Below are 57,671 nucleotides of genomic sequence, written 5' to 3'. Positions count from 1 at the left end.
GAAAATAAAGACAATCTCGTTAGTGGTTTGACAACTGATAACTTAGCTTATGTCATTTACACATCAGGATCTACAGGTCAACCGAAAGGCACCTTAGTTAGCCACTCAAATGTAGTTCGTTTATTTGAAGCGACAGATTCTTGGTATAACTTCAACCAAGATGATGTCTGGACAATGTTCCACTCTTATGCATTCGACTTTTCTGTGTGGGAAATTTGGGGTGCTTTACTTTATGGTGGACGACTGGTAGTAGTGCCTTATTTAGTGACGCGATCGCCCGAATCCTTCTTCGAGTTATTAGCTCAAGAGAAAGTCACCATTCTCAATCAAACACCCTCAGCTTTCCGCCAGTTGATTCAAGCAGAACAGTCAATAGCAATTACTGGCAATTTGAACTTACGCTTGGTAATTTTCGGTGGAGAAGCCTTAGAACTCTTGAGTTTACAGCCTTGGTTTGAGCGTCATGGCGACAAGTCACCCCAGTTAGTGAATATGTACGGGATTACAGAAACTACTGTACATGTAACTTATCGTCCATTGAGTAAAACCGATTTAAATGGCACAGCAAGTGTAATTGGTCGTCCGATTCCCGACTTACAGGTATATGTGCTAGATGAATATTTACAGCCGATGCCGATTGGTGTCGCGGGCGAGATGTACGTTGGTGGTGCTGGAGTAGCGCGTGGCTATCTTAATCGCCCTGAACTGACAGCACAGAGGTTTATTTCTAATCCCTTTAGCAATAACCCAAAAGCACGACTATATAAATCCGGCGACTTAGCACGTTATTTGCCTAATGGCGAGTTGGAGTATTTAGGGCGCATCGATCAACAAGTAAAGATTCGCGGCTTCCGCATTGAGTTGGGAGAAATTGAGGCACTACTAGCGCAACACCCAGCCATCTGGGAAAGCGCGGTGCTGGTTCGAGAGGATGAACCGGGCAACAAACGTCTAGTGGCTTACGTAGTGCCGAAGACAGAACAATCTCCCACAGCCGCAGAACTACGTCGCTTCCTCAAACAAAAGCTGCCAGAGTACATGGTGCCAAGTGCTTTTGTGCAGTTAGAAGTTCTACCACTGACAGCAAATGGTAAGGTAGACCGTCGTGCTTTGCCTGTACCTGACACCGCAAGACCAGAATTAGAAAATGTTTTTGTCGCACCTAGCACTCCAGAAGAGAAAATATTAGCCGCCATCTGGACTAAGGTTCTTGATGTTGAACAAGTAGGTATTAATGATAACTTCTTTGCTTTAGGTGGGGATTCTATCCGTAGCATTCAAGTGCTGTCTCAAGCTAAAGAACAAGGGTTGAGTTTATCTGTGCAACAGTTATTCCAATATCAAACGATTCACGAGCTAGTCCAAGAACTGAAAACACAAGAGAATGACATCACAAAATTAGAATTAACTCAACCATTCAGTCTCATTTCTCAAGCAGACAAACAGCAGTTACCTGATGGTCTAGAGGATGCCTATCCCCTTGCTATGCTGCAAATGGGAATGATTTATCACAGTGAGTACAGCCAAGATAGTGCAGTCTATCACGATATTTTCAGTTTCCACCTCAAAACCCCTTTTGATGTTCAACTTTTACAGGTCGCTATTCAAGATTTAGTCAATCATCACGCTGTACTGCGGACTTCATTTGAGCTTAGTAACTTCAGTATTCCGTTGCAACTGGTTCATCAGCAAGTTGAGGTTCCCTTGCAGGTGGAGGATTGGTGTGATTTGAATCATTCAGAGCAAGAAGAAGCCTTAGCTGCTTGGTTTGCAGCCGAAAAGAAACGGCATTTTAATTGGACTCATCCTCCCTTAGTGCGTTTCTTTGTTCATCGTCGCACACAGGAGACATTCAATCTGGCTTTGAGCTTCCACCACGCCATTCTCGATGGATGGAGTGTTGCCTCGATGATGAGCGAGTTGCTTAAGCGTTACTTGTCGCTTTTAGGCGAACCAGTCGATTATGTATCGCCACAATTCAGTATTGCATTCCGGGATTTTGTGGCTTTAGAGCAACAAGCGATCGCATCATCGTCAACTGGGCGATACTGGAGTGAAAGGTTAAACGACAGCACTTTCACCAAATTACCTCGCTGGTCTTTTGTGCAAACAAATACCAATGTTCGAGAAGTTGGTGTGCAAGAGGTAACTTTATCCTCCGAAATTTTTGCAGGCTTAAAACAACTGGCTCAGTCCGCAGAAGTTACACTCAAGAGTGTGCTGTTGGCTGCTCATCTGCGAGTATTAAATTTCCTCACTGGTGAGTCAGATGTAGTAACGGGTATAGCAGCTAACGGACGACCTGAGCAAAGTGATGGTGAACGAGTCCTGGGACTATTCCTCAATACATTGCCATTCCGCTTGCAATTTGCTGGAGGTACTTGGACAGACCTAGTGCAACAAGTGTTTGCAGCAGAAAGAGAAATGTTGCCACACCGCCGCTATCCTTTGGCAGAAATACAGAGGAGTTTGGGTAGTGAATCTCCTCTGTTTGAGACGGCGTTTAATTTCACCCATTTCCATGTCTACGAACAGGTGCTGGGACTTGATAATTTGCAGCTGCTTGGTGGAAAGTTTTTTGAACAAACAAACTTTACTTTTCTTGCTCAATTCAGCGTCAGTCCCAACTCCTCTGAGGTAGCACTGAATTTGAAGTACGATCCCTATGAGTTATGCTCCGAACAAATTAACAGGATTAGTGATTATTACCTTAGAGTTCTTGCTGCAATGGCGAACCAGCCACAAGGACGTTATGAGTTGCACTCTCTTGTTTCTTTAGAAGAGCGTCATCAACTTCTAGTGGAGTGGAACCAGACAGCAGTAGAATATCCCAAAGATAAATGCATTCACCAGTTGTTTGAAGCGCAAGTAGAACAAACACCCAATGCAACGGCGGTGATATTTGGGGATCAACACCTTACATATACCGAGTTAAACGCCAGAGCAAATCAACTTGCCCATTATCTACAAACCCTTGGGATAAAACCAGAAGTACTGGTTGGGTTGTGTGTGGAGCGATCATTAGAAATGATAGTGGGAATGTTGGGAATTCTCAAGGCGGGTGGAGCTTATGTGCCTCTCGACCCAGAATATCCTCAAGAGCGCTTAAGCTTCATGCTCGAAGACACTCAGCTATCAGTCGTATTGACTCAAGAAAAACTAGTTAATAAACTAGGCTCTAGCCTCCGGCGCGGCTGTGCCGAACCTCGATCTGGTGTAATTTGCTTAGACTCAAACTGGGATATCATCAGCCAACAAGCACAACATAACCCAACTACTAGTGTTACATCTGATAACTTAGCTTATGTAATGTACACAAGCGGTTCTACAGGTCAACCCAAAGGCGTTAGCATTGTCCATCGAGGTGTAGTTCGATTAGTCAAACAAACCAACTATGTGAGCATTTCTGCTCAAGATGTGATTGCACAAGCCTCAAATTACGCCTTTGACGCTGCAACATTTGAAATTTGGGGTGCGCTACTGAACGGAGCGCAGTTGGTAGGGGTAAGTAAAGATTTGGCACTTTCGCCACAAGACTTTGCAGCCTTTATTCGAGCGCAAAGTATCAGTGTGTTATTCTTGACAACTGCTTTGTTCAATCAAATTGCTCAAGAAGCCCCCTCTGCTTTCAATACAGTACGGCATCTTCTATTTGGAGGAGAAGCAGTCGATCCTAAATGGGTCAAAGAAGTACTGAAAAATGGTGCGCCACAGCAATTACTGCACGTTTATGGGCCGACAGAGAATACAACATTTACTTCCTGGTACTTGGTGCAGGATGTCCCCGAAGACGCTACGACTATTCCCATCGGGCAGCCAATTTCTAACACGCAAATCTATGTGTTAGATTCTCAACTACAGCCAGTGGGCGTTGGTCTACCCGGAGAAGTATATATTGGGGGAGATGGTCTAGCAAGGGAGTACCTTAACCGACCAGAGTTAACACAACAGAAATTTATCCTCAACCCCTTTAGTTCTGACGATCATTCGCGCCTCTATAAAACTGGGGATAAAGCACGTTATTTACCAGATGGCAATATTGAATACTTGGGACGTATTGACAATCAAGTTAAAATACGCGGTTTTCGGATTGAGCTAGGCGAAATTGAAGCAATCCTGAGCCAACATGGTGATGTGCAGGCATCTTGCGTCATCCCCCGCGAAGAGACCCCTGGTGATACTTGTACTGAGCGGAGTCGAAGTAAACGCTTAGTTGCTTATTTAGTGCCATATCAAGACTGTACACTCAGAATCAGCAAACTGCGGCAATACCTGAAAGCAAAACTCCCAGACTACATGGTGCCAAATGCTTTTGTGATATTGGAGTCATTGCCGCTAACTCCTAATGGCAAAGTAGACCGCCGTGCTTTACCTGTACCAGATTTATACATCGACCTTGCAGATAAATATGTTGCCCCACGCAACCAAATTGAAGAAACACTGGCACAAATGTGGTTACAGGTGCTGGGATTAGAGCAAGTAGGAATTCATGATAACTTCTTTGAACTAGGCGGACACTCGCTACTCGCCACCCAACTGGTGTCACGTATCCGCGATCGCTTCAAAGTGCAACTCTCTTTAAGCGAATTGTTCAATGGCGCGACAATAGCTGAACTAGCGCAATCTATCGGGAAGTTACAGCAACAAAACTTAGACCTAACTGTTCCACGCATTCTACCAAGGAGCAAGAGATGATTACTGAAGAATTATTACCCCTATCTTATGCTCAACAGCGATTGTGGTTTTTAGACCAGTTAGAGCCGAACAGTGCTTCATACAACATCCCCTTAGCTTTGCGTCTAGTGGGCAATCTCAATCAGGCTGCCTTAGAACAAAGCTTGCAAGAAATTATCGATCGCCATGAAGCTTTACGCACAAACTTTATCACTGTTAATGGACAACCAATACAAATCATTAGGGAACAGAGAACAGGGAGCAAGGAACAGGGGATTGTATCAGTTGTTAACTTGAAGCATTTATCCCCAACTGAACAAGAAATTGCTACACAGGAATTAGTACAACAAGAAGCTATTCAACCTTTTGACTTGGCAAACCAAGAACTAATTAGAGCAACATTAGTATTGTTGAATAAGACAGAATATGTCTTGTTAGTGTGTATGCACCATGTTGTCTCTGACGGCTGGTCAATGGGTGTGTTTGTCCAAGAACTAGCAGCACTTTACAAGGCTTATTCTGAAGGTGAGCCGTCACCTTTAGCACCACTACCCATTCAATACGCAGATTTTGCCATTTGGCAAAGAGAGTGGTTGCAAGGGGATGTACTACAAACTCAACTAAATTATTGGCAACAACAATTAAAAGATGCACCAGCTTTATTGTCACTACCCACAGACCGTCCCAGACCTGCCGTGCAGACTTTCGCTGGTGCAACTCAAGAATTTACACTCTCAGTTGAGTTGACCAATAGACTGACAAAACTGAGCCAGGAGGGAGGTTGTACTCTCTTTATGACTCTATTAACAGCCTTTGATATCCTACTTTACCGTTACACAGGGCAATCAGACATTTTGGTAGGGACACCGATCGCCAACCGCGATCGCTCTGAAATAGAAGGATTAATTGGCTTTTTTGTCAATACCTTAGTCATGCGTACCAACTGGGCAGGTGATCCCAGTTTTAACGAATTACTCTCTCGCGTTCGCGCAATAGCTTTAGGAGCATATGCTCATCAAGATTTGCCCTTTGAAATGTTAGTGGACGCATTGCAGCCAGAACGGAATCTTAGCTATACACCACTCTTCCAAGTGATGTTTGCGCTCCAAAATGCGCCAATGTCAAAACTAGAGCTTGCAGGCTTAACTATCAGTTCTATACCATCTCAAAGCACAACTACTAAGTTTGATTTGAGTTTATCAATGTACAACTCAGGTGCTGGATTAGTGGGTGTGTGGGAATACAGCACTGACTTGTTTGATGCCAGCACAATTGAGCGGATGACTGAGCATTTTCTAACCTTGTTAGAAGGAATTGTCACTAATCCCAAAGAGCGAATTTCCCAACTACCAATGCTGACACCAGTTGAACAGCATCAGTTATTAGTTGAATGGAACTCGACTCAAGTAGATTATCCTTTTGATAAGTGTATCCATGAGTTGTTTGAGGAGCAGGTTAAGCGTACCCCGGATGCTGTAGCAATTATCTTTGAAAATCAACAACTGACTTACCAGCAATTGAACTGTCGCGCTAACCAGTTGGCGCATTACTTGCAATCTTTGAATGTAAAACCAGATACATTGGTGGGTATTTGTGTAGAGCGATCGCTCTTAATGGTCGTGGGACTACTAGGTATTCTTAAGGCGGGTGGGGCATACCTGCCACTTGACCCAGATTATCCTCAAGAACGCTTGAGCTTTATGTTAGAAGATGCTCAAGTTCCAGTGCTACTGACTCAACAACAACTCCTTAAAAAGTTACCTCAGCATCAAGCGCAGGTTGTATGTTTAGATACTGACTGGCAGTTTATTTCTAAGTCAAGTCAGGATAATGCGTTAGCGCAGCTTACCGTAGGTATCGCCTTTGACGGGGCTACGCCCATCGCAGATGTGCAAGCAATGAATTTGGCTTATGTGATTTATACCTCTGGTTCTACAGGCAGACCCAAAGGGGTGATGATCCCACATGGCGCGATCACCAACCACTGTTGTATTATTCAACAAGCTTACGCACTTGGAAGGAGCGATCGTGTACTCCAGTTTGCCTCAATCAACTTCGATGCCTCATTAGAACAGATATTTCCTACACTAATAGCTGGCGCTACCTTGGTACTCCGAGGCTCAGATGTATGGACTCCGACAAACTTCCAAAAAATAATTTCGGATTTTGGACTGACTGTCGTTAATCTCCCAACAGCCTACTGGCAACAATTGGCTCAAGAGTGGGCCAAAACACAAGTGTTAGATACCAACAGCGAACTGAGACTTGTGATTGTTGGTGGAGATGTAATGTTGCCCGAGTATGTTGCGATTTGGCAACAAAGCGCAATGTCTCGTGTTCGTCTGGTCAACGCTTATGGCCCCACAGAGACCACCATCACCGCAAGCCTGTTTGAAATTCTTCCCCAGTTGAGTGAAAAGATCAATCTGAAAAAAATGCCTATTGGCCGTCCTCTGCCTAACAGGACTGTATATATTATAGACAGCTATTTACAGCCTGTTCCCATTGGTGTACCAGGAGAATTGCACATTGGTGGTGCTGGATTAGCAAGAGGCTACCTCAACCGTCCAGAGTTGACAAAAGAAAAATTCATCCTTAACCCTTTTAGCGATGAACTAGATTCCCGCCTTTATAAAACTGGTGATTTAGCACGTTATTTACCAGATGGCACAATTGAATACCTGGGACGTATTGACAACCAAGTAAAAATACGCGGTTTCCGTATCGAGTTGGGAGAAATTGAAGCAGGGTTGAGCCAATATGAGGATGTGCAGACGTGTTGTGTCATTGCTCGTGAAGACACGACTGGGGATAAACGCTTAGTCGCCTACGTAGTGCCACATCTAGAACAAACTCCTACAGTTAGCCAGTTACGCTCTTTTCTCTCTGGCCAACTGCCTACTTACATGATGCCTCATGCTTTTGTGATCCTAGAGTCTCTACCTCTTTTGCCCAATGGCAAGGTAGACCGCCGCGCATTGCCTGCACCAGACTTTCGTGGAGAACTAGAAGTCAGTTTTGTTGCCCCACGCACCCCCATTGAAGAAATGCTAGCGCAGATTTGGGCAGAAGTTTTGAGACTAGACCAAGTGGGCATACATGATAACTTCTTTGAACTTGGCGGAGATTCTATTCTCAGTATTCAAATTATTAGCAGAGCCAAGCAAATAGGATTGCATCTGGCTCTCAAGCAATTATTTGCACATCAAACAATTGCAGAATTAGCGACAGTTGCTAACATGGCAAATGCGATCGCAGTAGAACAAGGATTAGTTACAGGGATATTACCTCTAACACCAATTCAACACTATTTCTTTGAGCAAAATTTACAACAGCCCCACCACTTTAATCAATCATTTCTGCTCTCAGTCCCATCTGACCTCGAACCAGAGTTATTAAAGCAAGTATTGCAGCAATTGTTAGCACATCACGATGCTCTGCGCCTACGTTTTACACAATATGAGTCCACTTGGCAGCAAATTCACTCTGCTGTAACTGATAGCGTTGCTTTCTCTCAAATAGACTTATCGGAACTCCCAGAAAGTGAGCAACAAACTGCCATTGAAACTAAAGCGGCTTCCTTTCAAGCGAGTTTGAATGTGTCAGAAAATCTAGTGCAAGTCGCCTTTTTTCATCTGGGTATTGACAAAAGGGCGCGATTACTAATAGTCATCCATCACTTAGTAGTTGATGGTGTTTCTTGGCGAATTTTATTAGAGGATTTACAAACAGCTTACCAGCAACTTGCTCAAGGTAAAGCGATTGCTTTGACTGCCAAAACAACTTCTTTCAAGGATTGGTCTGAAAAATTAACAGCTTATGCACAATCACAAGCCCTCAAATCTGAAGTGGCTTATTGGCTGAATCAATCTCGCGCCGTAGTTCCTCCCATCCCAGTTGACTATATACAAGGGGCAAACACCGTTGCGTCTGCCAGTACAGTATCAGTGTCATTAAATGAGATCGAAACTCGTGCCTTACTGCAAGATGTGCCAAAGGCTTACAACACTCAGATTAATGATGTGCTACTGACTGCCTTGGTGCTGGTTTTGGCAAGATGGACTAACTCAAGCTCTGTGCTGTTCAACTTAGAAGGTCATGGGCGGGAAGATATTGTTGATGGTGTGGATTTATCACGCACTATCGGTTGGTTTACGACCATTTTCCCTGTATTTGTGGAACTGGGAGCAACAGAAAATCCAGCAGATGCCTTGAAATCTGTCAAAGAACAACTGCGCTCTATTCCCAACAAGGGAATTGGCTACGGTTTATTGCGCTATCTGAGTCAGGATGCAGAGATTGCTGCTCAACTCCAAGCATTTGGGCAAGCAGAAATCAGTTTTAATTATTTGGGTCAATTCGATCAACTTCTCAATACATCTTCTTGGATGCAACTGGCTAGTGAATCTGCGGGACATAGCCAAAGTTTGCAAAACAACCGTGCTTATTTATTAGACATTAACAGCATTATTGCTGGAGAACGGTTGCAAATAGAGTGGATTTACAGCACAAATATCCACCAGCACACCACGATCGCAACTCTGGCGCAAGATTTTGTTAAAATATTGCAAGGGTTGATTGCTCATTGTTCATCACCTGAGAGTAGAGGTTATACACCTTCAGATTTCTCTTTGGTGAAGCTAAACCAGCTAGAACTAGACCAACTGTTGGCAAGTTTAGGCAAAACTAACTCCAAGAATATTGAAGATATTTATCCACTTTCTCCCATGCAGCAGGGAATGCTGTTTGAAAGTTTGTATGCTCCAGACTCAGGAGTATATTTTGAGCAGTTAAGTTTTACTTTAAAAGGTGAGTTGAACGTAGTAGCTTTTGAGCAAGCTTGGCAGCAAGTGGTAGCACGGCATTCAATCTTGCGGACTGCTTTTGTTTGGGAGCAATTAACCCAGCCACTTCAAATCGTGTATCGGCAGGTTGATATTAACCTCAACAGACATGATTGGCAACGGCTATCTGCACAAGATCAGCAAGAGCAATTAGAGCTTTTCTTGCATTCACAGCGACAACAGGGTTTCCAACTCTCTCTTGCACCACTAATGCACCTGGCCCTCATTCAATTAAGTGCAAATATTTATCAATTCGTTTGGAGTTCTCATCACTTATTGCTTGATGGCTGGTCAACGCCTTTGATTTTCAAAGACTTATTATATTTTTATCAAGAAATTTCTCAAGGTGAAACTGTAGCCGTTCAACCAGCCCAAAGCTATCGCAACTATATTGCTTGGCTACAGAAACAAGACTTAACCCAAGCTGAACAATTCTGGAGAGAAAAACTCCAAGGTTTTACCTCACCCACTTCTTTGATAGTTGATAAACCATCGTCAAAACGACAACAGCTAAATTCTAGTTACAGCAAACAACAAATCCAACTGACAGAGCAAGCCACAGCTACCCTCCAGGCTTTTGTACGGCAGCATCAACTAACAATAAATAATTTGGTGCAAGCGACTTGGGCATTACTACTGAGTCGTTACAACCAAGAAAAAGATGTAGTTTTTGGTGCTACTGTTTCTGGTCGCCCTGCCTCTCTTGTCGGCATTGAGTCGATGGTGGGGATATTTATCAATACCTTGCCAGTACGAGTGCAAGTTACAGATGATACCCAAGTCTTGGCTGTGTTGAAGGATTTACAAACACAACAAGTGGAGTCTGAGCAATACTCATATAACTCATTGGTAGATATTCAAGGCTGGAGTGAAGTCAAGAGAGGAACGCCTTTATTTGAGAGTATTGTTGTCTTTGAGAATTATCCTGTGGATGAGGCAGTAAAATCGCCTAATTACAGTTTCTCTATAGAAAGTATTCACAGCATTGAACAAACTAATTATCCGCTAACTGTAATTGCTGCTCCTGGTAAGCAATTGTTGGTGAAGATTAACTATGATAGCAGCCGATTTGATGATGGTGCGATCGCTCGTATGTTGGGACATTTCCAAACATTGCTTGGGGGAATTATTGCTAATCCACAGCAGCGAATTTTGCAATTGCCTCTGCTGACAGCAACTGAGGAACAGCAATTATTAGTGGAGTGGAACGACACTCAAGTTGATTATCTTCAAAATAAATGTATCCATCAGCTGTTTGAAGAGCAAGTAGAGCGTACCCCAGATGCGATCGCAGTTGTCTTTGAAAATCAACAACTGACTTACTACCAGTTGAATGCCAAAGCAAATCAGTTGGCGCACTACTTGCGCTCTTTGGGTGTAGGAGCCGATGTGTTGGTGGGTATTTGTGTCGAGCGATCGCTGGAAATGGTGGTGGGACTGTTAGGGATTCTTAAAGCCGGTGGGGCTTATGTGCCACTTGACCCAGAGTATCCTACTGAACGCCTGAGTTTCATGCTTGAAGATGCTCATGTTCAAGTGCTGCTGACTCAACAGCATCTTGTTGAAAGACTACCTAAGCCTGGGGCGCAGCTTGTCTGTTTGGATAGTGACTGGCAGCTTATTTCTCAGTCAAGCCAAGACAATACAGTCACTGCTGTGCAAGCAACTAATTTGGCTTATGTGATTTATACCTCTGGTTCTACAGGTCAGCCTAAAGGAGTATTGATTGAACATCAAGCGATCGCGCCTCATTGTCAAAATATTATCGCCCACTATCAACTCACTCCAGGCGATCATATTTTACAGTTTGCCTCTGTCGGATTTGATGTTTCTTTAGAGCAAATTTTACCAACTATAATAGTCGGGGCAAGGCTAATTTTATTTAAAACACAATTTTTAACTGGCTCAGAATTTCACCAAAAATTACTCCAATTAGGCTTGACGGTAGTTAACTTACCTCCAGTTTACTGGACACAATGGCTTCAATTCCTAGAGGAAAATTCTTCAGCAACTTCCCTCAATGAATTAAGGTTAGTCATCTGTGGAGGCGAGGCAATGCCCCCAGAAAGTTTAAAACTCTGGCAAAACAGTCCCCTGAAAACGGTACGTCTTTTAAATGCCTATGGACCAACAGAAGCAACAATAACAACGATGACCTTTGAAGTACCTCAAAGGATTTCTTTGAGCAAAATTCCCATCGGTCGTCCCTTGAAAAACTGCAAAGTCTATATTCTTAATTCTCAGCGGCAACCTGTTCCGATTGGTATCCCTGGAGAATTACACATTGGCGGTGATGGGTTAGCGCGTGGCTATCTCAACCGTCCTCAACTCACAGCCGAAAAATTCATCGAACTTGAATTATTGGGAGAACAAGAACGAGTCTATAAAACTGGGGACTTAGCCCGTTACTTGGGCGATGGCAATATTGAATACTTAGGACGGATTGACAATCAGGTTAAAATGCGAGGCTTCCGGATCGAATTGGGAGAAGTCGAAGCAGTACTAAGTCAGCATGGGGATGTGGAGGGATGTTGTGTCATCGCCCGCGAGGACACTCCCGGTGATAAACGTTTAGTTGCCTACGTGGTAGCAGATCAGGACTGTACACCCACAATCAGCGAACTGCGCCAATTCCTCAAAGCAAAACTCCCAGACTACATGGTGCCAAATGCTTTTGTGATGTTGGAGTCCTTGCCACTAACTCCTAGCGGCAAAGTAGACCGCCGTGCATTAAAAGCACCTGATTTACACAGCAGTGACTCAGACAAATTTGTTGCACCACGTAACCAATTAGAACTGCAACTAACGCAAATCTGGTCAAAGATTTTGAAAGTTGACAAGGTGGGAGTACAAGATAACTTCTTTGATCTCGGTGGTCATTCCCTTTTAACTCCTTACTTAATGGCTCAAATTAAACAGCAGTTTGGTAAAGATATTCCTATAGCAAGCCTTTACCAAAATCCAACTATTGAACAGTTGGCAACTATTGTGCAAGCGGATTCGGATTCCTCAATTTGGTCTCCCTTAGTAGCAATTCAGCCGAACGGTTCTAAGCCACCTCTATTTTGCCTTCCAGGAGCTGCTGGTACTCCTTTCTACTTATATGACTTAGCCCGTTGTCTAGGTTCAGACCAACCATTTTACAGTTTCCAAGCAAATGGTCTTTCTGGAGAATCGGAATCAATTACTCCAGTTGAGGATATGGCAACCCAGTACATTCAAGAACTCTTAGTTATTCAACCGCAGGGGCCGTATTTTTTAGCAGGGCATTCTTTTGGCGGTAAATTAGCTTTTGAAATGGCGCAGCAGTTACTTCGCAAAGGACATAAGGTTGCTTTAGTTGCCATTCTTGATACTACAGCACCTTTTTATCAGGAAAAGCCAGAAGGTTTCGATTGGGATCATGTGAAATGGCTAGCTCAATTGGCAGGCGCAATCGAAATTATTTACGCAAAGAAACTAGATATTTCTGACGATATTCTTCAATGTTTGGTTTGGGAAGATCAACTGAAATACGTTCTAGAACGATTAAAAAATGCTGATATCTTGCCTCCCGACGATGAAATTACACAGCTTAATAATATGGTGCAATTGCTCAAAGCTAACTCTCTAGTTAATTATGTACCAGAACAGGTTTATCCAACCCGAATTACCTTATTACGGGCCAGCGAAACTTCCGCGGTCGAGGAGTCTAATAGTGAAATACTTTCTGAGATTTTGCAGGATTCGACCTGGGGCTGGAGCAAGTTTTCTACCGAGCAGGTGGATATCCATTTTGTTCCAGGTAACCATGTCACCATGATGACTCAACCCCATGTTCAGATATTAGCCGAACGGTTGAAAGCTTGTATCGAAGAAGCCACAGTAAACTACGGGTGACGGGTTATAAACCTTCTTTTGATCATCAGATTCTGCTCATAAAGACCATTCTTATGTGAAAGAGCGATCGCCTGAGTCAGTATTAATTAACAGAAGCTTTTATTAGTAATTAGTTGAGTTTAAAGTTATGTCCTATACCAATCAAAAAGAAAAAACCATGAAATTAAATAAAGAGCAAATAGAATATTACAAAGAAAACGGGCTACTTTTTATTCCAGAGCTTTTTTCAACAAAAGAAGTTGAGGCAATGCACACTGCTGTTGAGGATTTGATAGTAAAAGATATACCAGGACGGATTTTAGAAAAGGATAACAAAACAGTGCGCGCTCTTCATGGATGCCACGCCACCACAGAAATTTTCGATTCTTTGACTCGACACCCTAGCCTCCTAACATCTACCTGCGAAATTCTTAATAGCGATGTATATGTCTACCAATTTAAAATCAACTTTAAAGCAGCTTTTGGAGGAGATATATGGCCGTGGCATCAAGACTTTGTATTTTGGGATCAAGAAGATGGTATGCCATCTCCTAAAGCATTGAATGTTGCTGTTTTCTTGGATGAATGTAATGAGTTTAACGGGCCTATGTATTTCATTCCAGGTTCTCACAAAAAGAGCCTTGTTCACTTAGGACAAATAGAGTCATCTGAAGTTAATCACCAAAAAAATGACTGGAAGTCAAATGTTAGTGCTGCTCTCAAGTACTCTCTTGGGAAAGAAACGATCGCCAAACTAGCTACTGAAAAAGGTATCGTTGCACCAAAAGGCCCTTTAGGCTCTGTCCTTTTCTTTCACTGTAATTTAGTACATGGATCAGCACCCAATATTTCTCCCTACGATCGCAGACTCCTAATTATCACTTATAACAGTATTAACAATATACCAAGCTTTAAGGGGCAACCCTGGCCAGAATTCTTGGTGAGCCGCAACCACACACCACTATAGCCTCTATTCAACAAAGTTCTGATTTAGCCTGCATCCTCTAGATAATGCGATCGCCTAAACCTAAAAATGGATGAAGTCGAGCCAGCATAAGTAAACATCTAAGTGCAAACATGATTCTAAGTATCGAGTCCTATATGTAATTTCTCACTCGGTACTTATCACTTGTTATTCAGCACTAAAAAGTATTAAATCTGATTATAAAAGATTTCAGTTTATTTTTAAAATATGCCAACCCAAGTTGTTCAACCTCAACCCGGAACAAATCCTGTTTCAGATTTTATCCAATTCTGGAAAAATGTCAGAGCGATCGCAGGGCCTTACTGGTATCCAACAAAGCCAGGGGAAAGAGCATTCTCAGATGTGATTCGTGCATGGGGAATGCTTATTCTGCTGATATTATTAATAATTGCACTTGTAGGTATAACTGCTTTTAATAGTTTCGTTAATCGTTATTTGATCGATATAATTATTCAAGAAAAAGATTATTCTAAGTTCATTAACATAGTGTGGCTTTATGCTGTTGGGCTTGTCTGCGTAACCCTCTTAGTTGGATTTTCTAAATTTCTTAGAAAAAAAATTGCTCTGGATTGGTATCAATGGCTCAATAATCAGATTTTAGATAAATATTTTACCAAACGTGCTTATTATAAAATTAATTTTAAAGCTGATATTGATAACCCAGATCAACGTTTATCCCAAGAAATTGAACCTATTACTAGTAATGCCCTGAGTTTTTCAGCTACTTTCCTAGAAAAAGTACTGCAAATGACGACTTTTTTAACACTTCTATGGTCAATTTCTCAACAGATCGCTGTTGCTCTGTTTGTTTATACGATTATAGGCAATTTGATTGCTGTTTACTTGAATCAAGAATTAAATAAGATTAATCAAGAGGAGCTTGAATCTAAAGCTGACTACAATTATGCCCTGACTCATGTTCGGAATCATGCCGAATCGATAGCTTTTTTTCGAGGAGAAAACCAAGAATCAAATATAATTCAACGAAGATTTAGTAATCTCCTAAAAAGTGCGAAACGCAAAATTAATTGGGAGAGGAATAACGAAATTTTTAATAAAGGATATCAGTCTGCTATCGAATTTTTTATTTTATTAGTACTTACACCTTTATATATTAGTGATGAAATTGATTTTGGACAAGTTGGACAAGCTACTTTAGCTAGCTATCTGTTTGCTACAGCTTTGGGAGAATTAATAAGTGAATTTGCTATTTCTGGAAATTTTTCTAGTTACGTTGAGCGTTTAACTGAGTTTTCAGATGCGTTAGAAGAAGTAACTAAACAACCTGAAAATGTAAGTACTATTAAAACAATAGAAGAAAACTACTTTGCTTTTGAGAATGTCACCTTACAAACACCAAACTATGAGCAGGTGATCGTCGAAGATTTGTCACTTTCTGTTCAACGTGGAGAAGGTCTATTGATTGTTGGCCCTAGTGGTCGAGGCAAAAGTTCTTTGTTGAGAGCGATCGCTGGTTTGTGGAATGCGGGGACTGGTCGTTTGATGCGACCTCCTCTAGAAGAAGTGTTGTTTTTGCCCCAACGTCCTTACATAATTTTGGGAACTTTACGCGAACAGTTACTCTATCCTAATACAAATCGTCAAATGAGCGATCGAGAACTCAAAGAAGTTTTGCAACAAGTTAACTTGCAAAACTTGCTAAGTCGAGTCGATGGCTTTGATACAGAAGTTCCTTGGGAGAATATATTATCTTTGGGAGAACAACAACGCCTTGCATTCGCACGACTCTTAATTACTCATCCTAGCTTCACTATATTAGATGAAGCAACCAGTGCCTTAGATTTGAATAATGAAGGAAGTTTATATCAACAGTTACAATCAACTCAAACAACTTTTATCAGTGTTGGACATCGGGAAAGCCTATTTGATTATCATCAATGGGTTTTAGAACTTTCACAAGATTCCAGTTGGCAACTTTTAACTGTGCAAGATTATCGGCTTCAAAAAGCAAAAGAAATTGCCATCAATTCTACCCAAAAAGCTGAAATAAAAATAGATGATTTTTCTAACGAAGAATCCCAAATCCAACCAGAAAGAGCGGTAGAAGTAGACATAATTGAAAGGCTTTCTCATCAAGAAATGCAAATGTTAACAAACTATTCAATTGCTACCATTAGAAGTAAGGCAAGCAAAGGCCAATCCATCACTACTAAAGAGGGCTTAACCTACCGCTATAACAAAAATCCAAAGATATTGAAATGGCTAAGACTTTAGTACTATATTTTCAACTAATTACGTCATCCTTGTTTGTTTGCTGGTAGCAATAAGCCTGTAGTCGAGAGATTCAATTTTAAAATTATTTAATGAATTAAAAACTGTATTAGTTACTAAAACAAAACGTCAAAAGGTAAATTTCAATAACAGTTATAAATTTAAGTATGTTCAGGCTTTTTATTACGAAGTAACAATCATATTTTATTGATTTAGAATGGTTACGTCATTATTTTAATTTAACAACCCAATGAAAAGGAAGTAAGTGGAATAGAAAGCTCGGCATATAGCATAAGTGTTAGAAATAAACTATTCCCTGAGAGTAATGAAATAGGGCGATCGCCATCAGAGAATCTAAGTCAAGATAAGACAATTAAAACTTAAGTAATAGTAAAAGTAATGAGCATAATAGTTAAATCATATCAGAATATTGTTACGTTTAAATATAGTATCGGTTACAAAAGTACAAGCATCACTATTTATAGTAATTGACTTGACTATGATATATCAGGTCGGTGGTAGCCTGAAGTATGATGACTCTACATATATTATCCGTCAAGCAGACGAACAACTTTATACTGGATTAAAAACCGGAAATTTTTGTTATGTCTTCAAGTGCCACCAAACAGGCAAATCGTCTCTACTACACCGGACTATTCATTGCTTAGAAAAAGAAAATCATATATGTGTTTATTTGAATTTCGCTCTATTAGGTACTAATCAAATTACACCTATACAATGGTATAAAGGCATTATTTTCAGCCTGTTTCACAAGTTAAATCTAACAAAACAGGTCAACTTTGAAAGTTGGTGGGAGCAACAATCAGAGCTTGACCCTGTACAACGACTGTATCAATTTGTGGAACAGGTGTTGCTGAGAAAAATTCAAAATAATCGCATTTTCATCTTTATCGATAATATTAATAGCCTGCTAAGTTTGAATTTCTCGGTCAACGATTTTTTTATTTGGATTCGTTACTGTTACGAGCAGCAGGCACACAACCCAAACTTTAAACGTTTGGGTTTTGCTTTGTTTGGTGTAGCTAGTCCATCTAACCTAATTGTTGATCGACATCGAACCCCCTTTTACATTGGTCAAGCGATTAACTTATGTGACTTTCAATTACATGAAGCTATGCCCCTGCTTGAAGGTTTAGAAGAAGTAGTCAGTCAGCCACAAGTAATATTGCAGTATATTATTCATTGGACAAGAGGACAGCCATTTCTCACACAAAAGCTTTGTCAGTTAGTTGTGCAAGTTGCCTTAGAAAGTTATAAAAGAACGATTACTATACCGAACGGTACTGAAGGATATTGGATAGAACAATTGGTGCGATCGCGCATTATTCAACATTGGGAATTCCAAGATGAACCTCAACATCTCCGTACCATAAGAGATCGCTTACTTTTTGACGAACACAAAGCAGGAAAATTATTAAAAATTTATCAACGGGTGTTACAAGTAGAGGAACTGAGGAATAGGAATCCGATAGAGAACTTGATACCAGCCGATAATAGTGAAGAACAGACAGAACTGTTGCTATCTGGTTTGGTGGAAAATTATAACGGCTATCTGAGAGTTAAAAATCCTATTTACCGGAGTGTTTTCACTCCTCAATGGGTATTAAGACAGTTAGAAAACCTTCCTTTTTCTTGGTAGGAGCTAGTAATTAAAATACATATGTTAGATAAGTTCTGCATTGCTTGTCTAATAAATCAGTATCAATTATTAATAATTTATACATTACCTACTTGCCTATCTTTGGAATTTGCTTGTGCATAATTTCTGCCAAGTTTTTAAGCAAGTCTTGATTCCAAATATTGTAGTAATTATTAATACTCAATGTTCTAAATACTACTAAAGCGATAATACTTTTGCAACACACCAATAAAAAAGTCATAATTTATACAAGTTAAAAATATTACATTATTTATGCAATCACATTTGTACAAATTCAGGTAAGTACAAGGACTTGATTTCTTCAAAGAGTTTTTGCAAAACAAGCATCAAAACACCGAGTGAAAAAGTAGGAAAAGTGGGAAAAGTAGGAGAAATAAATAATTGATGTCAGTGTTTACTATCAAGCTAATATAATGTAACTTAGTTTATTAGAGTTCCAATAGATTTTAGGAAAAAATGAAATAACAGTGTATCAAAAACTGTTACACTAAATGATAACTAAGTACAAAGTGAAAATAAGTGTTATTTTTTACACCTTTTTACCATAAGACTTGGGACAGCAATGTATAAAACTAAACGCACACGAGGAGTTGTACTAACATCCACAGGAATTAAACGGTTACAATCAGCAATTCTTTCTGTGGAGATAGTAGAAAATAAAGGCGAACACTTGAGTTTAGAAGAAATAAGCTCGCGTATTCATGTTTCTAGTAGAACTTTGAGTAAATTATGGTCTTTAAGTGAAAGTGTAGATCAAAAAACCATAAAACTCTGCTTTAGCGCTTTTAATCTAGAATTACACAGCGAAGACTACACCATAATCAACAAAGCAAATGAGACTGGAGCATCTGAGTTATTGCCTATTGCAAATATAGGAGAAGATTTATCTCAACGTTCCGAATTAACCTCATTTGTCGAAAAACATGACACACAAACTGAACAGGTAGAAAATATTTGCTCATACCCGGATGGGCCCGTACCTTTAGATTCTCACTTTTATATTGAACGTCCTCCACTAGAGAAAAAGGTTTATCGAGAAATAACTCAAAAGGGCTGCGTAATTCGGATTAAGTCCCCCAAACAGATGGGTAAAAGTTCTCTTGTGTTGCGGGTTTGTGCGTTTGCACAGAAACTTGGGTATCAGACTGTGAATCTGAATTGCTACCAATTCGATAGTGAGTGTTTAACTGATTTAAATAAACTGTTGCGTCGTCTTTGCTGGAAAATTGCAACAGGGTTAGGTATTGACCCCAACCTCAAAGAAAAATGGAATGAAGAAATTGGCTACAACTTGAGTAGCGGTTTCTATTTAGAAAACTATTTGCTTGAGCAATGTCAAAGCCCAGTGGTTTTAGTGTTGAATGAAATTGACCGTTTTTTTGAATATCCTCACATTTGTCAAGAGTTTTTTGCTTTGTTGAGGTCATGGTGTGAGGAAGCACGACACAATCCCAACTGGCAAAAGCTGAGGTTAGTAATGGTTTACTCAACCGAAGACTATATCTCTATGGATATTAACCTCTCTCCTTTTAATATTGGTCTACCTATTCGTCTGAACGATTTTACTCAACCACAAGTAGAAGGTTTAGCTAAACGGTATGGTTTAGACTCATTTAAAGCTAAAGATTTCGCCCAACTAATGTCATTAGTAGGAGGACATCCAGCACTAATTCAAATTAGTTTGTACTATCTTAGGTCTCAAGAAATGACCCTACAAGAAATAATAGAGGAAGCGATCGCCAATGGTGGCATCTACCGCGATCATTTATGGCGACAGTTGATCAAACTGCAAGAAAATCCTAGATTAGCAAAGACTTATGCTGAAATTATGGCAGCAAATCAAGGTATTTCTCTTAACCCTATTGACACTTACAAGCTTGAAGGTTTGGGATTAATCCGCTTTGAGGGCGATCGCATCTTACCGCGTTGCGAACTCTACCGCGCCTATTTTGCAAAACAGCTATCGACAATTGTTTGATATAGCAACAGTAAGGCACTCACTCAATCAAGATCAAGTACTGCGCAGGCGCAGCCCAACCTAAGCATCGCAGTAGTACAGGATCAAATTCGAGAAAATTTTAGTTTTGCGTTTTCAACAAGAGCAGTTGATAGCTGTTTGATATTAAGTATTTAGCTATAATTATGTTTTCAGTTTAAAATAATTTTTTGCTAACTTTCTTAACTATCTTAACTTTCCTTGCATTTCCGCTCTGATGCTGAGAATATTTAAATGCGTAGATACCAATAGCAGTACATCAGCAATTAAAGTTTATTGACTTCAAGAAGAACTGCAAATATCACTTTTCTGGGCCGCAGCATCAGCAAAATTTTAATTCGTCTGATTATGTGTGTGGTGCTGGTTAGCCTGAATTAGATGGTGATTTATCGACGTGAAAACAAGATAAGTGGAAATTTGCGGTTTTCCTAAGAATTGATACTAGCTCTTTTCAGGTATCAGGGATAAAGTTAAAAGTTCCATAGAACAAACTAAATTATTACATAAAACTGTGCTGTAAAATTTGCAATATTTACTTTCAACAATTTATCGGCAAATTACTAATCATTATGTTAAGGTTTTTGTTTGATAATTACACTTAGATATGAGATATCAAGTAGGGGGTAGTCTCTGCACTGACGACCCCACATACGTTACCCGTCAGGCAGATGAACAACTCTATGCCAGCTTGAAAGCTGGCAATTTCTGTTATGTCTTCAACTCTCGTCAGATGGGTAAGTCATCGTTACTACAACGCACAAGTTATCGTTTTAAGGAAGAAGGTCATAGCTGTGTTTACTTAGATATGACTCGCTTGGGTATTGAAGATACTACACCAGATCAATGGTATAAAGGCATTATTATCAGCTTATTATATAGCTTAAAATTAGCGTCACAAATTGATTTTCAGTGCTGGTGGGAAATGCAAGCAGGTATTTCCTCGGTGCAAAAACTACAGCTATTTGTTGAAGATATCTTACTACCAAATATCAAAAGTGATTCTCTACAAAATGGCAAAGCCAAACGCATTTTCATATTTATTGATGAGATTGATAGTCTACTGAGTTTAAGTTTCCCAATTAACGACTTTTTTGCTTGGATTCGTCAGTGCTATAATCTAAGACCACATAACTCAAACTTTGAACGCTTGGGATTTGCACTATTTGGTGTAGCTAGTCCCTCCGACTTGATTGCTGATAAACGCCGCACGCCCTTTAACCTTGGTAAAGCAATTGAGTTACAGGGCTTTGAACTGCATGAAGCCACGCCCTTGCTTCTAGGATTAGAAGAAGTAGTCAGTCAACCACAAGCAATACTGCAAGAGGTTATTTATTGGACAGGCGGACAACCCTTTCTGACACAAAAACTCTGTGACTTAATTACTCAAGTAGCCTTTGAAAGTACTAGAGGGAAAATTACCCTGCCCCCAGGTATAGAAGCATTGTGGGTAGAGCAATTAGTGCGATCGCAGATTATTCAAAATTGGCAGTCACAAGACGAACCAGAACATTTGCGTACTATTCGCGATCGCCTCCTATTCGACGAACAACAGGCAGGGCGGTTGTTGGGTATTTATCAACAGGTATTGCAAGCAGAAGAGGCTGTTGAGCAGGGAAGCGGGGGAGCAGAGGAGCAGGGGAGCAGAGGAGCAAGGGAGCAGGGGAGTGGGGGAGAAGAGTTTTCCCCTCCGCCTCTTCATTCTGTTCCGAGTGATGATAGTCGAGAACAGATACAACTATTGTTGTCCGGTTTAATAGAAAGACACAACGGCTATCTCAAAATTAAAAATCCTATCTATCGGAATGTTTTTAATGCCCAATGGGTGTTAAGACAACTAGATAATCTCCGCCCCTACTCGCAAACATTTAACGCTTGGGTAGCATCGGGTTACAAAGATGAATCGCGTCTGTTGCGAGGACAAGCTTTAAAAGATACTCAAAATTGGTCACAGGGCAAGAGTCTGAGCGATTTAGATTATCAATTTTTAGCCGCAAGTGTTGAATGCGATCGCCAAGAAATGCAAATGGCATTAGAGGCAGCACGGGCTAAAGAGGTAGAAGCACGACTCGTACAAGAGAAAAAAACGGCTTTAGAGGTAGAAACACGACTCGTACAAGAGAAAAAAACGGCTTTATTACAGAGATATCTATTAATTGCAGCAAGTATTGGATTGCTCGTTTCTAGTAGTTTGGGAATAGGAACTTTCATTTTGTATTACCAGGCTCGTAAAAGTGAAACTCAAGCTAAAAACAGTGAAATTCAAGCGCTTGTATCTTCTTCTGTTGGATTGTTTGCCTCAAATCGCAGATTGGATGCACTTGTAGAAGCAATCAAAGCAAAAAAAAGACTGCAAAAATTAGATAAATTAAATACAAATCTTGCGCCTAAAGTTGAAAATGCACTGCAACAAGCAATTTATGGAGCAGATGAGTACAACCGTTTTTCGGGGCATACCGCAGCTGTAATGGCTGTAGATATTAGCCCTGACAGTTCTCTAATTGCTTCAGCCAGTATGGATAGAACAATCAAACTTTGGCGACGTGATGGTACAGCAGTTGCAACTCTCAAAGGTCATCAGGGAGCAGTTAGAGCAGTTAAATTTAGTCCTGACGGTCGGATATTTGCCTCAGCGAGTGAGGATAGTACTATTAAACTTTGGCAACGCGATCCCAAAGACGCATCGTGGCGCATTTCAAGAACATTTAAAGGCCACACAGCGTCAGTCTGGGGAGTTGCGTTTAGTCCCGATGGTCAAACTATTGCCTCTATTAGTTGGGACACAACTATGAGAGTCTGGAAGCGAGACGGCACTTTGGTAAGAACATTTCAAGGTTATAAAGCTGGGTTTTTGGGAGTTGCGTTTAGTCCCGACGGCCAGACCATTGCAGCTGCCAATATAGACAGGACAGTAAAACTTTGGAGACAAAACAGTTCAGGTTGGCAGAATGCCAATACCCTACAACCTCTCCAAGGTCATACAGCTTGGGTTATGAGAATAGCTTTTAGTCCTGACGGACAGACTATTGCGTCAGCGAGTGAAGATACAACTGTCAAACTTTGGCAGCGAGACAGCACACATGGCAGTTATCGTCTTCATAAAACACTCAAAGGTCATAGTGCGGGAGTTTCGGGAGTCGCGTTTAGTCCCGATGGTCAGACTATTGCTTCCGCTAGTCTCGACAAAACTATAAAACTTTGGGACATTGATGGCATAGAACGCAGAACCCTTAGAGGACATAGTGCATCTGTTTGGGGAGTTACTTTCAGTCCTGACGGTAGCTTTATAGCTTCGGCAGGTGCAGAAAACCTTGTGAGGCTTTGGCAGAGTGAAAATCCATTCCAAAAGAGTGTCATAGCTCATAAAGGCGGAATTTGGTCAATAGCGATCGCCTCCGACAATTCCACCATCGCCACAGCCAGCCACGAAAATACTGTGAAATTTTGGAGTCGTCAAGGCAAATTGCAGAAAACTTTGACCCAAAAAGGCTCAGTTTCCCAGGTTTCTTTCAGTGAGGATAACAAGTTGATGGCTCTTCCTAGTGAAGATGATACGGTACAACTCAAGCGGCGAGATGGTACGTTAATCGCTACTTACAAAAACTCTTATGGCAAAATCACCGGAGCGTTATTAAGTCCCGATGGTCGAGCGATCGCCATATCTAATACTGACAATAATGTTCGGATATGGCGTGTAGGTCAACCTACGCTACAAATTCTCAAAGGGCATCAAGCCGAAATATGGGAAGTTGCATTTAGCCCTGACGGTCAACTGATTGCTTCTGCTAGTGCGGATGGTACTGTTAAACTATGGACGCTAGAAGGTAACTTACTCAGCACATTTGTCGGACATTCGGCGGCAGTTTGGACAGTTGCCTTTAGTCCTGATGGTAAGATGGTGGCTTCTGGAAGTGGCGACAATACCATTAAGCTGTGGACACTTGAAGGCAAGTTGCTGCAAACATTCATTGGTCACACAGCTGCAATTTGGGGGATAGCTTTTAGTCCCGACGGTAAAAGGCTTGCTTCTGGCAGTGGAGATGGAACCGTTAAGCTTTGGAAACTTGATGGTACGGAAATAACGACCCTGAGAGGACATACCGCAGCGATTAGGCAAATTGCAATCAGCCGCGATGGAAGTGTTCTAGCTTCAGGGGGTGATGATAACACGCTCATTCTTTGGAACTTGCCCCAAATTCTCAAGCTAGATGCACTGACTTATGGTTGCAAGTTGGTGCAGGATTATCTGAAAACTAACACAGCAGTTGAGAAAGGCGAAACTCCTGCACAGTCGCTGCGCGATCGCTCACTCTGCGATCGCTCTCAGAACTATTAGAAATTTTCTTAATAGAAATAAAGATTGCTTCCTCATCCCCATTTTTTATCTTTCTATTTCATCTATTTCTTTTGGAACCTCCGCAGTTAAAATCTCATGTCCCCCAGGTGTAACTAACACATCATCTTCAATACGAATACCAATGCCAACCCATCGAGGATCAGTCTCTGGCTGGTCTTCTGCTAGTTTGGTATCTGGCACAATATATAGTCCCGGTTCCACTGTCAAAATTTGACCTGGTTGTAAAATCTGTGGTTTGTCTTCACCATGCTGGTAAACACCTACATCATGGACATCCAAACCTAACCAATGACTGGTACGATGCATATAATATGGCTTGTATTTCTCTTCTTCAATTAACTTATCAATTTCACCTTTGAGAATGCCAAGTTCGACTAAACCTTCCGTGAGAACGCGCACTGCTGTATCGTGAACTAATTTGAAGGGATTACCTGGTTGCACTTGAGCGATCGCTTGTTTTTGTGCCTTTAAAACAATTTCATACAGCGTTTTTTGTTCTGGCGTAAACTTATTCCCCACAGGAAATGTCCGCGTAATATCAGAATTGTAATAACCGTAAGCACAACCGGCATCAATTAGCAGTAATTCTCCATCCTGCATTTGACGATTATTTTCAATGTAATGTAGTACGCAAGCATTTACACCAGAAGCCACAATCGAAGGATAAGCAGGCCCTAACCCACCCCGCACTCGAAAGATCCGTTCCATCTCCGCCTGTATTTCGTACTCATAACGTCCAGGTGCGGCGATTTCTTGGGCATAATTGTGTGCTTCAGTTGCGATCGCAGCTGCTTGACGCATCAATTCCACCTCAACTTCGCTTTTGATCAATCTCATGCTGTTGAGGACAGGGCCAGTATCTTCAATAGCGATCGGGCCTGTACCCCGCTTCGGATAAGTCCGCAGTAAACTTTGGTAATGTTTCAGGATTTGATCGTTAAAATTGCGATCGCGTCCTAAGTGATAATAAATCCGGCTAGCTTTTTCTAAATACTGCGGCAACTTTTCATCTAACTCACTAATCGGGTACGCTTCATCAGCACCATAAATTTCCTTGGCTGCATCTACTCCACAAAGATAACCAGTCCATACTTCCTTTTCGCGATCCTTCGGTTGGACAAACAGCACAAACCGATGTTCTGCATGATGCGGCGCTAACACTGCTACTGCTTGTGGTTCATTAAAACCAGTCAAGTAAAAAAAATCACTATCTTGCCGATAAACATACTCGACATCATTGTGCATCACTGCCATTGGCGCACTGCGAAAAATGGCTGTTCCATCACCAATTTTTGCCATTAATTGTTCGCGACGCTGCCGATATTCTGCTTGCATAGTTGATGTACTTTTAAAAACTATTGTATTATTTGACACTTTTAACAACTAATAGATGCACAGATGATGCCTCTTAATAGTTGCTAATCTAAGTTATTCTAACCAATATTTGTTTCCACTCAAGGCATAAATTATTGGAGAATAATCAATTATCTCGAAAGACTCAGTTTTCCTAATTTTTAAACAATTCGGAAATCTTGTTTTTATCAAAAGATTTAGGATATTCATGAAGTTAAATAAGTTTTAAACGTTTATTTTATACAAATTTTGGTAGTTCATACATCTAACAACACATAGTAAAAAATATGTCTAATAAAACCATAATAAAAAAAGTTCTCGCTTATGTAACCAAGAAAAATGAATTAATGGTATTTACACATACTAATTTTCCTGAAGCTGGCGTGCAAGTACCTGCTGGTACAGTTGAAGAAGACGAGGAGCCATCTGAAGCTGTACTGCGAGAAATTTATGAAGAATCTGGTGTTAAGGGAGTTCGGATTATTGAGTTATTAGGTATTTATCAATACAACATGACTCCCTATCGGGATGAAATTCAAGAACGTTATGTTTATAGCGTTTACTAATCACATGAGGTACATCATATTCCCCTCCTCGCTTGCGGGGAGGGGGTTGGGGGTGGGGTTCTTGTACCTCACTCAACTGAGAACCGCTGTATCATCTCGAATTAACTCAGTCTACACCATCGACTTGGCGGCATTGGGAAATACATCCAAGTACCAGCAAAAACCCTATAGCCTTCGATTTTTATTGGGTGAAATTGGATAGCTCAAATTTAGGACTAGACGGTGGTCAAGGTTATTTTCTATCTAAGCTGGTTCACAAAATAAAAAATAGTGGATCTTCAGCTAATACTTAAAAACGTGCTAAAAAAACAAAGGTAATATTAGGCAAATTCATTAGGAATCATATAGCGATCGCTTCTATTTTAATTAAGTCTGTCTAATTCAACATAAAATAAATTTCTGGTTCGTAGGTAGATTTTTGATACAAGCTTCAAATGTCAAAGAAAATCGATAAAGTAATCATTTCTATCTATAAATAATATATATAAATTACAAAACGTATTTTGTAAATGCTTATATAGAACTTGAAAATTTCAGAATAATAGTTTAAAAAAACCAATATTTATCTTCAAAGAGTGATATTAATAAATAAAAAATGGTTATAAAGAAATATTGAAATCCGGATAAATGTTATTTCGTTACAGAAAGAGATTGCAAAAAAAAGTTAAAAAAATATGACAGCCAATAATAAAAATTCACCATGCCTGAAAATCAAAATTCCTCACCCTTAGCTTTGAATACATCTCGATTAGCATCAGATTCTTTTGCAAAATCAGAAATCTTGACAACTTCTCTTAAGAGTTTAAATTATGATTTGGGGTTTGGAAATAAAAGTTCTTCACTAGCACTAGAAAGTCAACCAGTGACTGCGCCTGTTAAAACGTCAGCAAATCCCAACCCTAATCCTTACTTAACTAGTGCGGCAATTACTCCTGACTTTAACGGTGATGGTAAAACAGACAAAGTTTGGGTCAATTCTACAACCGGTGAGATTATCATTCGGTTGATGGATGGAACAACAGTTGTCGAACAGGGTTCTTTAGGTCAATTTGACCTATCCGCCTATGATTACAAAATTGCTGACTTCAATGCTGATGGCAAAACCGACTTCTTATTACGCAATAAGACAACCGGTGAAAATAGCGTTGTCCTGATGGATGGCACCAGAGTTGGTAGTGCGGCTGCTCTAAGTAGCGTTGATCCAGCCTGGAGTCCTCAGATTGGAGATTTCAACGGCGATCGCAAAACCGATATCTTCTGGCACAATAGTCAAACCGGTGAGAACGCTATTTGGGAGATGGATGGCACCACAGTTCTGAATGCAACTGTTTTAGACACTACAGACGCAGCATATACTCCTACCATTGTTGATTTCGATGGCAATGGCAAGAGTGACATCTTCTGGCGCAATCAGACAACTGGCGATAACGTCGCTTGGTTTATGGATGGTACGCAAAAGACTGACTTTGCTCTACAATCACAAGATGCCGCTTGGACTTCTAGCCTTGGTGATTTCAACGGCGACTTTAAGACAGACATTCTGTGGAGAAACGCTCAAACAGGTGAGAACAAGGTTTGGACGATGAATGGTATCTTAGTCACCGAGGGTGCTTTGGGGACACTTGACTCATCCTGGACTTCCAAAATTGGTGACTTCAACGGTGATGGCAAGACCGATATCTTCTGGCACAATGGAACCACAGGCGCGAACACCGCTTGGTTGATGGATGGTACAACAGTTGCAACTGAAGCTTTCTTACCAGCTAATAACGCGGCCTTGACACCATCCCTTGGCGATTTCAACGGCGATGGCAAGACTGATATCTACTGGCGCGATCAGACAGCAGGTACAGACAACATTTGGACTATAAATGAAACGACAGCAGTTGAGACTCCCATCAGCGATGCAGATAAGCTAGGCCCAGAGTGGTATACCTTCTAAAATCTAGGGTCATTCGGCATAAGGCATGGAGAAGAGACAAAAAAGACAAGGAAAAGGGGGGAGATAAGGCAATACGGTTCGGTTAAAGGGTAAAGGGTAAAGGGGAAAGGTTTTGAATACATCCTTTCCCCTTTACCCGCAAACCCATTCCCCAGATCATAAGGAAAGTGAAAAATGCTTATCCGAACCGTATTGGGAGATAAGGGAAAGATTTTCAATAATTCCCTCTTCTTCTCCTTACCCCTCTTATCTCTCTCATCTCCCTCATTCCCTACTACTCAAAACTTGTAACTCAAAACCTGAATTTCTCCCTTTTCCGGCAATTTACCAGGGCTAATGGAAATACTATCTCCATTGCTACGCCGCACTGTCATCCCTTGCATCAAGGTCAGAAAATTATCCAATGGCGAAAGATCGCACTTAGCAGCATCAGCAGCTTGTGTGCGGTAATGAGTCGGAATCACCAACTTGGGATTTAAAACTTGAACAGCCTGCTTTGCTTCCTCAGCATTGTAGGCTTTTGCACTGCCTCCCACTGGAATAAACGCTACATCGGGACGCCCCATCAAGATTTTTTGCTCAATAGAAATGGGTGCAGCAGCCCCGCCTAAGTGTAGGATATTAATTCCGCCTTGCTTCCAACTCCAAGCAGTATTTGAGCCAAACTGCTTACCACCCTTGCGATCGTGGTCTATGGCAACTCCTTGGAATTTAATGCCTTTAAATTCATAAACTCCTGGTTCATAGATGAGTTTTGCATTTCCCGGTAGTACATCCACAGCACCTTCATCCAGTAGTTGGCTGCTAATCAGTACCAAATCTGCTGCAACTTTTGGCGGACGATACCCAGCAGTACAGCCGACTGTCCGAAACGGATTGACGAGAACTTTTGCACCACCGCCAGTAAAAAGAAAGCAAGTATGACCCAACCACTGAACTGATAAACCGCTAGATTGTGCGTCAGCTTGAGATTCAGAACCCAAAGTAGTAACCAAAGCTGTGGCCAACCCCGCCCCAGCATAGCCCATCAAGTGTCGTCGTTTCATTAATTATGCTCTTGACTGTAACTGTTCCAGAAAATTTCGCAATAACTGTTTTCCTGAAGATGTCAGGACACTCTCTGGGTGAAACTGGACGCCCTGAATGTGAGGATAGTTCCGGTGTCGCACTCCCATAATGGTGTTATCTTCAACCCAAGCGGTGATTTCTAACACATCTGGGCAAGTCTCACGTTCGATTACCAAACTATGATACCTGGTGGCAATTAGAGGATTTTCTAATCCCCGGAAAACCCCCACTCCAGTGTGAGACACCTGAGAGGTTTTGCCATGCATCAACTCTGGAGCAGGAATTATTTTACCACCGAACACTTGACCAATGCTTTGATGTCCCAAACAGACACCTAAAATTGGTAACTCTTGTCCTAGCTGTTCAATCAATTCTAAAGAAATGCCGGCATCTTCCGGGCGACCAGGCCCAGGAGAAATAACCACAGCTTCCGGCTTTAATGCCCGAATCTCATCTATGGATATCTTGTCGTTACGAAAAACTTTAATATCATTTGCCACTGGGAACTCTGATACCAATTCTCCCAGGTACTGCACTAAGTTATATGTAAAACTATCGTAATTGTCGATCACTATAATCAAAGCTTGTGACTCCTGGTTGTTACCACTCATCAGTTGCAAAAAGCATAAATAAGTATCTCATGCTATTTGTTCGTTATACCAATTTGAAAAAGAATGCGAAGGCAAAAAAGTTCTGTTAGCGGTAGTGGTGCGTTTAGCCCATTTCCAGTTCTGAGTAAAGAAGTTAGATTCTCAACTTCTTTACTCAGCACTACTACCCCAGTCTCTAATCTCTAGTCCCCATCAGCCTAACCAATTAATTTCTGCCAGCTAGCAGGTCCGATAATTCCATCAGCATCTAAACCATTTTGCTTTTGAAAGTTCTTAACTACAACCTCTGTTTGCGGCCCGTAGACGCCATCATTCTCAACACCTAAACGGTATTGTAAGTATCTGACAACTGCACCACCAGCATGGTTTGGTCTGATAATTCGTTTTGCTAAAATTAGATTTATGGCATTCCATGTAGTTGCGTCAGCAATTCCAGTCGGCTTAACTCCGACAATAGTCTGAAATTTTTCTACAGCAGATTTGGTGTTAGCTCCTGTGAAGCCATCTTCCACTAAAGCCTTACCATTTTTATCAGTTATTTTTAGTCTATTTAAGGATTTTTGCAGTCTGAGAATAGTCTCATCTATATTCTCTTCTTCATCTGGTACAGGGTTAATAGGGGCACTTGGCAGTTTACCAGTTAAGCCTTTGACAATTGCATTAGCCATTGCTTCAGGATTAAAAAGATTCATATCTTTTTGCGAATCGAGGAAGCAACATTCTATCAAGATAGCAGGCATATCTGTATTTTTCAGAACATACAAGTGAGAACCACTCTTAACGCCACGATTAAAAAATCCTAACTTAATGATTTCATCCAATACAGGTTTAGCAATTTTTCTACCTCTATCACTAGTTGCAAATACTTCTGTGCCATTAGCTTGCTTGTTAAAAGCATTAAAATGAATCGAAACGAAAATATCTACTTTACTGGCATTAGCTGTAGAACATCTTTTTGAGAGTGAGTCACGGACTGTATTAGCACTACTTGGTCTACATACTACGACTTCATTTCCTAAAGCTCTTAACTTGGCTATAACTCTATTACCTACATCTAGAGTTAAATTATCCTCTAATTTAATACCTCTAGCTCCTGTATCTGGTGGACAATTGTGCCCGGTATCAATTCCAAATTTCATTATTTCATCCTCAATTTACTTGTTTTTACACTATTTCAAAACTCTTATAATTATATAGACAAAGTTTAGTTAATAGCTTTGTAAAATACTTGTTAGCAATAACTGCATTATTTTCAGCATTCCTACGCTATTAAACCAAATAAGTTTTTCTGCGAAGCTGGACAGCAAATTTCATTTGGTAAAATTCACTAATTCAAAACTATATTGTAACCAAAAACACAACTATTATAAGTTATCAATATCGAGAATAACCAGTAAAATTTTGCAATAAATTCAAATCTAGCAATTGCCTCCATTATTTAGATAATAACGCTTTGTAAAAGTGGAAAGCCATAACAAATGTACTTAGTTAGATGCCCAAATCTCTAAACCGAACGCACCCCCTGATGTGAAGCTGGGTTGATCAGGTCGTAAACCCTTGACAGACTCTACCCTTGGCTTCTTGTTAACCCTGAGCAGCTTAACACATAATGCTTTACAGTATTAATGAATACGCGTTCGCCCTTGGCGTTAGCGGAGCCATCGCTTCTAGACACCTGTGCGAGATTTATCAGATAAACTGCTCAAGAAACGAGGCTCAACATGGGATCTTTAAATTTTGTGAAGCTACTGGAGAATTCCATCAATGAACCCGGCTTAGGGTGGACTCTCTGCTTTATAGGGGAAGATCAATCTAGCAAACTTGCAGAACTCACGCAAGAATTGAGAGGAGAATTTTCGGCGACAGGTGATGGTAAAGAGATTTTATCTGGTTTTTCCTATTGGGGAATCGGCCCAACGATCGCCTGGGATCATGCCTGTAACGATCGCTTCTATCTCGTGATGAAAGAGAGTATAGAGTCTTTTAAATATCGATGGCATCAAATTAATACAAATAATATCAAAGATCAAAAATATCATTATGTAAGTTTAGGCGTAGGCACGCGTGAAAAAGATCAACACATTTTAAGTTTATTGATTAACACAAATCCCGATTTACTCTACTTTCCAGTTGATATGAGTTCGGAGATGTTAAGGCTAGGTGTGCAACAAGCAACGAGAGGATCGCAATTGCAAGGTAGCCATGTATTGCCAATTCAAGTTGATTTCTCAATTGAGAGAAATGTTGACGAGTTACGGAAACTATTAGATAGAGTTATCAATAACAGTCCGGTGCTATTTTCGCTATTGGGGAACACATTAGCTAATTTTCAACAAGACACAGACCTGTTGCAAACTCTTTCTAAACTAATGCGACGTGAAGATAGGTTACTCCTTGAAGTAGCGACTACCGAAGAATTAAGCGAAGAAGCGGCACAAAATGCAGCGAAAGAATACGCAAAAACTAGATCCTTTAAAGAGTTTGTTACCAGTGCATTGCTGCAAAATACTGACTTACATATCGATTTAAATAGTGTATTTTTTGATGGTGCCGTAGAAACTGATAGAGGAATTTTGATAAAAATCCTCTATCGTAACCTAAGTGGAAATAAAATTGAGGTCATGCTACCTGACCGATCAGTAATAAATTTTGAAGACCAGGATACGATTCGTTTATATCTGACTCGGAAATATACTTCTAATGGCATCGATCAAATTATATCAAACAGTAATTTGGTGCTTGTTGATAAGCTACACACAGTATTGGAACCACGTTTAAAGAATGGGTTTGGTATGGATTTAATCTTACTTACCTCTGACTCTTCAGGAATTAAGAATAATTCTTCTGTAGCGAATGATATATGGTCTAAACGGTAAGATGTGAGATAAGTATGAAAAACTTAGTGACCTTTATCACGTTTTTCCCTCTACTTCTGGGATTTATTCTAGCCGGCGTCTGGTGGACTCAGGGAGGAAGTTTTGAGTCACTACTAACAGGTTTGGGATTATTAGCAACAATTACTGGTATTTTTGGCGAACGATGGGCATCAGCGAACGAAAAGAGGAGAGAATTTCTGCGTGCCTTACTGAATGAGTGCAGTTCAAATGAGGTAATTCTGTCTGATAGCCGCTTCAACCCCAACTCGCATAAGCCAGGACGACCAATAGTCTTTCTGCGATTAATTATATCAGTGACGGAAACTGCCATCGCATCTAACGTCTTTGCAGAACGTCAAGATAGAGAGTTGTTTTCGCTTATACATCAATGGCGACATACTGCTAATGAGTTTAATCGGAGATTAGATATTACCGAGTTGCGTACATTCACAAACCTGTCACCACAAGAAATTCGTTCACTATATGAAGCGCTACAGGAGTCAAAAGAGTTCAATGATGCACTTAATTTGACTCAACACATCACAACTTTTTTGAAATCGAAATATTCACAAGGCAGCGGTGATAGTGAAGTCCTAACTCCTTCAAGGAACTACTGATATCATGTTCGCTTGATTACTTATTAAATCCGAAGAACCCCACCCCGCCAAAGCTACGCTTCGTCTCCCCTCCCGAAGAGCGGGGAGGGGATTAAGGGGAGCCAGTGCGGTCTTGGGGTCTCCCCAAGTGGAGCATCTGGCGTGTGGGGTGCAATGACTGTGGAAATCATAACTAATTATGCGAACATGATATGACCGGAATCTGTGGGTAGATATTTAACAATCAGCCTGAAAGCACGTTTAAGATCAAAGTGAAGAAATATTTCGTAGCTTACAGGCATGAAACGCATCGTCTTGGTTGCTGGGTTTGAATCGTTCAACGCTGACTTGTATAGAAAAGCAGCTTTTTTGGCTAACTCTCGCTGTCCTGAGTTGGATATTCGGGTATTTAGCGATCGCGATCTTACCAACAAACGCACCGAGGTAGAAACAGCACTTGATGACGCTGATGTGTTTTTCGGTAGCCTACTATTTGATTATGACCAAGTTGTGTGGTTGCGCGATCGCATTTCCCAAATTCCCATTCGCCTAGTCTTTGAGTCAGCCTTGGAATTGATGAGTTTAACCAAGCTGGGTATATTTGCCATTGGCGACAAACCCAAAGGAATGCCCAAACCAGTTAAATTCATCCTCGACAAATTTAGCAACGGACGAGAAGAAGATAAACTCGCTGGTTACATCAGCTTCTTAAAAATTGGCCCCAAACTACTGAAATACGTCCCAGTGCAAAAAGTCCAAGACTTACGCAACTGGTTAATTATCTATGGTTACTGGAATGCAGGCGGTCCAGAAAACGTCGCCTCATTATTCTGGACACTGGCAGAAAAATACTTAGATTTAAAAGTCGGTGACATTCCCCCGTTAATTGAAACCCCCAACATCGGATTACTCCACCCCGACTATCAAGGGTTTTTTGAATCGCCCCGCGACTATTTAGAATGGTATAAAACCCATTGTAGAGACGCGATGAATCGCGTCTTCCCAACCCCAATTGTAGGAATTCTCCTCTACCGAAAACACGTCATCACCAAACAACCCTACATTCCCCAACTAATTCGCAGTTTTGAAAAAGCTGGCCTAACTCCTTTACCCATCTTCATCAACGGCGTAGAAGGACACGTGGCGGTACGAGATTTAATGACAACCGACTATGAAATTCAGCAACGACAACTAGGTAATATAGAAACTCCCTCACTTTCTAGTGAAGCAGTAAAAGTAGATGCGATCGTTTCCACAATTGGCTTTCCTTTGGTGGGTGGCCCGGCCGGTTCAATGGAAGCTGGCCGTCAGATAGAAGTAGCAAAACGCATCCTCACTGCCAAAAATGTACCTTATATTGTTGCCGCACCATTATTAATTCAAGATATTTCCTCGTGGACGCGCCAAGGTGTCGGCGGATTGCAAAGTGTGGTGTTGTACGCATTACCAGAATTGGATGGCGCTATTGATACCGTTCCCCTCGGTGGTTTAGTGGGTGAAAATATTTATCTAGTTCCCGAACGGGTGCAGCGATTAATAGGTAGGGTAAAAACTTGGGTGGCTTTGCGGCAAAAAGCTGCATCGGAACGCAAAATTGCCATCATTTTATATGGATTTCCTCCAGGTTATGGTGCTGTGGGCACAGCTGCATTATTAAATGTACCGCGTAGTTTGCTGAAGTTTCTCCATGCACTCAAAGAACAAGGTTACACCGTGGGAGATTTACCAGAAGATGGGGAAGAATTGATTCGCTGGGTGAAAGAAGCGGATGAATCTTTAGATGATACAAAAAATATCCCCGCGTCCGTTAGCGCCCGTACTCTAGAAAAATGGCTGGGATATCTGCAAACCTCCCGCATCGAAAAACAATGGAAATCTCTCACTGGAACTGGAATTAAAACTTATGGCGATGAATTTCAGATTGGCGGTGTGCAATTAGGAAATGTATGGATAGGTGTACAACCACCATTAGGGATACAAGGTGATCCCATGCGCTTAATGTTTGAGCGAGATTTAACACCACATCCCCAATATGCTGCTTACTATAAATGGCTGCAAAATGAGTTTAAAGCTGATGCTATCGTTCACTTTGGGATGCATGGGACGGTGGAATGGTTGCCTGGTTCTCCGTTGGGTAATACGGGTTATTCTTGGTCGGATATTCTGTTAGGAAATTTGCCTAATCTATATATATATGCGGCGAATAATCCTTCTGAATCGATGTTGGCAAAACGTCGCGGTTATGGTGTATTGATTTCTCATAATGTACCGCCTTATGGTCGTGCAGGTTTATATAAGGAATTGGTGGCGTTGCGCGATTTGATTTCGGAGTATCGTGAAGATCCGCAAAAGAATTATGTTTTGAAAGAAGGCATTTGTAAAAAAATTGTGGACTCTGGTTTAGATGCAGATTGTCCGTTTGAGGATGCTAAACGGTTGGGTATTACGTTTACTCCCGAAAATATTCGGATGTTTAGCAATCATGCTTTTGATGATTATTTGGTGGAGTTGTACGAATATTTACAAGTTTTAGAAAATCGGTTGTTTTCTTCTGGGTTGCATACGTTGGGGGAAGCACCTAATGAAGAGGAATTGGCTTCTTATTTGGAAGCTTATTTTGGGGAGAATCAACAAGAGAGAGAAGAAGAAATAATCAAAGACTTGTTGATGCAATCTACGGATGAGTTAACGAATTTGTTAAGGGGGTTGAATGGGGAGTATATTCCGCCTGCGCCTGGTGGTGATTTGTTGCGGGATGGTGCTGGTGTGTTACCGACTGGGAGAAACATTCATGCTTTAGATCCTTATCGGATGCCTTCACCTGCGGCGTATGAACGGGGACGGGAAATTGCTCAAAAAATTATCGCCCAGCATTTGGATGAATATAGGAAATATCCGGAAACGGTGGCGGTGATGTTATGGGGATTGGATGCGATTAAAACTAAGGGTGAATCTTTGGGGATTCTTTTGGAGTTGGTGGGGGCTGAACCTGTTAAGGAAGGAACTGGCAGAATTGTTCGTTATGAATTAAAGCCGTTGGCGGAAGTTGGACATCCCCGAATTGATGTGTTGGGTAATTTGTCTGGAATTTTCCGAGATAGTTTTGTCAATATCATCGAATTGTTGGATGATTTATTTCAACGGGCGGCTGATGCTGATGAACCGGATGATAAAAATTTTATTAAAAGACACGCTTTAGCTTTGAAAGCCCAAGGTGTGGAAAATGCATCAGCGAGATTGTTTTCTAATCCGGCGGGTGATTTTGGTTCTTTGGTAAATGATAGAGTGGTGGATGGTAACTGGGAATCTGGTGAAGAGTTAGGCAATACTTGGCAAAGTCGCAATGTATTCAGCTACGGGAGAGAAGATAAGGGTCAAGCTAGACCGGAAATTTTGAATACATTATTAAAAACTAGCGATCGCATTGTTCAAGAAATCGATTCGGTAGAATATGGTTTAACTGATATTCAAGAATATTACGCCAATACGGGTGGTTTGAAAAAGGCAGCAGAAAAACAAGGCGGTAAGAAGGTGACAACCAGTTTTGTAGAAAGTTTCTCGAAGGATACTACACCCCGCAATTTAGATGATTTGCTCAGAATGGAGTACCGCACTAAGTTGGTAAATCCCAAATGGGCGCAAGCGATGGCGAATCAAGGTTCTGGTGGTGCGTTTGAAATTTCTCAACGGATGACGGCGTTGATTGGTTGGGGTGGTACTGCCGATTTTACCGATGATTGGGTTTATGACCAAGCGGCTGATACTTATGCGTTAGATGCAGAGATGGCGGATAAATTACGCAAGGCAAATCCTGAAGCTTTCCGCAATATTTTAGGGAGAATGTTGGAGGCGCATGGGCGGGGTTTTTGGGAAGCTGATAGTGATAAGTTGGATAAGTTGCGTCAGTTGTATGAGTTAACGGATGAAGAGTTGGAAGGTGTGACGGTTTAGAAGGTAGATGCGTTAAAAGTTCAAATAAAAATTATTGTAGAGACGGCGATTTATCGCGTCTTCATATAACATCAACTGTTATTAATTTCAGCAATGTCCTTTGGGTACGCCACTTTGACATAGTACTTAAGTACTATAAAATTGCGATCGCGCTGTGCCAGTTGCGTAAGTCCTGGAATATTTAAGCACTGAAATATCAGTAAAATAGTTGGTTTCATCGGCACGCTAGTAACAAAATAACTAATTTTTAATTGCTAGAACCCTTGATTTTTAAAGCTCTTTGGGGAATGAAACAGCCCTGCTTTATAAGGGGAGGGTTAGGGTGGGGTAAAACCTTGGCTAATCAGCTATTTCAGACTGGTGTGTACACCGTAGGCTTTTCGGGAGGGGAGACAAAGCACAGCTTTAGCGGGATGGAGTTCTCCGGGTTTAATAAGTAATCAAGCAGACATCATATAACTCAACGTCAAAATATTTGACCCGGATTTCTCACTTGTGAGAAATCCGGGGGCGGGATACAATAAGGAAAAAATACGTTTTATTAATACGGATTGCAAAAGTTTACTTCGGCGTGAAAACCTTAAAAAGCTATCAGTTAATTATTAAAAAACTGCTGGCTAATATCTCTTCAAAATTGGCGAACCTCCCGTAGTTATATTTATAGGTCTTCGGATGCCATAGCTTAACAATATTAAAAATAATTAATAAACAAGCTTTAATAAAAATATGGCTACTGAAAACACTCTGCTCGCCGCCCTGCCCCGCGACGTATACAAGCAGATAGAAAACAAAATGCACGAGGTCGAGCTTTCATCCGGTGAGGTACTCAACCGACCCGGCGAAACCATCGAAGAAGTCTACTTCCCTCTCACCTGCCTAATCTCAGTCACCGTCACAATGATAGACGGTAGCACGGTTGAAGCCGGAGTAGTCGGAAGCCGGGAGATGGTAGGGATCAACGCCTTCATGGGTGGGAGCGAGACTACGCAGACCGAGTACATCGTTCAGGTTCCTGGCAACGCGGTGAAAATGAAGGCACATCTGCTGTTGGATGAGTTCGACACCAATAAGCCGCTGCGGGACGTGATGCTCAAATACACACAAGCTTATATCGCGCAAATCTCGCAGAATGTTGCCTGCAACCGCACTCATACTATAGAAAAACGCATGGCCCGTTGGTTGCTTGAGTCCAGTGACCGTCTCTACTCGGATGAACTGATCCTGTCCCATGAGTTCCTCTCCCACATGCTGGGCGTGCGCCGTTCTAGCGTCACCGAAACCGCCCACATCTTGGAAAAAAAAGGTCTGATCAAATGCAGCCGAAAGAAAATCCAAATCGTTGACCGCCAGGGACTACAAGAGGCTTCTTGTGAGTGTTATGAGGTAATCAAAAAGGAATACGATCGCCTGCTAAAGTTTAAGCTAAAGAGCAGATAACGGATAAAGCCCTTCTGGCCTTTCTAAGGCTAATTGAGGCTGTTGCCAGACGTGAGTCATATCGCGCACCATCCAGCGCAAGCCTGTTAACTTGCCTTTAACATCACGTACAGAAGCTACAGTCATAGCAGCCTCAAAAGGCTCACAGTCACGCGGTTGTATCCGTGATATCCACTCTTGCACATAGTCACATTCAGAACTGTGCATCTGGTTTAGTTGGGAACGAAACGCCTGACGTTCTTCTATTGCAATGAAACAGACTAACGGTTTGTTGACCAAAAATCGCTGTTGAAGATTGAACAGTGTCGCAGTGACACGATTAGCTGACAGAATTTTCCCTTGTATGTCAGTCACCAAGTAAGCATTTGGTATGAAGTTTAACAGGTCTTGGTAGCGCTTGTATTCTTCTCTAAGCCGTGCTTGTACATTTCCCAATTTTTGAGTTTGCTCAAACAACTGTTCCGTAGCTATCTCTAGTGTTTTTGAAGCAATATCAACTTCTTTCAAGACTGCTAGCAGCAAATCGGCTTCTGGCTGTACTGCGATGTTCGTATCTTTGCACAAGTTAGCTAAACGCCCTTGCACTGACTGTAACTGCTGGGCAAACATAATATCTAGGTTTATTATCAATTCAGGTCGCACCTAAGTTTCAATCCCTGAATAGAAAGAAAAAGGCTGTGAACCAATTCCTAATGGGTTTTATCCCTTAATTTCTCGTTACTGGGTTCTAGCCTAGCAACCAGAAGTTAAAGGATATTACTATCGATGAATTTGATTTCAAATTTTTATAACTTCGGGATTGCCTACACTTAAGTAATTAATTAAAGACTAGAACACTCAGCCGCTCCCAGTCAGTACGATTCCGTACAATATTATGAAAGTCCGCTACGAGAGTTGCCACCAATTCTTAGCCCCTGGCTTTGAACAAACCGGAAGTTTAGAGGTCTTTTATGCCTATAATCCTTATATATCAAACTTTCCGGCAAGTCTAGGATTTCCATTTCTAACTCAATTTTTTTTAAAGCACCCCTAAGCATAGATAAAATACTCATCTAGCTGGAGATAGGCATTGAGGTTATTTTAATAACTACGCCGAAATCCTGGTACTTTTGCTCTGTATCCCTTATTACTAGCAAACTTAACATTAAACCATAGTTTATCTGCCTTCACAAGTTCACTAGATAGAAGAATAAATTTTGCAAAAAGAGTAATTTTTTTAGATAAGATTAAGCACGGTCACCCCCTTTGGGGAAGTCAAAAGTTAACACTGAGCGGAGTCGAAGTGTCAAAAGTCAAAAATTTTGAACCCCATACTTCGACTCCGCTGAGTAACCATAAATAAATTTAGTTGCTCTGATCCAACTGTAAGAGCTTGTTTTACAATAATTCTTCCATCTAAATAATACGGATTTTTACCCAACCCTATACAAAAGGTCGAAAAATTATATGGATGATTTAAAATACTTAGATAAGTATGCTTTTCAAGTCTTAACAATGATCGAGGAAGGGTATTCTAGCCGCCAGATTGCCCAGCAGTTTCATCTAAGTTATAAGACAGTAAAGGATATTGTGGAACGGTTTTCTAACTGGCGATAAAGAGAGTTTTTAATCCCCCAGTACCTCTGTTATGCGTAAAACTCTCTTGCTTTCAACTTAAAAGCTATTAATTCATATTGCAGTACACGACATAAAACCAAAACCGCACTTATAAATGTTAGTGCGGCTTTGAGTCCCACAGAAATGGGTTTGGCTTTATCAATATTCGCAGACAGGATCTGGGATATTTCGATGTCCCAGTAGTTGGGGTTATGACATCCCCCACTGGTTTAAGGTTCCATCCTCATCTCCACTACAGCTCTGTGCAAGTGTGACTCAATGCACAACGAAAAAATCCCCTTGCTGTCTTGAATGGGGAGAATGTCAATGTTTTTTCCATAGAAGCTACAGTGTTGCCTCCGGGTTTTTTCGTTCTTTACAAGCTGTTACAAATAATCCTCTAGCGATCGCAAGATAACTAGGCAGGAATGACTTGAATAACTAGGGCACGTTTATCCAGCGACTGGATTTTACCTACTTTACTAAGATCGTTTGCAATTCGGTCTAGCATCTCTCCCGCTTTGTCACGATATTGATGTTCTCGGCCTCGTAAACGAATGGCAAACTTGACAGAATCGCCTTTACTCAACCACTGACCTGCTTGTTCGATGCGTAAATTGTAATCAGCTAAACCCACGTTTAGACCGAATCGAACTTCCTTTACCGTGGGTCTAGCACTTTGGCTCTGACGTTTTTTCTTTTGATACTGAAGCTTGCCATAGTTGAGAATCTTCGCGATTGGAGCGTCTTTACCTTGAGAGACTACAACTAAGTCAAGCTCTAAGCTTTCAGCTAGCTGTAACGCCTCATTGGTGTCGATCAGACCACGATTGTTATTCTCATGGTCAATCAAAAAGACGCTAGGTGATTTGATTTGTGAATTAATCAGTTGCTTTTGGATTGCGATAATGAATTTCTCCCATTTGTTCAATACTTTGCTTTACAAGCAGGTAATGCTAATTTAACACAACACTGAATCAGAGCAACTTTAACAACACAATAGACGGCAATCTGATAGAATGAGGGACTGCGGCACTCGCTCTCAGTCTTTGCGCTACTGCCCATCCAGCTTTTCAATGATTTTTATCCGTCCGCCTAAGACTGACGCCATGATTGGCGACAGGCCGATGTTATTTTTGGAGTCTTATGTCTTTTTCCGATCTCGGCTTGTCCAATGAAATTATCCGTGCTGTTACCGAACGAGGGTACACGGAACCCACGCCAATCCAGATGCAGTCCATTCCTGCTGTCTTGTCGGGTAAAGATTTATTAGCTGGGGCACAAACTGGCACTGGAAAGACCGCTAGTTTTACACTGCCGCTCATGCATCGATTGTCGTCTAATAAGAGCAAAGGTACGCCTAATGGATACCCACCAATCCGGGCGTTGATTCTCACCCCGACTCGCGAACTCGCTGCCCAAGTGGAAGAAAGCGTGCGCGAGTATGGCAAATACTTAAATCTTAACTCGATGGTGATGTTTGGCGGAGTCAGTATTAATCTGCAAAAACAGCGTTTGAGGAGTCGAGTGGATATTTTGGTCGCTACTCCAGGGCGACTGCTAGACCACGTACAGCAGGGTACGCTGAATTTATCGCAGATTGAGGTTTTGGTGCTGGATGAAGCCGATCGGATGCTGGACATGGGTTTTATTAATGATATCCGCCGCATCCTTTCACTGCTGCCCAAACAGCGACAGAATTTGCTATTCTTCGCTACTTTCTCAGACAAAATTAAGGCACTAGCCGCCGGACTACTCAATAATCCGACGATGATTGAGGTAGCACGCCGCAACGTTACCGCCGACACGATCGCACAGAAAGTTTACCAAGTAGACCGTGACAAAAAACGCCAATTACTTGCTCATCTGATTCGACGAGATAATTGGTATCAAGTTCTAGTGTTCACTCGCACCAAGTATGGCGCTGACCGTTTGGTGAAGCAGTTGGGCGAAGACCGCATTCAAGCTTTGGCAATCCACGGTAATAAGAGCCAGCCGGTGCGTACTAACGCTCTGGCCAAGTTCAAAAATGGCACCTTACAAGTATTGGTGGCGACAGACATTGCTGCTAGGGGTCTTGACATCAGCGAACTGCCCCATGTTGTTAACTTTGATTTGCCCAATGTACCAGAAGATTATGTTCATCGTATTGGTCGCACCGGTCGCGCTGGCGCATCAGGTGAAGCTGTATCGCTAGTGTGCATCGATGAACAGCATCTATTGAAAGATATCGAAAAACTGATTGAGCAGCGCTTGCCGAAGGAAGTGGTTGCTGGTTTTGCGCCCAACCCCGATACCAACCCCGAACCAATCGCAAATGTACGGCAACAGAGAGCCAAGCCCGGAAGTGAGAAGCGTCCGGCTCGTACTCCTAAACCGTTACCACAGACATCGGTTAAACGTAAAGCAGCGCCACCTGCCACTAATGGCGAGAAACCTGGCGCTCGTTCGTCGGCATCGCGCCGTTCTGCTAAACGCGATCGCTAATATTCGTTAGCTGTTCAATAGATTGATTTTTCAAGGGTTATGGAAAACCTCACTTCCATTCCTATCGCGTACAAATTTTCGTTGTACACACAAGTCTTTTGGAGTTGTGCCAGAGACTTTTAATCCAATACTTTGTAATATCTGTCACCAAAATAGTGCTGAGTGCTGACTAACGTTAGCGGTAGCGGGACGTTTAGCCCGTGCTGAGTAAAAAGTAAAATTAATTGCACTCAGCATATAGGGTAGTCGCGCCCCTAAGAGCAAAGTTCTGTTTGCCCTTGGTGTTGGCGTTCGTGTAGTTTTAACTATAAGGTTATACTCAGCACTCAGCACTCAGTACTCACTACTCACTACTCAGTACTCAGCACTACTGAAATACAGTTGTCGGAATGCAGTTAACAGTGTCATAAACAAAAGGTGAAGGTTAACCTGTAGGGTATAACTTACCTTAGAGTTGCTTGACCTCTAGCTTCGATGGATCTATCACACTCATGACTGAACTCACGTTACACCTACAAGAGGGAGATACCGAGACCACGATCGCAGTTGACCAAGATGTATTTACAATTGGTCGTTTGCCGGAATGTAACTTGTACTTACCTTTTGGTGGAGTATCCCGCAACCATGCTCGCCTAGTAAAAACGGCTGACGGTGTGTGGACTATTGAGGATATGGGCAGCAAAAACGGGACGCAAGTCAATAAATATCTGGTCAACTATCCCCAAGAGTTACATCACGGCGATATCATCTGGCTGGGCAATGTTAGCCTGGTAGTGCTGCTCACAACCCCTGTTTCTCAACTGACACCAGAGTATGCCGAAATTTCGGACATTAATGAGCAAAGAACCATCCTTCACAATGTTGAACAATTACAACAGCAATGGATCGCAGCTGATAGTAAGGATGGCAACATCAGTAATAAGGACAAAACCATTGCCCGTCTCAAAGACTTAGTGGACATAGCGAAAAATCTTTGTGCAGCCGCGTCTATAGAAGAGATTTTTTCTCAGGTGCAGCAAGTAGTTTTTCGTTACCTTGATAGTATCGATCGCTTGGCATTATTAATTGATGTCAATGGTTGCGGCCAGTTAGAATTAATGAATGCTGCCACTAGAAATATTTCTCAACAGAAACATCTTCCCTCTGATGGTAGTTGGATTAGTCGTACTATTTGTCAAAAAGTATTTGAGGAAAAAGTAGTTATTCAAACCGGTGATACTCATCAGGATGAACGGTTTGCTAGCGAACAGAGTATTTTAGTCAAAGGCATTCGTAGCGCGATGGCAGTGCCTTTATGGGATGAAAATAAAGTTGTGGGCGTACTATATGCCGATGCCAATTTTTCTTCTTACCATTGGGCAAATGAAGGTGAGGAAGAATTGAGCTTTTTCTCAGCTTTAGCAAACCTTGTTGCTTCTAGCGTGCAGCGTTGGCTACTGGTAGAGAAACTCAAAACTGAAGAGATGATTCGTCACCGACTAGAACGCTATCATTCTCCAGCAGTTGTACAGCAGTTGATATCTGTGGGCGGATTACCGGGTGGTCGTTTAGCTCCCGCCGAGAGCGAAATCAGTATTTTGTTTGCCGATTTAGTTGGCTTTACGGCAATTTCTGAAAGATTAACACCAACAGCGATCGCTCAACTATTAAATAATTTATTTGAAGAAATGCTAAAAGAAGTGTTTAGTTGCGGCGGCACTTTAGATAAATATATTGGCGATTGCATTATGGCATTTTTTGGCGCTCCAGAACCGCAAGCAGATCATGCCGATCGCGCTGTTACTGCTGCTAAGGGAATGCTCACTCGTCTCGAACATCTAAATGCCAATGGTTTTTGGCACGAACCCCTGCAATTACGTATTGCAATTAATAGCGGGAAAGCTGTAGTGGGAGATGTCGGTAGTTCCCAAAGGGTAGATTATACGGCATTAGGCGCAACGATTAATCTTGCTGCTCGGATGGAAGCAGTTTGTCCCCCTAGTGAATGTGTGATTAGTGAAGCCACCCATAAAATGCTTTCAGAACCCTCAGACTTCCAAGAAATGGGAGATTATCGTTTCAAAGGTATTGAGCGATTAGTTAAGGTTTATCAGACAAAATTGCAACCAGTACCAACAATCATTGCTCCAATTATTAATCTTTAGGTATTGGCTGGGCATAATATACTCAATTTAGCTGACCGTGCCAGCGCGAAAAATTTGCTCTGCGGTCAAATTCAACTCTGGAAAAGTTGGCGACTGGATACGGTCATCTCCTCGAAACTTACTAATGCGATACTCACCTTCTTCTAAACAGCAAACCAAAAGAGTAGGTTGTTTGGGTTTGCCAATAAATTCTCTACCGCCCAATGCAGCATAATCTACAATCCAGTATTCAGGAATTCCCATTTCTTCTCTTCGAGACGCTACGCGAACATAATCAGCGTATTTTTTCAGATAATCATCACGCCAATTGGTACTTACCACCTCAATTACTAAAGGAATTGATGCTGCTTGAGTAACAGTTGATTCTTTTTTCCACAGAGGTTCATTAACTAAATTAGGCTGATTTAATATTAGGACATCTGGGAAATAAGCAGATTCTTTCTCAACTGGTTTGACGAATACTGTTTTAGGAATGAAATAATGAAGATTTAAGCGACTATATTCTAAAGTGATTTTTGTGGCTAAAAATCCAATCACCTCTTCATGGTCGCCTGTAGGTGGCGGCATCTCAATTATTACTCCATCATATAGTTCGTAACGTTGTCCTGTGTTATTTGGATATTTAGCAACGAATTCATCGAATGTAACTAGTTTGCGTAAGACTTGAGTCATGGCTTGATTCCTCAATTGTGCAAATTATAGCAACTTTACTTGTATTTAATTCATCAATATTAATACTTGTTGATTGGTATAATTTCATTCAATTAAAATTGCAAAATTGTAATATTGGACAGCTAATTCCGGGTTAAAAGACTAGAATTTGGGTGGTAGCTTCCAGAATTGATCTGTGTAACACTAGGAAACCTACCGAAGCTATTTTTTAACGGGAGGTCAGGTAATGGCGATCGCCACCATTAATCCCGCCACTGGGGAGACGCTCAAAACCTTTGAGGCGCTCAATGATGCAGAAATTGCCGCTAAACTCGATTTAGCTGATCGGACTTTTGAACAATATCGTCAGACTAGTTTCTCTGAACGATCGCATTGGCTGCAAAAGGCTGCTGAGATTTTAGAGCAAGACAAAGCAGACTTTGCTAAGTTAATGACTCTAGAAATGGGTAAGCCATTTAAAGCTGCGATCGCAGAAGTCGAAAAATGCGCCGCCGTCTGTCGCTACTATGCCGAACACGCCCCTAGTTTTCTAGCTGATGTCAGTGTAAAAACTGATGCCAGCCAGAGTTTTGTACGTTATCAACCAATAGGTGCGATTCTCGCGGTGATGCCGTGGAATTTCCCCTTCTGGCAAGTGTTCCGCTTTGCTGCACCAGCGCTAATGGCGGGAAATGTCGGCTTACTCAAACACGCTTCCAATGTGCCGCAGTGCGCCTTGGCAATTGAAGAGATTATCCGACAGGCAGGTTTTCCTGAAGGTGCGTTTCAAACTCTATTAATAGGTGCTGCCAAAGTTGCCGATTTAATGGCTGATGACCGCGTAAAAGCTGCTACCTTGACTGGAAGCGAACCAGCAGGCGCATCCCTCGCCGTCGCCGCCGGCAAACAAATTAAAAAAACAGTTTTGGAATTAGGAGGAAGTGACCCGTTTATTGTGTTAGAAAGTGCTGACTTAGAGACAGCAGTTGTCACAGCTACTACAGCGCGGATGTTGAATAACGGGCAATCATGTATTGCAGCGAAACGTTTTATTGTCGCAGAAGCGATCGCAGACAAATTTGAAAAATTACTTTTAGAAAAATTTGAGGCGCTAAAAATAGGCGATCCTATGCAACCAGATACCGATTTAGGGCCACTGGCAACACCTGGTATTCTCCAGGATTTAGACCAACAAGTGCAAGGTGCTATTAGCAGCGGTGGTAAAGTCATCACCGGTGGACATCCTTTATCAGATCGTCCTGGAAACTTTTATCCGCCAACGATTATCATAGATATCCCCATCGACACACCAATCGCCAAAGAAGAATTCTTTGGCCCGGTAGCCTTGTTATTCCGGGTTCCAGATATTGATGCTGCCATTAAACTCGCTAATGACTCACCCTTTGGCTTAGGTGCAAGTGCTTGGACAACCAACAACCAAGAGAGCGATCGCTTAGTTGAAGAAATCGAAGCAGGTGCCGTATTTATCAATGGTATGGTTAAATCCGATCCTCGGTTGCCCTTTGGTGGCATCAAGCGTTCTGGATATGGCAGAGAATTGAGTATCCAAGGTATACATGAGTTTGTCAATGTTAAAACCGTGTGGGTTAAATGATTAGTCATTGGTCATTGGTCATTGGTCATTAGTCATTAGTCAAAGAACAAATGGCAAAGGACAAAGGACAAAGGACAAATGACTAATGACTAAAGTCTTATTCGTTGCTAGTTAGGAAATAAAATGAATACAGCAGAATTATTGGTGCAGTGCCTAGAAAATGAAGGAGTGCAATATATTTTTGGACTCCCTGGCGAAGAAAACCTGCACGTTTTGGAAGCGCTAAAACATTCTTCGATTAAATTTATTACGACTCGTCATGAACAGGGTGCAGCATTCATGGCTGATGTCTACGGGCGCTTAACAGGGAAAGCCGGGGTATGTCTTTCTACTCTTGGCCCTGGGGCAACCAACTTGATGACTGGGGTAGCAGATGCTAACCTCGATGGTGCGCCCTTGGTGGCGATTACCGGTCAAGTGGGAACAGATAGAATGCATATTGAATCCCATCAATATTTAGATTTGGTGGCAATGTTTGCACCTGTCACCAAGTGGAATAAGCAGATTGTGCGACCGAGTATTACACCCGAAGTAGTGCGGAAAGCATTTAAGCGATCGCAATCTGAAAAACCTGGCGCAGTTCACATCGATTTGCCAGAAAATATTGCTGCTATGCTCGTCGAAGGCAAACCTTTGCGTAAGGATAATAGCGAAAAAACTTATGCATCTTTTGCTAGCATTCGGGCCGCCGCCGCCGCAATTTGCCAAGCAGTTAACCCATTAATTTTAGTCGGAAATGGGGCAATTCGCGCTCACGCAAGTGATGCCGTAACGCAATTTGCCACCTTGTTGAATATACCTGTTGCCAATACTTTCATGGGTAAAGGCGTGATTCCCTACACACATCAACTAGCTTTGTGGTCAGTGGGATTACAGCAAAGAGACTTCATTACCTGTGCCTTTGATAACACAGATTTAGTAATTGCGATCGGCTATGATTTGATTGAGTTTTCCCCTAAGAAATGGAATCGTAATGGTGAAATTCCCATTGTGCATATTGGGGTAAATCCGGCAGAAATTGATAGTAGTTATATTCCCAATGCCGAAGTCGTGGGAGATATTTCAGATTCCCTCTATGAAATCTTAAAATTAGCAGACCGACAAGGTAAACCCGATCCCTTTGCCATTAGTTTAAGGACAGAGATTCGGGCTGATTACGAACAGTATGCCCATGATGACGGATTTCCTATTAAGCCGCAAAAGTTAATTTATGACTTACGCCAAGTGATGGGCCCAGATGATATCGTCATCTCTGATGTTGGCGCACATAAAATGTGGATGGCTCGTCATTATCATTGCCATAGTCCCAATACTTGCATAATTTCCAACGGCTTCGCGGCTATGGGTATTGCCATTCCTGGAGCTTTAGCAGCAAAACTCGTTCATCCTAAGCGCAAAGTCGTTGCTGTTACAGGTGATGGCGGCTTTATGATGAATTCTCAAGAATTAGAAACAGCCTTGCGTGTCGGTACGCCCTTTGTCACCATAATTTTTAATGATGGTGGCTATGGGTTAATTGAGTGGAAGCAAGAAAATCAATTTGGTAAAGGAAACTCATCTTTTGTGCATTTTAGTAATCCTGATTTTGTTAAATTAGCCGAAAGCATGGGTTTAAAAGGCTACCGAGTTGAATCAGCTTTAGATTTGATTCCCACCCTCAAAGAAGCCCTCGCTCAGGATGTACCCGCCGTGATAGATTGTCCCGTAGATTATCGGGAGAATCACCGCTTTAGTCAAAAAGCTGGCGAGTTGACTTGTGCGTTGTAAAAAGTAGAGACGCGATTAATCGCATCTGTATAAGAGTTAGGAGTTATTTATTCCTAACTCCTTTTTAATTTTTACGCCTTTAGTGTTTTGGTAAGGTATGTTACACCAAGGGCTAACGCACCGCTTCGCTTCATTTTATAGATATATTTCTTCTCTTTCTTTGCGTCCTTTGCGTCCTTTGCACGAGTATCAAAGACTCGTTAACGGAGTTCAAAGGCTCGTTCACGAGTATAAAAGACTCGTTAACGGAGTTCAAAGGCTCATTCACGAGTATAAAAGACTCGTTAACGGAGTTCAAAGACTCGCTCACGAGTATAAAAGACTCGTGAGCGAGTATTAAAAAGGTAAAGACTAGAATGATTTTGAATACTACAAGTTAGGAAAGTGGTGCGTTACGCCAAGGGCTAACACACCCTACTGAAACTACTGCTAAAAATAGAAGTTGGAATACGAGTACATCAAGCTTAAGTTGATTTTTACTATTTGTGCTGGCGTAATTGCTCTACTATATATTCTTCTAGTTCTTGTTTTTCTCTATTACTGGCATTTCGTTGATAAGTTCTGCCTGTTTCTTGCATAAACCTACGTTTCTCACTAGGAGAAGATTTGAGCTTACTTCCCGATGCTTGCAGCTTTTGCTGTAATTCTTCCCAAGTCTTCTCACCTACACTTTCACCTAGTTTTACCAGTGCCTTGGGTAGTAATGTTTTTGCCTCTCTTTGAAAATCTTCTTCTGTTTCAAGGGAAGCGAAATCTATTTTGCTGAAGTCGAGATCGATGTGAAATTTACTCATAGAATTGTATTTGTTCTTTTAACGATTATTGCCACAATAGGAATCTGCGAAGATTACTTATCGACTTTTTTTTTGTCAGATGATGAGTATCAGAATTGAAATATATCAAATTATCAGTCTGCAATCCACCAAAATCCTCAAAAGCACAATTCTTTATTTGTGCATCTTGGCTAAAATAATGGTTATATCTCAGACAATCATTGATTTTAGCGATTTTTAAAGAATAATTTAAGGCTTTTATATCAAAAGGAATATATATCTAGTTAATACAAGCCTAAGCAGGTTAGGAGTATTAAAAATGCTATCTTAAAAACAAAGGTCATTTGCTCAATTTTTGAGGAAAACGCTATGACTACAACGCTCAAAGAACCTAATTCTATTGAGTCATTGCTAGGTAAAGAGGCTGAAGACCTGCTTACCTACAAAGCAAAAGTTTCTCGTGATTTAATACATTTGCCGGGCCCAGACTTTGTAGATCGAATCTGGCTCAACAGCGATCGCAATCCTCAAGTATTGCGTAATCTCCATTTACTTTACTCTACTGGTCGTCTGGCAAACACAGGCTATCTCTCGATTTTACCAGTAGACCAAGGGATTGAACACTCAGCAGGTGCGTCTTTTGCACCCAATCCAATTTACTTTGACCCGGAAAATATTGTTAAGCTAGCGATCGCCGCAGATTGCAATGCTGTTGCTACCACTTTGGGAACATTAGGTATAGTTTCGCGCAAATATGCCCACAAAATTCCCTTTATTGCCAAAATCAATCACAACGAATTGCTGACTTTCCCCAATCAATTTGACCAGGTATTGTTTGCGGATGTAGAACAAGCTTGGAATTTAGGGGCGGCTGCCGTAGGTGCGACAATTTACTTTGGTTCCGAGAATTCTACCAGACAAATTCAGGAAATCAGCAAAGCTTTTAAACGCGCCCATGAATTAGGGATGGCGACTATTCTCTGGTGCTATCTGCGGAATAACGCCTTTAAACAAGACAAAGATTACCACGTTGCTGCTGACCTCACCGGACAGGCAAATCATTTGGGTGTAACCATTGAAGCCGACATCATTAAACAAAAGTTACCCGAAAATAACAATGGTTACGGTGCAGTTGCCAAAGCCAGTGGTAAGAGTTACGGCAAAACCGATGAGCGCGTTTACACAGATTTGACCACCGATCACCCAATTGATTTAACTCGTTACCAAGTGCTAAATTGCTACTCTGGGCGTGTGGGGTTGATTAATTCTGGTGGCGCGACTGGTAAAAATGATTTTGCCGAAGCAATTCGCACCGCCGTAATCAACAAACGCGCTGGTGGTTCAGGATTAATTTCTGGGCGAAAAACCTTCCAGCGTCCCTTTGAGGAAGGTGTAAAACTATTTCACACCATTCAGGATGTTTACTTGTCGCCAGATGTGACGATCGCTTAGGGATTGGGGGCAGGGGAGCAGAGGGGCAGGGGAGCAGGGGGCAGAGGAGCGAGATGATGGAGATGAGGGGACAAGGAGATAAACAAAACTCCTAACTCTTAACTCCTAACTCTTAACTCCTAACTCAGCACTCAGCACTCAGCACTCAGTACTCCTAACGCTCATGCCCCATTCCCAAGGAATTCAGAAAAAGCAAATCTTGGTAGGGATTCTGGGATATCCTTAGATAAGTGAAAGATTTGCCAAAAAATAGTAAGAATGAAGCTGGCAGCAAGAGTAAGTCAGGTAACACCTTCATTAACCTTAGCGATCGCAGCCAAGGCTAAGGCACTGAAGGCGGAAGGAATAGATGTTTGTAGTTTTAGCGCTGGAGAACCAGATTTTGATACTCCAGCGCATATTAAAGCCGCAGCAGTCAAAGCTTTGGAAGAAGGCAAAACCAAGTATGGTGCAGCAGCCGGAGAACCAAAGTTAAGGGAAGCGATCGCCCATAAGCTTAAAATTGATAACGGTCTTGATTACAAGTCTGAGAATGTCATTGTCACCAATGGCGGTAAGCATTCTCTGTACAACTTAATCGTGGCGCTGATCGATCCAGGTGATGAGGTAATTATCCCTGCACCCTACTGGCTAAGTTATCCCGAAATGGTGACTTTGGTCGGTGGAGTTTCGGTAATTGTCCCTACAGACGCAACGACGGGTTATAAAATTACTCCCGAACAACTCCGTAAAGCAATCACGCCGAAGACAAAGTTATTTATCCTCAACTCTCCATCTAATCCCACAGGGATGGTTTACACGCCAGATGAAATCAAAGCACTGGCGCAGGTAGTAGTTGATGCAGATATCTTTGTCGTCTCAGATGAGATTTACGAAAAAATTCTCTACGACGGTGCAGAACATATCAGCATCGGTTCTCTTGGGAAGGAAATTTTTGACCGCACTTTGATTAGTAATGGGTTTGCGAAGGCTTATTCCATGACTGGGTGGCGTCTCGGCTATTTAGCGGGGCCAGTGGAAATCATTAAAGCAGCCAGTACCATCCAAGGGCATAGTACATCTAACGTGTGTACCTTTGCCCAATATGGTGCGATCGCAGCGCTACAAAGTTCTCAAGATTGTGTCGAAGAAATGCGCCAAGCCTTCGCCAAACGCCGCCAGGTAATGCTAGATAGACTCAACGCCATTCCCGGATTGAGTACTGCAAAACCAGATGGCGCTTTTTATCTGTTCCCTGATATCAGCAAAACCGGTCTAAAATCCCTAGAATTTTGTGACGCTTTGCTGGGAGAACATCAAGTTGCTGTCATTCCCGGAATTGCTTTTGGCGCTGATGACAACATTCGCCTTTCCTACGCCACAGATATGGCGACGATTGAAAAGGGAATGGATAGATTAGAGAAATTTGTCAAGTCGCGTATTTAGTTGGTTGTCATTTGTCAGTTGTCACTTGTCATTTGTGAGGAGCATTTATCAACTCTTCAACTCTTTAACTCCACCTTTTCAACTCAGAACGGGTGGAGTTCATTTTTAAACCTCAAGTTCCGTGTTCGGAAGCTCAAGTTCCATGTTCTGAAGCTGAAGTTTCGAGTTCGGAAGCTGAAGTTCCATCTTCTGAAGCTGAAGTTTCGAGTTCTGAAGCTCAAGTTCCATGTTCTGAAGCCGAAGTTTCGAGTTCGGAAGTTCAAATTCCATGTTCTGAAGCTGAAGTTTCGAGTTCGGAAGCTGAAGTTTAGTGTTCCGAAGTTCAAGTTCCGTGTTCGGAAGCTCAAGTTCAAGAGGTGTTTAATAAAACATCGCTGGTTTCATTGGCTCTATATCATCTAAAAATAACTCACGGGATTCAAGATAATATAAAATTGCTTCAATAGGATCTCGTGTTTCGATTGGGTAATGCCTTTGCTCGTATGCTTTCACAAGCGTAGTTAAAACTTCCAAGCGGTCAAACTCTGGTGTATTGAGTTCTGCATCAAACAATCTTTCAATTTCATCAAGTGCAGCACGATAATCAGCTTCGGTGTGGATAAGATGGGTTTCAAGCATAGGTTATTACTCCCTCAAATACTTATTGCATCTACGTTGTCATATTCTTAAAAGAATTATGCCCGTGAAGGCAGTTATTCTGCCAACACCACCAATATGAACAAAATATACGAAAGAGCTTTGTCTCTTTATTCATAAAATATTGAAAAGTTTGATACCACCAAAAGTTTTGATTTCAACTTTTGGGTTTATATTTTTAGATTAGGTAACAATCGGGGAGAACTAGGGGAGGCAAGTCTTGAGACTATAAATCAATACAGTTAACTTAACTGTATTGAACTATACTCCAGTGTGATGTTTTGTGTTTCCAGCTTAAAGTTTGCTCAGTACAAGTGCCCAATGCCCCCTCATCTCTACATCAACTCCATCTCTCGCAACCCCTGGCGTAGTCTTTTCGCCTCTTCGGGATTATACCTTTCGTGAAGAGCGATCGCTTTTTTAAAAGCTGCTAAACTATCTTGATGATTGCCAATTTTCAGCAACACTACCCCTAAATTTTGATATGCTTCGGCATAGTTGGGATTTAAGGTGATTGCATGTTGATAATATACGATCGCATCTGCAAATAAACCCAAAGCCTTAAATGTCATCGCCAAATTATAATGTCCAATAACAAAAGTAGGGTCAATTTTCAAAGCTGTGGCATAAGCAGTTTTCGCACCGTTGAAATCTCCTGCTGCTTTGAGTAAGTTACCCAAGTTGTTGTATGCTCCTAGTTTGAGCATGGGATAAATTGGCAATTTGATGGCAGCTTGATAGTGAGAAATCGCCTGTGGGGATTTTTGCAACCGACTGTAGGCAATGCCTAAATGATAGTGGAGTTCATATAAAATATCGTAGTTGTCTTCAGCAACGATGATTCCTCGTCTGAGCAAATCCATACCTTGAGAAATTTTTCCAGTTTGCACATACAACGCCCCTAATTTACTGCAAACATAAGGGTCATCAGGATGAGTTGCGAGAAACCCTTCCATCGCCGTAGCGGCCTTGGCATATTTGTTATTTTGAGCGATCGCACTTTTTTGATATCCTGTGTGTATAAGTGCAACCCCAGGTAAATAACCTATTTGCCAGTGGGGTTCTCTGGTTAAAATTTCTGACACACTATCATCTACTAAGGCATGGTAAGGACGGTCAAAACGAATATCTGGATGATTGCGGAATAGCCTGGAAACCAAAGAATAGGGAGATTGTTCTGCACCAACTTCCTGACGAACGAGGTTAATTAGCAGGTATTCATCTCTGGCGATCGCCTCTCGCAACTGCGGTACAATTGCTGGAGTCAAAGTTTCATCAGCATCTAATACCAAAATCCAATCACCAGTGACATATTTTAAAGCTGCATTGCGCGCAGCACTGAAATCATTAGACCATTTAAAATGATGGACTTTTGCACCAAGTTGTTGGGCAATGTTGGGAGTGCGATCAATTGAGCCTGTGTCCAACACTACCATTTCATCCACCACTTTTTTGACACTGCTTAGGCATTTAGGCAGCGTTGCGGCTTCGTTTTTCACAATCATGCACAGACTCAAACTCATAATTTAAAAATTGGGAGTGGGGAGATGAGGGGGATGAGGTGGATGAGGGGGATGAGGAAGATGTAGCTTTAGCTTCCCGCAGAGTGGGAGATGAGAAAGCAACATCTCTACTTTTTGTTCCCTTTGACAGTGATAGACTGTGCGTAGTGGAAGATTTGCCTCAATTGTGAAATGTTGCAATCAAGGCTTTTGTATGAAACAGAAACACTGACAAATGGTGTAAATTATGACAGTGTAATCGATAAACTGCCAATATAAATGACCAGTGTCAATTTATGCTGATCCATCTGAGTTTACAGGTAATATGAAATTGCTAGCGTAGCGCAGCCCGCACTTCTAGTTGGCTCAGTGACCATCCTAGAGATCGCATCAGGAAATATTACCTGAATCTTGATTGGACTAACTTAACTATTTAGCTGTTATTACCCATTTTTCAGGATGATATAACTATAATACACATTATCTAAATAGTCATATTATGTAATGAAAAACTCACTTACCAGAACAGCAGAATTACTTCGCCAAAATTTAAAAGAATATTTGCGATCGCTAAACCGTTGGTTTTTAGATACACCAGAAAGGGCACTTTTAGAAGCTTACGAAGCAGCTCAGAGAATTAAAAATATTGAGAACGAACATTTTGATCGTAAAAAAATATCTTTACAATCAGTAAATTATACTGAAAATGTCATGTCTTATTGGCAAGTATATCTTAATAAAAACCTAACTATTATTAAAATCAGGCTTGCAGAATTCCAGCTTAGTCGGGGAATTGTCAATATCTCTAATCCTGTTTTATTAGAAAAATTAAAGGTTATCGATGAAGTAGTAGAGAAGTACGCTATCAAAGATAAACCAATTAATAATACTCAACTATGGCCACATTCTCAGCATTTAAAAATCAATAGTAAAGAAACAGAAAAACATTTAAAATCATCTAATATCAATGAGATTGAAGTTAAACCTCCAACTCAAAGGACTGGAGTTGCTCCGAGTTCCATTGGTAGGAAAATTAATAAAATTCAACCCAGGTTTGCACCGCAGACAGAAGAGGAGTTTGTCAGAAATTATCGCACTTCTAAAAGTAGAACACTAATTGCCTTTAAATTTTTGATGATTCTAATTATTGTACCGCTTTTAGCTCAATCTTTATCTAAAGAATTTATAGTAATTCCAATATTAGAAAGAGTTAGAGGAGACAACGTAACTCAAGTTTTTCTCAATTCTGATATGGAGAAAGAAGCTCTCCATGAATTACATAATTTTCAAGAAGAACTGAGATTTGAATACTTGCTTAATCAAGCACCGCCCCTTTCTTCAGAGCTAATACAAGAAAAAATAAAAAGTAAAGCAGTTGAAATCTCTGAAGAATTCCGTAGAAAAAGTAATAGTAGTGTTAGTAATGCCTTTGCTGATTTAATCTCACTATTTTCTTTTGGAATAATTATCGCTGTGAGCAAAAGAGAAATTGCGATTCTTAAGTCTTTTATGGATACCATTGTCTCTGGTCTCAGCGATAGCGCTAAGGCTTTTTTAATTATTTTATTTACAGATATATTTGTAGGATTTCACTCACCAGATGGGTGGGAAGTCCTTCTTGCAGGGTTAGCAGAACATTTAGGTCTTCCACCCAGTCGAAATATAATATTTTTCTTTATTGCTACTTTTCCTGTAATTTTAAACACTATCTTTAAATACTGGATATTCCGCTATCTCAGTCGTTTATCTCCATCGGCATTAGCTACATTAAAAGAAATGGACGAGTAATTTGTAATTAGCCAACGCCTAAATTTACTTACTTGGAGTAAAAAATGTGTTTTTTACCATAAATCAATTAATTACGAATTACGAATTATTTTCACGTATTTGTCTTTTGATTCGCTAGGCTATATATATCCTGGTTTTTCCGAAGCGTACTATGGATTTTGAAAGCAAAGCTAATGCCTCAACTTCTACAGACAACAGAGAGTTTGCTCAACCAACTACTACCCGTAAACCGCTGGAATTGCTGCGAGATACTGAGGCTTTGCTTCGTCGCCCAACTGTAGCAAAACTGTCGCCGATTTTGCCACCAAAACTGAGCAATAAATTCCAAGCAACCTCATCTTTGGCAGATGACTCCTTTAAGGAACTGGCAGAAATTGACTTAAATACTATTAGTGATTTTGAACTGCGTCCCGCACGAATTCTTGTTGGCTTGAGCCTTGTTGGTTTTGGGGCACTCATGATATTGGTACTGCTGTTATACTTAAACACATTGCATCCAAAAACCAGTACAGTTATGGAGATTCGGCAATACTGGTATCAATATATTTGGTTTGTCTGTTTAGGTATTACGGGGATGTTTATCTTGGGACGTGAAGCAATGCGTCCTATGCCAAAGCGACGAAAGTAATGTTCGCGTAGCGTCTTTTTAATTATCCGCTCTAATTAACTTTCAGAAATTAACATTTCAAAATATGTTTGCATATTAATTAGCTACAAGGAGGTTTTATACATGAATCATGACGCTTTCATTGTTTTACCAGGTTCAAAGATTTCTTTGAAAAAAAACTATGACCCAGCTTATAAAACTGAT

At 41.3% G+C, this 57,671-nt stretch carries 33 protein-coding genes (1 of these 33 running past the window's edge); 23 read left to right on the top strand and 10 right to left on the bottom strand.

Going from position 1 to position 57,671, the window contains the following annotated elements; translation table 11 throughout:
* The 7 genes from RMY16_RS00160 to RMY16_RS00130 all read left to right on the top strand — a co-directional run.
* A protein-coding gene (locus tag RMY16_RS00160) for a non-ribosomal peptide synthetase (RefSeq protein ID WP_322734663.1) crosses the window boundary here: on the top strand, positions 1-4,695 show its end. Its footprint begins 5,364 nt before the window's first position; the window shows 4,695 of its 10,059 coding nt (coding positions 5,365-10,059); its start codon lies off the left edge, out of view; its stop codon occupies positions 4,693-4,695.
* Complete coding sequence (locus tag RMY16_RS00155) at positions 4,692-13,397, top strand: non-ribosomal peptide synthetase (RefSeq protein WP_322734662.1); 8,706 nt, start codon at positions 4,692-4,694, stop codon at positions 13,395-13,397. Before RMY16_RS00160 ends, RMY16_RS00155 begins: the two co-directional genes overlap by 4 nt.
* 127 nt (positions 13,398-13,524) lie before the next feature.
* A complete protein-coding gene (locus RMY16_RS00150) occupies positions 13,525-14,343 on the top strand; it encodes a phytanoyl-CoA dioxygenase family protein (protein ID WP_322734661.1) in 819 nt (272 codons plus the stop codon).
* 225 nt (positions 14,344-14,568) lie between these two features.
* Complete coding sequence (locus RMY16_RS00145; RefSeq protein WP_322734660.1) at positions 14,569-16,596, top strand: ABC transporter ATP-binding protein/permease; 2,028 nt, start codon at positions 14,569-14,571, stop codon at positions 16,594-16,596.
* A 496-nt stretch (positions 16,597-17,092) separates the two neighbouring features.
* Complete coding sequence (locus tag RMY16_RS00140) at positions 17,093-18,253, top strand: AAA-like domain-containing protein (RefSeq protein WP_322734659.1); 1,161 nt, start codon at positions 17,093-17,095, stop codon at positions 18,251-18,253.
* A gap of 583 nt (positions 18,254-18,836) precedes the next feature.
* A complete protein-coding gene (locus RMY16_RS00135; RefSeq protein WP_322734658.1) occupies positions 18,837-20,252 on the top strand; it encodes an AAA-like domain-containing protein in 1,416 nt (471 codons plus the stop codon).
* A gap of 622 nt (positions 20,253-20,874) precedes the next feature.
* On the top strand, positions 20,875-24,603 hold the full coding sequence (locus tag RMY16_RS00130; protein ID WP_322734657.1) for an AAA-like domain-containing protein: 3,729 nt from the start codon (positions 20,875-20,877) through the stop codon (positions 24,601-24,603).
* Between the two features lie 45 nt (positions 24,604-24,648).
* On the opposite strand, the gene RMY16_RS00125 is transcribed toward RMY16_RS00130, so the two are convergent.
* On the bottom strand, positions 24,649-25,959 hold the full coding sequence (locus RMY16_RS00125) for an aminopeptidase P N-terminal domain-containing protein (RefSeq protein ID WP_322734656.1): 1,311 nt from the start codon (positions 25,957-25,959) through the stop codon (positions 24,649-24,651).
* Between the two features lie 305 nt (positions 25,960-26,264).
* Here RMY16_RS00125 and RMY16_RS00120 point away from each other — a divergent pair, with 305 nt between their 5' ends.
* Both RMY16_RS00120 and RMY16_RS00115 read left to right on the top strand, forming a co-directional pair.
* Positions 26,265-26,543, top strand: a complete 279-nt coding sequence (locus RMY16_RS00120) for an NUDIX domain-containing protein (RefSeq protein ID WP_322734655.1) — start codon at positions 26,265-26,267, stop codon at positions 26,541-26,543.
* A gap of 700 nt (positions 26,544-27,243) precedes the next feature.
* Complete coding sequence (locus tag RMY16_RS00115; protein WP_322665783.1) at positions 27,244-28,485, top strand: VCBS repeat-containing protein; 1,242 nt, start codon at positions 27,244-27,246, stop codon at positions 28,483-28,485.
* A 278-nt stretch (positions 28,486-28,763) separates the two neighbouring features.
* Here RMY16_RS00115 and RMY16_RS00110 read toward each other — a convergent pair whose 3' ends face one another.
* The 3 genes from RMY16_RS00110 to RMY16_RS00100 all read right to left on the bottom strand — a co-directional run bounded on the left by RMY16_RS00110 (position 28,764) and on the right by RMY16_RS00100 (position 31,303).
* The gene (locus RMY16_RS00110; protein WP_322734654.1) at positions 28,764-29,531 is read right to left on the bottom strand and encodes an MBL fold metallo-hydrolase; all 768 of its coding nucleotides are present in this window, start codon (positions 29,529-29,531) and stop codon (positions 28,764-28,766) included.
* Between the two features lie 3 nt (positions 29,532-29,534).
* Entirely contained in the window at positions 29,535-30,134 is a 600-nt protein-coding gene (locus tag RMY16_RS00105; RefSeq protein WP_322734771.1) for an aminodeoxychorismate/anthranilate synthase component II, read from the bottom strand.
* A gap of 227 nt (positions 30,135-30,361) precedes the next feature.
* Positions 30,362-31,303: an N-acetylmuramoyl-L-alanine amidase gene (locus tag RMY16_RS00100; protein WP_322734653.1), complete on the bottom strand. Its 942-nt coding sequence runs from the start codon at positions 31,301-31,303 to the stop codon at positions 30,362-30,364.
* Positions 31,304-31,885: 582 nt separating this feature from the next.
* On the opposite strand from RMY16_RS00100, the gene RMY16_RS00095 reads away from it, so the two are divergent.
* The 4 genes from RMY16_RS00095 (at position 31,886) to RMY16_RS00080 (ending at position 39,024) form a co-directional block, all read left to right on the top strand.
* Entirely contained in the window at positions 31,886-33,040 is a 1,155-nt protein-coding gene (locus RMY16_RS00095) for an L-histidine N(alpha)-methyltransferase (protein ID WP_322734652.1), read from the top strand.
* A 14-nt stretch (positions 33,041-33,054) separates the two neighbouring features.
* Positions 33,055-33,657, top strand: coding sequence for a hypothetical protein (locus RMY16_RS00090; RefSeq protein WP_322734651.1), 603 nt, complete (start codon positions 33,055-33,057; stop codon positions 33,655-33,657).
* Positions 33,658-33,936: 279 nt separating this feature from the next.
* The gene (gene bchH / locus RMY16_RS00085) at positions 33,937-37,587 is read left to right on the top strand and encodes a magnesium chelatase subunit H (RefSeq protein WP_322734650.1); all 3,651 of its coding nucleotides are present in this window, start codon (positions 33,937-33,939) and stop codon (positions 37,585-37,587) included.
* A gap of 726 nt (positions 37,588-38,313) precedes the next feature.
* On the top strand, positions 38,314-39,024 hold the full coding sequence (locus tag RMY16_RS00080; RefSeq protein WP_322734649.1) for a Crp/Fnr family transcriptional regulator: 711 nt from the start codon (positions 38,314-38,316) through the stop codon (positions 39,022-39,024).
* On the opposite strand, the gene RMY16_RS00075 is transcribed toward RMY16_RS00080, so the two are convergent.
* The gene (locus RMY16_RS00075; RefSeq protein WP_322734648.1) at positions 39,010-39,633 is read right to left on the bottom strand and encodes a PAS domain-containing protein; all 624 of its coding nucleotides are present in this window, start codon (positions 39,631-39,633) and stop codon (positions 39,010-39,012) included. The genes RMY16_RS00080 and RMY16_RS00075 overlap by 15 nt on opposite strands.
* A gap of 837 nt (positions 39,634-40,470) precedes the next feature.
* On the opposite strand from RMY16_RS00075, the gene RMY16_RS32945 reads away from it, so the two are divergent.
* Positions 40,471-40,620: a LuxR C-terminal-related transcriptional regulator gene (locus RMY16_RS32945; protein ID WP_416211631.1), complete on the top strand. Its 150-nt coding sequence runs from the start codon at positions 40,471-40,473 to the stop codon at positions 40,618-40,620.
* Between the two features lie 418 nt (positions 40,621-41,038).
* On the opposite strand, the gene infC is transcribed toward RMY16_RS32945, so the two are convergent.
* The gene (gene infC / locus RMY16_RS00070; RefSeq protein WP_322669321.1) at positions 41,039-41,551 is read right to left on the bottom strand and encodes a translation initiation factor IF-3; all 513 of its coding nucleotides are present in this window, start codon (positions 41,549-41,551) and stop codon (positions 41,039-41,041) included.
* 215 nt (positions 41,552-41,766) lie between these two features.
* Here infC and RMY16_RS00065 point away from each other — a divergent pair, with 215 nt between their 5' ends.
* Together RMY16_RS00065 and RMY16_RS00060 are read left to right on the top strand one after the other, a co-directional pair.
* Positions 41,767-43,107, top strand: a complete 1,341-nt coding sequence (locus RMY16_RS00065; protein WP_322734647.1) for a DEAD/DEAH box helicase — start codon at positions 41,767-41,769, stop codon at positions 43,105-43,107.
* Positions 43,108-43,598: 491 nt separating this feature from the next.
* Positions 43,599-45,251 (top strand): adenylate/guanylate cyclase domain-containing protein, encoded by a 1,653-nt coding sequence (locus tag RMY16_RS00060; RefSeq protein WP_322734646.1) that lies wholly within the window; start codon positions 43,599-43,601, stop codon positions 45,249-45,251.
* A gap of 27 nt (positions 45,252-45,278) precedes the next feature.
* On the opposite strand, the gene RMY16_RS00055 is transcribed toward RMY16_RS00060, so the two are convergent.
* Complete coding sequence (locus RMY16_RS00055; RefSeq protein ID WP_322734645.1) at positions 45,279-45,923, bottom strand: Uma2 family endonuclease; 645 nt, start codon at positions 45,921-45,923, stop codon at positions 45,279-45,281.
* 226 nt (positions 45,924-46,149) lie between these two features.
* Between RMY16_RS00055 and RMY16_RS00050 the strand changes: the two genes are divergently transcribed.
* Both RMY16_RS00050 and RMY16_RS00045 read left to right on the top strand, forming a co-directional pair.
* Positions 46,150-47,517 (top strand): NAD-dependent succinate-semialdehyde dehydrogenase, encoded by a 1,368-nt coding sequence (locus RMY16_RS00050; protein ID WP_322734644.1) that lies wholly within the window; start codon positions 46,150-46,152, stop codon positions 47,515-47,517.
* A gap of 123 nt (positions 47,518-47,640) precedes the next feature.
* Positions 47,641-49,284 carry an acetolactate synthase large subunit gene (locus tag RMY16_RS00045; RefSeq protein ID WP_322669326.1) on the top strand — a complete coding sequence of 548 codons (1,644 nt, stop codon included), beginning with the start codon at positions 47,641-47,643 and terminating at the stop codon, positions 49,282-49,284.
* A gap of 479 nt (positions 49,285-49,763) precedes the next feature.
* Here the strand turns inward: RMY16_RS00045 and RMY16_RS00040 are convergent, their stop codons facing one another.
* Complete coding sequence (locus RMY16_RS00040; RefSeq protein ID WP_322734643.1) at positions 49,764-50,078, bottom strand: hypothetical protein; 315 nt, start codon at positions 50,076-50,078, stop codon at positions 49,764-49,766.
* A 348-nt stretch (positions 50,079-50,426) separates the two neighbouring features.
* Here RMY16_RS00040 and RMY16_RS00035 point away from each other — a divergent pair, with 348 nt between their 5' ends.
* The 3 genes from RMY16_RS00035 to RMY16_RS00025 all read left to right on the top strand — a co-directional run bounded on the left by RMY16_RS00035 (position 50,427) and on the right by RMY16_RS00025 (position 53,245).
* The gene (locus tag RMY16_RS00035) at positions 50,427-51,509 is read left to right on the top strand and encodes a class I fructose-bisphosphate aldolase (RefSeq protein ID WP_322669386.1); all 1,083 of its coding nucleotides are present in this window, start codon (positions 50,427-50,429) and stop codon (positions 51,507-51,509) included.
* Between the two features lie 258 nt (positions 51,510-51,767).
* Positions 51,768-52,934: a pyridoxal phosphate-dependent aminotransferase gene (locus RMY16_RS00030; RefSeq protein ID WP_322734642.1), complete on the top strand. Its 1,167-nt coding sequence runs from the start codon at positions 51,768-51,770 to the stop codon at positions 52,932-52,934.
* A 92-nt stretch (positions 52,935-53,026) separates the two neighbouring features.
* Entirely contained in the window at positions 53,027-53,245 is a 219-nt protein-coding gene (locus RMY16_RS00025) for a hypothetical protein (RefSeq protein WP_322734641.1), read from the top strand.
* A 49-nt stretch (positions 53,246-53,294) separates the two neighbouring features.
* On the opposite strand, the gene RMY16_RS00020 is transcribed toward RMY16_RS00025, so the two are convergent.
* Positions 53,295-53,552 (bottom strand): transcriptional regulator, encoded by a 258-nt coding sequence (locus RMY16_RS00020; protein ID WP_322669388.1) that lies wholly within the window; start codon positions 53,550-53,552, stop codon positions 53,295-53,297.
* Positions 53,553-53,905: 353 nt separating this feature from the next.
* Positions 53,906-55,093 (bottom strand): tetratricopeptide repeat protein, encoded by a 1,188-nt coding sequence (locus RMY16_RS00015; RefSeq protein ID WP_322669389.1) that lies wholly within the window; start codon positions 55,091-55,093, stop codon positions 53,906-53,908.
* A 483-nt stretch (positions 55,094-55,576) separates the two neighbouring features.
* On the opposite strand from RMY16_RS00015, the gene RMY16_RS00010 reads away from it, so the two are divergent.
* Both RMY16_RS00010 and RMY16_RS00005 read left to right on the top strand, forming a co-directional pair.
* The gene (locus RMY16_RS00010) at positions 55,577-56,860 is read left to right on the top strand and encodes a proton extrusion protein PcxA (protein ID WP_322734640.1); all 1,284 of its coding nucleotides are present in this window, start codon (positions 55,577-55,579) and stop codon (positions 56,858-56,860) included.
* 151 nt (positions 56,861-57,011) lie between these two features.
* Positions 57,012-57,488, top strand: coding sequence for a hypothetical protein (locus tag RMY16_RS00005; RefSeq protein WP_322734639.1), 477 nt, complete (start codon positions 57,012-57,014; stop codon positions 57,486-57,488).
* The last annotated feature ends 183 nt before the right edge of the window (positions 57,489-57,671 follow it).

The organism is Nostoc sp. DedQUE12b (assembly GCF_034530835.1).
Classification (GTDB): domain Bacteria; phylum Cyanobacteriota; class Cyanobacteriia; order Cyanobacteriales; family Nostocaceae; genus Nostoc.
Note: the sequence above shows the minus strand (reverse complement) of the source record. Positions and strands in the feature narration are given on the sequence as shown.

Bases quoted from the DNA above. Each gene is read 5' to 3' on its own strand.
- RMY16_RS00020 (WP_322669388.1), bottom strand. From the start codon at position 53,552: ATGCTTGAAACCCATCTTATCCACACCGAAGCTGATTATCGTGCTGCA.
- RMY16_RS00130 (WP_322734657.1), top strand. From the start codon at position 20,875: ATGAGATATCAAGTAGGGGGTAGTCTCTGCACTGACGACCCCACATAC.
- RMY16_RS00090 (WP_322734651.1), top strand. From the start codon at position 33,055: ATGAAAAACTTAGTGACCTTTATCACGTTTTTCCCTCTACTTCTGGGA.
- RMY16_RS00140 (WP_322734659.1), top strand. From the start codon at position 17,093: ATGATATATCAGGTCGGTGGTAGCCTGAAGTATGATGACTCTACATAT.
- RMY16_RS00050 (WP_322734644.1), top strand. From the start codon at position 46,150: ATGGCGATCGCCACCATTAATCCCGCCACTGGGGAGACGCTCAAAACC.
- RMY16_RS00145 (WP_322734660.1), top strand. From the start codon at position 14,569: ATGCCAACCCAAGTTGTTCAACCTCAACCCGGAACAAATCCTGTTTCA.
- RMY16_RS00040 (WP_322734643.1), bottom strand. From the start codon at position 50,078: ATGAGTAAATTTCACATCGATCTCGACTTCAGCAAAATAGATTTCGCT.
- RMY16_RS00125 (WP_322734656.1), bottom strand. From the start codon at position 25,959: ATGCAAGCAGAATATCGGCAGCGTCGCGAACAATTAATGGCAAAAATT.
- RMY16_RS00095 (WP_322734652.1), top strand. From the start codon at position 31,886: ATGGGATCTTTAAATTTTGTGAAGCTACTGGAGAATTCCATCAATGAA.
- RMY16_RS00035 (WP_322669386.1), top strand. From the start codon at position 50,427: ATGACTACAACGCTCAAAGAACCTAATTCTATTGAGTCATTGCTAGGT.
- bchH (WP_322734650.1), top strand. From the start codon at position 33,937: ATGAAACGCATCGTCTTGGTTGCTGGGTTTGAATCGTTCAACGCTGAC.
- RMY16_RS00150 (WP_322734661.1), top strand. From the start codon at position 13,525: ATGTCCTATACCAATCAAAAAGAAAAAACCATGAAATTAAATAAAGAG.
- RMY16_RS00055 (WP_322734645.1), bottom strand. From the start codon at position 45,923: ATGACTCAAGTCTTACGCAAACTAGTTACATTCGATGAATTCGTTGCT.
- RMY16_RS00120 (WP_322734655.1), top strand. From the start codon at position 26,265: ATGTCTAATAAAACCATAATAAAAAAAGTTCTCGCTTATGTAACCAAG.
- RMY16_RS00080 (WP_322734649.1), top strand. From the start codon at position 38,314: ATGGCTACTGAAAACACTCTGCTCGCCGCCCTGCCCCGCGACGTATAC.
- RMY16_RS00075 (WP_322734648.1), bottom strand. From the start codon at position 39,633: ATGTTTGCCCAGCAGTTACAGTCAGTGCAAGGGCGTTTAGCTAACTTG.
- RMY16_RS00030 (WP_322734642.1), top strand. From the start codon at position 51,768: ATGAAGCTGGCAGCAAGAGTAAGTCAGGTAACACCTTCATTAACCTTA.
- RMY16_RS32945 (WP_416211631.1), top strand. From the start codon at position 40,471: ATGGATGATTTAAAATACTTAGATAAGTATGCTTTTCAAGTCTTAACA.
- RMY16_RS00110 (WP_322734654.1), bottom strand. From the start codon at position 29,531: ATGAAACGACGACACTTGATGGGCTATGCTGGGGCGGGGTTGGCCACA.
- RMY16_RS00100 (WP_322734653.1), bottom strand. From the start codon at position 31,303: ATGAAATTTGGAATTGATACCGGGCACAATTGTCCACCAGATACAGGA.
- RMY16_RS00015 (WP_322669389.1), bottom strand. From the start codon at position 55,093: ATGAGTTTGAGTCTGTGCATGATTGTGAAAAACGAAGCCGCAACGCTG.
- RMY16_RS00005 (WP_322734639.1), top strand. From the start codon at position 57,012: ATGGATTTTGAAAGCAAAGCTAATGCCTCAACTTCTACAGACAACAGA.
- RMY16_RS00065 (WP_322734647.1), top strand. From the start codon at position 41,767: ATGTCTTTTTCCGATCTCGGCTTGTCCAATGAAATTATCCGTGCTGTT.
- RMY16_RS00155 (WP_322734662.1), top strand. From the start codon at position 4,692: ATGATTACTGAAGAATTATTACCCCTATCTTATGCTCAACAGCGATTG.
- RMY16_RS00010 (WP_322734640.1), top strand. From the start codon at position 55,577: ATGAAAAACTCACTTACCAGAACAGCAGAATTACTTCGCCAAAATTTA.
- RMY16_RS00135 (WP_322734658.1), top strand. From the start codon at position 18,837: ATGTATAAAACTAAACGCACACGAGGAGTTGTACTAACATCCACAGGA.
- RMY16_RS00115 (WP_322665783.1), top strand. From the start codon at position 27,244: ATGCCTGAAAATCAAAATTCCTCACCCTTAGCTTTGAATACATCTCGA.
- RMY16_RS00045 (WP_322669326.1), top strand. From the start codon at position 47,641: ATGAATACAGCAGAATTATTGGTGCAGTGCCTAGAAAATGAAGGAGTG.
- RMY16_RS00060 (WP_322734646.1), top strand. From the start codon at position 43,599: ATGACTGAACTCACGTTACACCTACAAGAGGGAGATACCGAGACCACG.